The 56,923-nt window shown below is 71.2% G+C and carries 55 protein-coding genes (2 of these 55 cut by a window edge); 31 read left to right on the top strand and 24 right to left on the bottom strand.

Annotated elements, in window-relative coordinates; genetic code table 11:
- The 8 genes from EDF63_RS00810 to EDF63_RS00780 all read left to right on the top strand — a co-directional run.
- Positions 1–578: the 3' end of a glycosyltransferase family 4 protein gene (locus tag EDF63_RS00810; RefSeq protein ID WP_123310344.1), read on the top strand. The gene continues 613 nt to the left of window position 1, outside the view; 578 of the gene's 1,191 nt are visible here — the last part of the coding sequence; the start codon falls outside the window, past its left edge; the stop codon is at positions 576–578.
- Complete coding sequence (locus tag EDF63_RS18515; RefSeq protein WP_185021227.1) at positions 524–1,621, top strand: hypothetical protein; 1,098 nt, start codon at positions 524–526, stop codon at positions 1,619–1,621. Before EDF63_RS00810 ends, EDF63_RS18515 begins: the two co-directional genes overlap by 55 nt.
- Entirely contained in the window at positions 1,618–2,502 is an 885-nt protein-coding gene (locus tag EDF63_RS00805; protein ID WP_185021226.1) for a glycosyltransferase, read from the top strand. Before EDF63_RS18515 ends, EDF63_RS00805 begins: the two co-directional genes overlap by 4 nt.
- A 54-nt stretch (positions 2,503–2,556) precedes the next feature.
- On the top strand, positions 2,557–4,353 hold the full coding sequence (locus EDF63_RS00800) for a DUF4012 domain-containing protein (RefSeq protein ID WP_185021225.1): 1,797 nt from the start codon (positions 2,557–2,559) through the stop codon (positions 4,351–4,353).
- A 106-nt stretch (positions 4,354–4,459) separates the two neighbouring features.
- A complete protein-coding gene (locus tag EDF63_RS00795; protein WP_123310338.1) occupies positions 4,460–5,020 on the top strand; it encodes a sortase in 561 nt (186 codons plus the stop codon).
- Between the two features lie 421 nt (positions 5,021–5,441).
- On the top strand, positions 5,442–5,771 hold the full coding sequence (locus EDF63_RS00790; protein ID WP_123310335.1) for a hypothetical protein: 330 nt from the start codon (positions 5,442–5,444) through the stop codon (positions 5,769–5,771).
- A 105-nt stretch (positions 5,772–5,876) separates the two neighbouring features.
- A complete protein-coding gene (locus EDF63_RS00785) occupies positions 5,877–6,206 on the top strand; it encodes a hypothetical protein (protein ID WP_123310333.1) in 330 nt (109 codons plus the stop codon).
- 270 nt (positions 6,207–6,476) lie between these two features.
- The gene (locus EDF63_RS00780; protein WP_185021224.1) at positions 6,477–12,005 is read left to right on the top strand and encodes an Ig-like domain-containing protein; all 5,529 of its coding nucleotides are present in this window, start codon (positions 6,477–6,479) and stop codon (positions 12,003–12,005) included.
- Positions 12,006–12,119: 114 nt separating this feature from the next.
- Here the strand turns inward: EDF63_RS00780 and EDF63_RS00775 are convergent, their stop codons facing one another.
- Together EDF63_RS00775 and EDF63_RS00770 are read right to left on the bottom strand one after the other, a co-directional pair.
- Positions 12,120–12,860, bottom strand: a complete 741-nt coding sequence (locus tag EDF63_RS00775; protein WP_123310330.1) for an SOS response-associated peptidase — start codon at positions 12,858–12,860, stop codon at positions 12,120–12,122.
- A gap of 166 nt (positions 12,861–13,026) precedes the next feature.
- Positions 13,027–13,713, bottom strand: coding sequence for a hypothetical protein (locus tag EDF63_RS00770; RefSeq protein WP_123310328.1), 687 nt, complete (start codon positions 13,711–13,713; stop codon positions 13,027–13,029).
- A 235-nt stretch (positions 13,714–13,948) separates the two neighbouring features.
- Here EDF63_RS00770 and EDF63_RS00765 point away from each other — a divergent pair, with 235 nt between their 5' ends.
- The 3 genes from EDF63_RS00765 to EDF63_RS00755 are packed head-to-tail and all read left to right on the top strand — an operon-like array spanning position 13,949 to position 15,758.
- Positions 13,949–14,374 carry an organic hydroperoxide resistance protein gene (locus EDF63_RS00765; protein WP_123310325.1) on the top strand — a complete coding sequence of 142 codons (426 nt, stop codon included), beginning with the start codon at positions 13,949–13,951 and terminating at the stop codon, positions 14,372–14,374.
- Positions 14,375–14,383: 9 nt separating this feature from the next.
- Complete coding sequence (locus EDF63_RS00760) at positions 14,384–14,770, top strand: YchJ family protein (protein WP_123310323.1); 387 nt, start codon at positions 14,384–14,386, stop codon at positions 14,768–14,770.
- 34 nt (positions 14,771–14,804) lie between these two features.
- Entirely contained in the window at positions 14,805–15,758 is a 954-nt protein-coding gene (locus tag EDF63_RS00755; RefSeq protein ID WP_123310321.1) for an SDR family NAD(P)-dependent oxidoreductase, read from the top strand.
- A 14-nt stretch (positions 15,759–15,772) separates the two neighbouring features.
- On the opposite strand, the gene EDF63_RS00750 is transcribed toward EDF63_RS00755, so the two are convergent.
- A complete protein-coding gene (locus tag EDF63_RS00750; RefSeq protein WP_123312144.1) occupies positions 15,773–16,639 on the bottom strand; it encodes a shikimate dehydrogenase in 867 nt (288 codons plus the stop codon).
- A gap of 58 nt (positions 16,640–16,697) precedes the next feature.
- Between EDF63_RS00750 and EDF63_RS00745 the strand changes: the two genes are divergently transcribed.
- The gene (locus EDF63_RS00745; protein WP_123310319.1) at positions 16,698–17,702 is read left to right on the top strand and encodes an iron-siderophore ABC transporter substrate-binding protein; all 1,005 of its coding nucleotides are present in this window, start codon (positions 16,698–16,700) and stop codon (positions 17,700–17,702) included.
- Between the two features lie 109 nt (positions 17,703–17,811).
- On the opposite strand, the gene EDF63_RS00740 is transcribed toward EDF63_RS00745, so the two are convergent.
- Positions 17,812–18,216 carry a DUF1304 domain-containing protein gene (locus EDF63_RS00740; RefSeq protein ID WP_123310317.1) on the bottom strand — a complete coding sequence of 135 codons (405 nt, stop codon included), beginning with the start codon at positions 18,214–18,216 and terminating at the stop codon, positions 17,812–17,814.
- A 60-nt stretch (positions 18,217–18,276) separates the two neighbouring features.
- Between EDF63_RS00740 and EDF63_RS00735 the strand changes: the two genes are divergently transcribed.
- Positions 18,277–18,600, top strand: a complete 324-nt coding sequence (locus EDF63_RS00735; protein ID WP_111085595.1) for a chorismate mutase — start codon at positions 18,277–18,279, stop codon at positions 18,598–18,600.
- Positions 18,597–19,694 carry a beta-propeller fold lactonase family protein gene (locus tag EDF63_RS00730; protein WP_123310315.1) on the top strand — a complete coding sequence of 366 codons (1,098 nt, stop codon included), beginning with the start codon at positions 18,597–18,599 and terminating at the stop codon, positions 19,692–19,694. The genes EDF63_RS00735 and EDF63_RS00730 overlap by 4 nt, the downstream gene beginning before the upstream one ends.
- Before the next feature lie 98 nt (positions 19,695–19,792).
- Here the strand turns inward: EDF63_RS00730 and EDF63_RS00725 are convergent, their stop codons facing one another.
- From EDF63_RS00725 to purS, 4 genes are read right to left on the bottom strand one after another with little or no spacing between them, the layout of a single operon-like run.
- On the bottom strand, positions 19,793–20,713 hold the full coding sequence (locus EDF63_RS00725; RefSeq protein ID WP_185021223.1) for a 2-hydroxyacid dehydrogenase: 921 nt from the start codon (positions 20,711–20,713) through the stop codon (positions 19,793–19,795).
- Between the two features lie 16 nt (positions 20,714–20,729).
- Positions 20,730–23,111: a phosphoribosylformylglycinamidine synthase subunit PurL gene (gene purL / locus EDF63_RS00720; protein WP_258373281.1), complete on the bottom strand. Its 2,382-nt coding sequence runs from the start codon at positions 23,109–23,111 to the stop codon at positions 20,730–20,732.
- A gap of 35 nt (positions 23,112–23,146) precedes the next feature.
- Entirely contained in the window at positions 23,147–23,842 is a 696-nt protein-coding gene (purQ, locus tag EDF63_RS00715) for a phosphoribosylformylglycinamidine synthase subunit PurQ (RefSeq protein ID WP_111085606.1), read from the bottom strand.
- A 5-nt stretch (positions 23,843–23,847) separates the two neighbouring features.
- On the bottom strand, positions 23,848–24,099 hold the full coding sequence (gene purS / locus EDF63_RS00710) for a phosphoribosylformylglycinamidine synthase subunit PurS (RefSeq protein WP_017886272.1): 252 nt from the start codon (positions 24,097–24,099) through the stop codon (positions 23,848–23,850).
- A 189-nt stretch (positions 24,100–24,288) separates the two neighbouring features.
- On the opposite strand from purS, the gene EDF63_RS00705 reads away from it, so the two are divergent.
- Both EDF63_RS00705 and EDF63_RS00700 read left to right on the top strand, forming a co-directional pair.
- Positions 24,289–24,903: a PadR family transcriptional regulator gene (locus EDF63_RS00705; protein ID WP_123310311.1), complete on the top strand. Its 615-nt coding sequence runs from the start codon at positions 24,289–24,291 to the stop codon at positions 24,901–24,903.
- Positions 24,900–26,549 carry a DHA2 family efflux MFS transporter permease subunit gene (locus EDF63_RS00700; protein ID WP_123310309.1) on the top strand — a complete coding sequence of 550 codons (1,650 nt, stop codon included), beginning with the start codon at positions 24,900–24,902 and terminating at the stop codon, positions 26,547–26,549. Before EDF63_RS00705 ends, EDF63_RS00700 begins: the two co-directional genes overlap by 4 nt.
- Before the next feature lie 240 nt (positions 26,550–26,789).
- Here EDF63_RS00700 and EDF63_RS00695 read toward each other — a convergent pair whose 3' ends face one another.
- Both EDF63_RS00695 and EDF63_RS00690 read right to left on the bottom strand, forming a co-directional pair.
- The gene (locus EDF63_RS00695) at positions 26,790–27,608 is read right to left on the bottom strand and encodes a cytochrome c oxidase assembly protein (protein WP_123310307.1); all 819 of its coding nucleotides are present in this window, start codon (positions 27,606–27,608) and stop codon (positions 26,790–26,792) included.
- Between the two features lie 148 nt (positions 27,609–27,756).
- A complete protein-coding gene (locus EDF63_RS00690) occupies positions 27,757–29,070 on the bottom strand; it encodes an acyltransferase (RefSeq protein WP_123310305.1) in 1,314 nt (437 codons plus the stop codon).
- A 169-nt stretch (positions 29,071–29,239) separates the two neighbouring features.
- On the opposite strand from EDF63_RS00690, the gene EDF63_RS00685 reads away from it, so the two are divergent.
- On the top strand, positions 29,240–29,728 hold the full coding sequence (locus EDF63_RS00685) for a Fur family transcriptional regulator (RefSeq protein WP_260232908.1): 489 nt from the start codon (positions 29,240–29,242) through the stop codon (positions 29,726–29,728).
- 50 nt (positions 29,729–29,778) lie between these two features.
- Complete coding sequence (locus EDF63_RS00680; RefSeq protein WP_123310303.1) at positions 29,779–31,305, top strand: catalase; 1,527 nt, start codon at positions 29,779–29,781, stop codon at positions 31,303–31,305.
- 77 nt (positions 31,306–31,382) lie between these two features.
- Here the strand turns inward: EDF63_RS00680 and EDF63_RS00675 are convergent, their stop codons facing one another.
- A complete protein-coding gene (locus EDF63_RS00675) occupies positions 31,383–31,949 on the bottom strand; it encodes a GNAT family N-acetyltransferase (protein WP_165901467.1) in 567 nt (188 codons plus the stop codon).
- A gap of 197 nt (positions 31,950–32,146) precedes the next feature.
- Here EDF63_RS00675 and EDF63_RS00670 point away from each other — a divergent pair, with 197 nt between their 5' ends.
- Positions 32,147–33,031 (top strand): VOC family protein, encoded by an 885-nt coding sequence (locus EDF63_RS00670; protein WP_123310299.1) that lies wholly within the window; start codon positions 32,147–32,149, stop codon positions 33,029–33,031.
- 102 nt (positions 33,032–33,133) lie between these two features.
- Here EDF63_RS00670 and EDF63_RS00665 read toward each other — a convergent pair whose 3' ends face one another.
- Positions 33,134–33,919, bottom strand: coding sequence for an SDR family oxidoreductase (locus EDF63_RS00665; protein ID WP_123310297.1), 786 nt, complete (start codon positions 33,917–33,919; stop codon positions 33,134–33,136).
- A 127-nt stretch (positions 33,920–34,046) separates the two neighbouring features.
- On the opposite strand from EDF63_RS00665, the gene EDF63_RS00660 reads away from it, so the two are divergent.
- Genes EDF63_RS00660 through EDF63_RS00645 form a run of 4 tightly spaced genes read left to right on the top strand, consistent with a single transcriptional unit; the run spans position 34,047 to position 36,974 of the window.
- Positions 34,047–34,607, top strand: coding sequence for a hypothetical protein (locus EDF63_RS00660; RefSeq protein WP_123310295.1), 561 nt, complete (start codon positions 34,047–34,049; stop codon positions 34,605–34,607).
- Entirely contained in the window at positions 34,604–35,221 is a 618-nt protein-coding gene (gene lepB, locus EDF63_RS00655) for a signal peptidase I (RefSeq protein ID WP_260232906.1), read from the top strand. The genes EDF63_RS00660 and lepB overlap by 4 nt, the downstream gene beginning before the upstream one ends.
- 20 nt (positions 35,222–35,241) lie before the next feature.
- The gene (locus tag EDF63_RS00650; RefSeq protein WP_123310293.1) at positions 35,242–36,048 is read left to right on the top strand and encodes a helix-turn-helix transcriptional regulator; all 807 of its coding nucleotides are present in this window, start codon (positions 35,242–35,244) and stop codon (positions 36,046–36,048) included.
- Between the two features lie 47 nt (positions 36,049–36,095).
- On the top strand, positions 36,096–36,974 hold the full coding sequence (locus tag EDF63_RS00645; protein WP_185021222.1) for a helix-turn-helix domain-containing protein: 879 nt from the start codon (positions 36,096–36,098) through the stop codon (positions 36,972–36,974).
- Here EDF63_RS00645 and EDF63_RS00640 read toward each other — a convergent pair.
- Positions 36,964–37,488, bottom strand: a complete 525-nt coding sequence (locus tag EDF63_RS00640) for a hypothetical protein (RefSeq protein WP_123310289.1) — start codon at positions 37,486–37,488, stop codon at positions 36,964–36,966. The two genes, EDF63_RS00645 and EDF63_RS00640, sit on opposite strands and share 11 nt — an antisense overlap.
- Before the next feature lie 249 nt (positions 37,489–37,737).
- On the opposite strand from EDF63_RS00640, the gene EDF63_RS00635 reads away from it, so the two are divergent.
- Entirely contained in the window at positions 37,738–38,457 is a 720-nt protein-coding gene (locus EDF63_RS00635) for an alpha/beta fold hydrolase (protein WP_123310287.1), read from the top strand.
- 121 nt (positions 38,458–38,578) lie between these two features.
- Positions 38,579–40,198, top strand: coding sequence for an MFS transporter (locus EDF63_RS00630; protein WP_185021221.1), 1,620 nt, complete (start codon positions 38,579–38,581; stop codon positions 40,196–40,198).
- On the opposite strand, the gene EDF63_RS00625 is transcribed toward EDF63_RS00630, so the two are convergent.
- On the bottom strand, positions 40,173–40,493 hold the full coding sequence (locus EDF63_RS00625) for a hypothetical protein (protein WP_123310283.1): 321 nt from the start codon (positions 40,491–40,493) through the stop codon (positions 40,173–40,175). The genes EDF63_RS00630 and EDF63_RS00625 overlap by 26 nt on opposite strands.
- Before the next feature lie 143 nt (positions 40,494–40,636).
- On the opposite strand from EDF63_RS00625, the gene EDF63_RS00620 reads away from it, so the two are divergent.
- Entirely contained in the window at positions 40,637–41,842 is a 1,206-nt protein-coding gene (locus EDF63_RS00620) for a PP2C family protein-serine/threonine phosphatase (RefSeq protein ID WP_123310281.1), read from the top strand.
- Between the two features lie 65 nt (positions 41,843–41,907).
- On the opposite strand, the gene EDF63_RS00615 is transcribed toward EDF63_RS00620, so the two are convergent.
- Both EDF63_RS00615 and purD read right to left on the bottom strand, forming a co-directional pair.
- A complete protein-coding gene (locus EDF63_RS00615) occupies positions 41,908–42,777 on the bottom strand; it encodes a phosphoribosylaminoimidazolesuccinocarboxamide synthase (RefSeq protein ID WP_123310279.1) in 870 nt (289 codons plus the stop codon).
- The gene (purD, locus tag EDF63_RS00610; protein WP_123310277.1) at positions 42,774–44,042 is read right to left on the bottom strand and encodes a phosphoribosylamine--glycine ligase; all 1,269 of its coding nucleotides are present in this window, start codon (positions 44,040–44,042) and stop codon (positions 42,774–42,776) included. Before purD ends, EDF63_RS00615 begins: the two co-directional genes overlap by 4 nt.
- A 57-nt stretch (positions 44,043–44,099) precedes the next feature.
- On the opposite strand from purD, the gene EDF63_RS00605 reads away from it, so the two are divergent.
- Entirely contained in the window at positions 44,100–44,462 is a 363-nt protein-coding gene (locus tag EDF63_RS00605) for a sterol carrier family protein (RefSeq protein ID WP_123312142.1), read from the top strand.
- A 222-nt stretch (positions 44,463–44,684) separates the two neighbouring features.
- Here the strand turns inward: EDF63_RS00605 and EDF63_RS00600 are convergent, their stop codons facing one another.
- Positions 44,685–47,270: a LuxR C-terminal-related transcriptional regulator gene (locus tag EDF63_RS00600; protein WP_148061678.1), complete on the bottom strand. Its 2,586-nt coding sequence runs from the start codon at positions 47,268–47,270 to the stop codon at positions 44,685–44,687.
- A 108-nt stretch (positions 47,271–47,378) separates the two neighbouring features.
- Here EDF63_RS00600 and EDF63_RS00595 point away from each other — a divergent pair, with 108 nt between their 5' ends.
- Positions 47,379–47,774 (top strand): hypothetical protein, encoded by a 396-nt coding sequence (locus EDF63_RS00595; RefSeq protein ID WP_123310273.1) that lies wholly within the window; start codon positions 47,379–47,381, stop codon positions 47,772–47,774.
- 83 nt (positions 47,775–47,857) lie between these two features.
- Here EDF63_RS00595 and purF read toward each other — a convergent pair whose 3' ends face one another.
- On the bottom strand, positions 47,858–49,315 hold the full coding sequence (gene purF, locus EDF63_RS00590; RefSeq protein WP_123310271.1) for an amidophosphoribosyltransferase: 1,458 nt from the start codon (positions 49,313–49,315) through the stop codon (positions 47,858–47,860).
- Between the two features lie 73 nt (positions 49,316–49,388).
- On the opposite strand from purF, the gene purM reads away from it, so the two are divergent.
- Positions 49,389–50,486: a phosphoribosylformylglycinamidine cyclo-ligase gene (purM, locus tag EDF63_RS00585; RefSeq protein WP_123310268.1), complete on the top strand. Its 1,098-nt coding sequence runs from the start codon at positions 49,389–49,391 to the stop codon at positions 50,484–50,486.
- 169 nt (positions 50,487–50,655) lie between these two features.
- On the opposite strand, the gene EDF63_RS00580 is transcribed toward purM, so the two are convergent.
- Positions 50,656–50,874: a DUF3073 domain-containing protein gene (locus EDF63_RS00580; protein WP_123310266.1), complete on the bottom strand. Its 219-nt coding sequence runs from the start codon at positions 50,872–50,874 to the stop codon at positions 50,656–50,658.
- Between the two features lie 158 nt (positions 50,875–51,032).
- On the opposite strand from EDF63_RS00580, the gene EDF63_RS00575 reads away from it, so the two are divergent.
- Entirely contained in the window at positions 51,033–52,160 is a 1,128-nt protein-coding gene (locus tag EDF63_RS00575; RefSeq protein WP_123310264.1) for an NAD(P)-binding domain-containing protein, read from the top strand.
- 154 nt (positions 52,161–52,314) lie between these two features.
- Here the strand turns inward: EDF63_RS00575 and EDF63_RS00570 are convergent, their stop codons facing one another.
- The 4 genes from EDF63_RS00570 to EDF63_RS00555 all read right to left on the bottom strand — a co-directional run bounded on the left by EDF63_RS00570 (position 52,315) and on the right by EDF63_RS00555 (position 56,168).
- The gene (locus EDF63_RS00570; RefSeq protein WP_123310262.1) at positions 52,315–52,755 is read right to left on the bottom strand and encodes a DoxX family protein; all 441 of its coding nucleotides are present in this window, start codon (positions 52,753–52,755) and stop codon (positions 52,315–52,317) included.
- A 109-nt stretch (positions 52,756–52,864) separates the two neighbouring features.
- Positions 52,865–53,110 (bottom strand): DUF3072 domain-containing protein, encoded by a 246-nt coding sequence (locus tag EDF63_RS00565; RefSeq protein WP_123310260.1) that lies wholly within the window; start codon positions 53,108–53,110, stop codon positions 52,865–52,867.
- A gap of 53 nt (positions 53,111–53,163) precedes the next feature.
- Positions 53,164–53,919: a hypothetical protein gene (locus tag EDF63_RS00560; RefSeq protein ID WP_123310258.1), complete on the bottom strand. Its 756-nt coding sequence runs from the start codon at positions 53,917–53,919 to the stop codon at positions 53,164–53,166.
- An 11-nt stretch (positions 53,920–53,930) separates the two neighbouring features.
- Positions 53,931–56,168, bottom strand: a complete 2,238-nt coding sequence (locus EDF63_RS00555; RefSeq protein ID WP_123310256.1) for an APC family permease — start codon at positions 56,166–56,168, stop codon at positions 53,931–53,933.
- 130 nt (positions 56,169–56,298) lie between these two features.
- Here EDF63_RS00555 and EDF63_RS00550 point away from each other — a divergent pair, with 130 nt between their 5' ends.
- Positions 56,299–56,718: a MerR family transcriptional regulator gene (locus tag EDF63_RS00550; protein ID WP_123310254.1), complete on the top strand. Its 420-nt coding sequence runs from the start codon at positions 56,299–56,301 to the stop codon at positions 56,716–56,718.
- Between the two features lie 128 nt (positions 56,719–56,846).
- Here the strand turns inward: EDF63_RS00550 and EDF63_RS00545 are convergent, their stop codons facing one another.
- A protein-coding gene (locus tag EDF63_RS00545) for a PadR family transcriptional regulator (protein ID WP_123310252.1) crosses the window boundary here: on the bottom strand, positions 56,847–56,923 show its end. 505 nt of this gene lie beyond the right edge of the window; only the last 77 of its 582 coding nucleotides appear in the window; its start codon lies beyond the right edge, outside the window — the gene reads right to left on this strand; it ends in the stop codon at positions 56,847–56,849.

The following is a 56,923-nucleotide window of genomic DNA, read 5'->3' as shown; positions in this document are numbered from 1 at the left end:
CCCGCAGCGAACTGGGTCTCCCTGCGGTGGAGACCGTCTGCATCGTCCCTCGTCGCTGGGCCCCGAGCAAGGGTGTGGTCTTTGCGGCCGAGGCGATCACGCTGCCTGAGTGGCCTGCCGAGGTCGCCTTGGTGTTCGTGGGAGCTGGTGAATCGGACTTCCCCGAGTACGCGCAGGAAGTTCGCGGACTCCTGGCGCATGCACGGGGCATGGTCGTGGTGGTCGATTCAGTCGATGCCACGGGCATGGCGAGCTATCTCCGCGCATCGGACGTGTGCGTCATCCCGTCGCTCCTGGAAGCGACCAGCCTCTCTGCGCTGGAGGCGATGGCGAGCGGGCTCCCGCTTGTCGCATCCGACGTCGGCGGGCTCCCCGAACTCGTCAACGACCGCACCGGTTTGCTCGTCCCGCCGCGTTCGCCGCTCGAACTGGCCAAGGCAGTCTCACAGCTCGCGGCGCTCCCCGCCGAAGCTCGGCTCACCATGGCCGCCGAGGCGCGACGTTTCGTTGAACAGTCGTACGCGTGGTCGAACATCGCGGTCCGTATCAGCGAGATGTACGACGAGGCAGCATCATGAGGATCGCCTATCTGTCACACGTGAGCAGCCGGTGGATCAAGCAGCGCCCGCACTTCCTCAGTGAAGCGCTCGGCCGCATCGAGGGCGTTGACATCGCCTTCTTCGACTCCCTGTTCGTCAAGCGCGGTCGGTTGGTCAAGGACCAGCGGCTCGCCGTTCCGGTGCGGCACCTACCCCTCGTCCCGCAACGTCTCCGCGATCGACTCAAGGCCGCAGACGTCGTACTGAGCACGGTGTCCGCTCTCTTGCTCCTCGTTCTCTGGCGGCCGGACATCGTCATCGTCACCCATGCGAGACACCAGCGCCTCGTCCACGTGCTCCGAGCCGCGCGAGTGCGGATCGTCTACGACTGCATGGACCTCAACCGTGAGTTCTCAGATGCGACCCAGGCGGACGTCGACGCCGAGTCCCGACTGAGAGCGGCGGCGGCGGTCGTGTGGTGCTCGAGTACAGCGATCGCAGAAGACGTCCGTTCGACGCATCCGAGGACCAAGACCCAGGTCGTGAGGAACGCACTCGATCGAGCAAGCGCCGAGTCCGTGTTCGTTGCCCCCGGTGCAGTCGAGGTTGGTACGGTGCGGTACATCGGCACAGTCTCGGAGTGGTTCCGTTTCGAGGACGTCCTCGCCTTGCTCGACGCGGACCCGGATGTCCGCGTGGAACTCGTGGGTCCGACCGACGTGCGGATCCCGAACCACCCGCGTCTGATCGCGATCGGTCCGAAGCCGCACGCCGAGGTCTTGTCGCTCATGGCGACGAGTGACGTCCTGGTGATGCCGTTCGAGATCACGCCACTCGTCCTCGGCGTTGACCCCGTCAAGGTCTACGAGTACGTCGTCTCGGGTCGCCCAGTCGTGTGCTCCGACTATCCGGAGCTCGCGCACTTCGGCTCGGACATCTCTCGAGTATCCGGAACGGAGTCCTTCGTCAGTGCGGTCCTGGCGGGTGTGGGTGCTCCACGTCGCACTCAGGCAGACGTCCGGTCCTTCGTGGACCAGAACAACTGGGACACCCGAGCCCGGTCGGCCACGGGGGCGTTGTGAGCGCGGTCGCCGTCGTCATCGTCTCGTACCGGTCAGAAGTCGCCGCCGTGGCAGCGGCGCGTTCGGTGGCATTCGAGCCAGACGTCGTGAGCGTCACGATCGTCGACAACTCGGCGAGCGAGCGGCGACATGAGGAGTTCATCCTCGACGACCTCAGTGATCGCGTGGTGGTCGTCAGGCCTGATCAGAACCTCGGGTACGCCGGAGGCAACAACCTCGGGCTCCGTGCGGCCATGACCTCGGGACACGAGTTCGTGCTGGTGCTGAACCCCGACGTCGATCTGCCGACGGGCACGGTCCGCGCTCTGGTCGAGGAGTTGGCGAACTCGGAGGCGCACGTCGTGTCACCCGCGCTCGCCGAAGCGCCGAACGGTCGGGAGACAGTGCTGCGTCGTCCGGGCTTCGACCTCTTGCTCGGTCGCGGGGTGCTCGAAGCGCCTTTCGGGCGACGATTCACCCCGACATTCTTCGGCGCAGCGTTCCTCGCGAGGTCTCGAAGCTTCGAGCAGTTCGGTCTCCTCGACGAGCAGCTGTTCTTGTACTGCGAAGAGATCGAGTTCGTTGAGCGACTCACCAGGCAGGGGGAACGCGAGGTGTTCCTGGTGGCGGAGGACATGGTCGTTCGCCACGGGAGGGGCGGCACGGTCTCCCCGGGCGGCTACGACACGGGCGCTCGGTCGACGATCGCCTACGAAGAGGCTTCGCGTTCGGTGGTCGTCTTCGGGAAGACGTACCATCCGTTCCGGCTCTGGGTGTGGGTGTTCGCGCGGCTCGCGATGGCGGCTGGACTGATCATCCGGAACCCTCGGGCAGCTCGAGCGGTCCTTCGTGGGGTCACTCGGGGGCTCGTCAGCCGTTCGGTCAGACCGGACCGCCCGTGAGGCTGTGCGGACGATCTCGCGAGTTCGACGTGCTGGCTTCCTAAGATGAGCACCATGTCTGACGCGCCGACCTCACGACGCGCGCAACGTCGCTGGGTCCTGTGGGGCGTCCTCTTCATCGTCCTGCTCGTGATCGCCGCGGTCGCCTGGGTGACGATCCGCGGAGCGCTGGCGAAGCAGGACCTCGAGTCGTCCGTCGCGCACGTCGAGACCTTGCGGTCGCAGTTGGCGAAGGGCAACACGGCAGCGGCGCAGCGAACGGCGGCGAAGCTCGAGGCGAGTGCCGCCGATGCTCGGGCGAAGACGAGCGACCCGGTGTGGGCCGCCTTCGAGCACACGCCGTTCATCGGCGGCAACCTGCGCGCCGTGCGCCAGGTGTCGGCGATCGTCGACGACGTGGCGACCGACGCCGTTCGTCCGGTCGCCGGGGTCCTCGGCGACGTGGACGTCGATGCGTTCAAGCCGGACGGCGGCAAGATCGACCTGCAGCCCCTGGTGGCGGCGCAGCCGGCGGTCGCGAAGGCGACCACCGCGCTCGGCAAGGCGACCCGCGCGGCCGACCGGATCGACACCGGTGACACCGTGTCGGCCGTGACGGACGCCGTGAACCAGCTCCGGGCCTCCTTGGCGTCTGCGTCGAAGCAGGCGGCCGTCGCGGACAAGGTGGTGCAGCTGGCGCCGGCGATGCTCGGCGACGGTGGTGCGAAGCAGTACCTGGTGCTCTTCCAGAACAACGCGGAGCTGCGTGCCGGCGGCGGAATCCCCGGCGCTGTGGCGCTGTTGGACGTCGAGGACGGCGCGATCTCGCTCGGGCAGCAGGCATCGACGTCGGACTTCCCCCAGGCAGACGACCCGGTGCTGCCGCTGACCACGGACACGCAGGGCCTGTACGGCTCGATCACGGGGGAGTTCATCCAGGACGTCACGCTGACGCCCCGGTTCGACACCTCGGCGAAGCTCGCGCGCGAGATGTGGAAGCGGCAGTTCGGGGAGCGGGTCGACGGCGTGCTGTCGATCGACCCGGTGACGCTCGGCTACATCCTGAAGGCGACCGGCCCGGTCGACCTGCCGACGGGGGATCGGCTGACGTCGGACAACGCGGTGCAGTTGCTGCTCAGTGATGCGTACGCGAAGTACCCGGACCCGGTGGTGCAGGACCTGTTCTTCGCGTCGGCAGCCAGCGCGGTGTTCACGAAGGTGTCCGAGGGCGGCTTCGACCCGAAGGAGTTCATCGCGGCGCTGACGACGGGCGTCGACGAGGGGCGGGTCAAGCTCTGGAGCGCCGACAAGGGCGAGCAGGCGGAGCTCACCGGGACGGCTATCGCTGGGGGTCTGCCGTCGAGCGACTCGAGCTCGCAGCAGTTCGGCGTCTACCTGAACGACGCCACCGGCGCGAAGATGGACTACTACCTCGAGAAGACCGTCTCGGTCGGCAGTGAAGTGTGCCGCAAGGACGGTCGGCCGACGTGGACGGTCGAGGTCACGCTGAAGAGCACCGCCCCCGCGGACGCGGCGACGAGTCTGCCGGAGTACGTCACCGGAGCCGGAGCGTTCGGCGTCCCGTCTGGCGTAGTCCGGACAAACGTCGCCGTCTACGCCCCCTCTTCAGGGGTGTACGTCACGTCCACTCAGGATGGCAAGACCGCGTCTCCGCAGACGGCGATGGACGGCGACCATCCCGTCGCGCAGTTCGAGACCACCCTCTCACCAGGGAAAAGCACGACGATCCGCGTCCAGTACCTCGGTGCCGCCGACCAGGGCCGCACGCCGGTGGACGCGGTGTCGACCCCCGGAGTTCACCAGTCGGTTACACAACCCCTGGTCACCAGCTGTGAATCCCCGGTAGATTGAGCCCACTTCGCAATCGCGCCTGCACGTCCGGGGGGCTGATCGCACTTTCATCCGCCGGAGACATCAGGGTCCACGTGCGGAGCCATCGGGTCTAGGGGACACATCCATGAAGAAGATCATCGCTGCGGTCGTCCTGGCCGCTGCTGCGTTCGTTGCCGTTCCGTCCGCTGCAAACGCCGCCGGCTACGTGCCCGCGTCGAACGTCAGCGTCTCGGGTCCGGCTGTCGCCGGTGGCACCGCGACCGTCGGCTTCGCCGCCGGTTCGTTCGTCGCCAACGAGACGGTCTCCGTCTCCGTGACCGGTGCAGGCGCCGTCACGCTGGGCGCGCTGCCCATCACCACCGTCTCGAAGACCTACACGGCCTCGTCGACCGGTGCCGCTGCGGTCTCCGTCACGCTGCCGCAGGGCGCATCGGGCACCTACTCGCTCACCGCGACCGGCGCCACCTCGGGCAACGTGGCCACCTCGGCCCTGTCCGTTGTCCCGGCTGACGGCACCGCCGTCGTCCCGGCCGCTGCTGCCGGCACCAACGGCAACGGCGAGCTCGCCTTCACCGGTTCCACGATCTCGATGCTCGCGATCTGGATCGCCGGCGGCGCCGTCGTCCTCGGTGGCGGCCTGCTGCTGGTCCGCACCTCGGTCCGTCGTCAGCGCGAGACCGTCTGAGTCTCCCCGCACTGCACGAAGCCCCTCGGAGCATCCGCTCCGAGGGGCTTCGTCGTGTCCGGCAGACCGGAGCGGCCGGTGGACGAGAGCCATCTCGCGACCCGGCGGCTGCGCCCGGTGGCCGGGGCGCGCCCTGGATCGCGGGGACTGTCAGAGGTCACCCGACCGACGGGAGCGAGCCGCGCCTCCCGTCCGGCTCGACAGCCATCCGTACCCCGTGAGCCGCCGATCCGGAAAACGAGTACCCCGATCACTGGCGTGTACCCCGGAAAGACGTCACACCACCCCGGAAATCCGGGGGACCTCGATCAAGCGCATTGACGGAACCCGTGAATCGACGGGCCTCGCTGGCGGTTCGGGCCGTGGTTCTCGTAGCGTTCTGGTGTCAGCAGATGTACCCCGGATCGTGAAGGAGAGCGACATGACCACCATCGTCAACAACCAGACGCAGGCCGAGGTCACCCTCGACACCGACACGGTCGACACCATCGCGATCCTCGAAGCCGCCGCAGCGACGTCGACCCGTCCGACCCGCGCCAAGGTCACCTGGGTGCAGGAAGACCAGGGCGAGTGGATCGCCGGCTACGGCGGGTACTTCGGCGGCAGCGTCGACAAGCGCGACGGCCGGTTCGTCGCCTCGGACACCTTTGGCCTCGTCGTCGGTGAGTTCGCCACGCTCGAAGAAGCGCAGACCAAGCTCGAGGACCAGCTCCACGTGATGCTCCCGTCGGTCATCCGACCGGTCGAGTAGGCGCCACCGCACCGCCGGCGCCGTCGGCGCCCGCACCACCCCGCACCATCGGCGTCCGCGACGCCCGCAGCACCAGTACGCAGCACAGCCCGAAGGAGCACGACCATGAGCATGACCACCGATCACCCCCAGCAGGCCGAAGTGACGCTGGACACCCGGACGATCGAGGTCATCGCCGAGATCGAGGCGCAGGTCGTTGCCGACACGGCGCCCGAGCGCGTCCGCATCAGCTGGGCACAGCCCGACACCGGCCTCTGGGTCGCCAACTACGGCGGCTACTACGGCGGCACCGTCGACCGCCAGGGCACGCACTTCTTCGTCGCCGACACGTTCGGCGAGTACGTGGGGGACTTCCGGTCCCTCGACGAGGCGAAGACGCGTCTCGCCGAGCGGCTGCACGTGCTGCTGCCGGACGTGATCCGGCAGGCTGTCTGACGCGCTGAGCCCCGCGAACCCCGAAACCCCACCGGATCCGGTGGGGTTTTCGTGTGCCCCGAGCGGGTGACGCGGGACTGAGGGGCGGCTACCCCCACAACGAGTGGTCCCCCCTATTGGGGACCCGTCCCGTCCCCATTTCGGTATCGAGACCTGCCAGTATCGACCCGGCGCCACCGACCGTTCTCCCTGAACCGACGGCCGTGGATCAGGCGCCCGCATCGTCTCGACCCGAAAGTGATCATGCTGCCTGCTTCCCAGGGCACCGCTGTGCCTCGACGCCGTCTCGGCGTCCGAACCGTCGCCATGTTCGGCGCCGCGCTGCTCGTCGGCGCCGGTCTCTCGACGACCACGGCGGTCGTCGCCGCTGAGCCCGCCTCGGCCGTCACCGCGATCTCGAACGGTGCACTGGTGTGCGACCAGAACACGCTCTACGCCATCGACGGCACGGGCAAGGTCGTCGCGGTGGACATCACCACGGGCGACTCCAAGGGCACGACCGCCGACGTCACGAACCTCGGTACCGGCGCGAACAACGGGCTCGGTATCTCGCGTGAGGGCCTGTCGATGTTCGCCGCGTCGAACAACGTCAGCGCCACGCTCCGGCAGTACGACCCGAAGACCAACGTCGCGTCGGATCCGATCGCCACGGACAAGACACGGACCGTGATCCGCGGTGCGGTCAACCCGAAGAACGGCATCTACTACTACGGCGACAACACCGGCTGGCTCGGCGCCTACGACCCGGCGACCAAGACGTACCTCGGCCAGGTCGGGCAGATCAACGGCCTGAAGTCCGGCAACGGTGACTTCGCGTTCAGCTCGCGAGGCCTGTTCTTCGTCGTGGCGGCCGACACGGTCTACCGCGTCAACACCGACGAGGTCCCGAGCACCTCGGGCAGTACGGTCATGACCACGTCCGCGATCGCGACCCTGCCGGCGGGCACCAGCAGCCCGGGCATCGCGTTCTCGTCCGACGGCTACCTGTACGTCTCGAACACCGTGACCGCGAACAGCGTCTCCACGACCACGATCTACCAGCTCGACCCCACCTCGGGTGCGCAGGTCCGCAGCTTCCCGATCGTCGGCAACTACGCCGCCAGCGACCTGGCCAGCTGCAACTACGCCGACACCGTCACCGGTGAGGCGAGCGTCGACAAGCGCTGGAACGCCGGCGACCAGTTCGGTCTCGCCATCACTGGCGGCGGCATCGACCCCACGAAGCCCGGCACTTCGGCGACGACGACCGGCAAGGACACCGGCACCCAGTCGCAGCGCGCCGGCGCCGTCCTGAGCACGCCGAACAAGGACTACACGGTCACGCAGACCGCCTCGGGCACCACCGATCTGGCGAACTACAGCACGTCGTGGGTGGCACGGAACCAGACGACCGGCGCGCTGGTCGCCGACGGCAACGGGAACACCGGCACCTTCACGTTCCCCGCCGCCACGACCGCCGACGGCACCGACGTCATGGTCACCTTCACCAACACGCTCAAGGCCGTCCACGTCACCACGACCTCGGACACCGGCAACACGCCGAACGGCACGAAGCTCACGGTGCCCGCGAAGGGCGTCCTGGCGAACGACAGCGGCACCGGCCTGTCCGTCGTGTCGAACACCACGCCCGCTCACGGCACGGCGACGGTGAACCCCGACGGCTCGTACACGTACACCCCGGCCGACGGCTTCTCCGGCACGGACACCTTCCAGTACACGGCGAAGGACTCCTCCGGCCAGACGTCGACCAGCACGGTGACGATCACCGTCGCCCCGGCGGGTACCGACGACTCGTTCAGCGTGCACGCCGGGCAGACCGCCACCGCGGACGCGAAGACGGGTCTGCTCGCGAACGACCACGGCACCGGCCTGACGGTCACGGGCAACACGAAGCCCGCCCACGGTGACCTGACGGTCGAGCAGGACGGCTCGTACACGTACACCCCGACCGCCGGTTACTCCGGCCCGGACTCCTTCACCTACACGGCGAAGGACGGTGACGGCGCGACGATCACCGGCACGGTCACCATCACGGTGCTGCCGACGGCGGTCGCCGACACCGTCACCGCGACGGCGGGCTCGCCGACCAAGGGAAGCGGAAGCGGAAGCGGCACCGGCACCGGCACCCCCGGCACCGGCACCCCCGGCACCGCCCCCGGCCTGCTCGCCAACGACCTCGGCTCGGACCTGACCGTGACGGGCAGCACCAAGCCCGCCCACGGTGACGTCGTCGTCGCGAAGGACGGCGGCTACACGTACACCCCGACCGCCGGCTACTCCGGCCCCGACTCGTTCACGTACACCGTCACCGACGGCAACGGGGGGACCGACACCGTCACCGTGACCGTGCAGGTCGCCCCGCTCGCGAAGGACGACACCGTCCGCGTCGCCGCCGGCACCACGTACACCGCCGGCACCCGCGCCACCGGCGTCCTCGGCAACGACCTCGGCACCGGCCTGACCGTCGCGTCGAACACGAAGCCCGCCCACGGCGAGCTCACCCTCGACACGGCGACCGGGGCCATCACCTACACGCCGGCCGACGGCTTCTCGGGCACGGACTCGTTCCGGTACACGGCGACGGACACCGCCGGTGCGCCGACGACCGCCACGGTGACGATCACGGTCAACCCGACGATCGCGAACGACGCCACGACGACCGACGCCGGCACCCCGGTGAACGTCGACGTGCAGCACAACGACCGCGGCTCGGACCTGGTCACCACGATCGTCACCGGTCCGGCGAACGGCACCGCCGTGGTGGCCGAGGACGGCACCGTCGACTACACGCCGACCGCTGGCTTCTCGGGCACCGACTCGTTCACCTACACGGTGACCGACGGCGCGGAGGTCACCACCGACCCCGCGACGGTCACCGTCACGGTCAAGCCGGTCGCGAACGGCGACACCGTGTCGACGAAGTCCGGCGAGGCGATGACCATCGCACCCGCGACGCTGACGAAGAACGACGCGGGCACCGGCCTGACCGTCACCGACGCGGCCGCCGTGCCGGACGCCGACGGCACCACGCACGGCGACGTCACGATCGACCCGACCACGGGCACGATCACGTACACGCCGAAGCCGGGGTTCTCCGGCACCGACACCGTCACGTACACGGTGCGGGACGGTTCCGGCCAGACCACGACCGGCACGATCACGGTGGTCGTCGGCCCGAAGGCGGCCGCCGACACCGCGACCGCCACGGCCGGCTCGACCCTGACCGTGGGCGGGGACGGGGACGACCGCGCGGGCGTGCTCGCCAACGACGCGGGCACGAAGCTCACCGCCACGGTCGACGAGGAGCCGACGAACGGTGACCTCGAGCTGGCGGCGGACGGGTCGTACACGTACACCCCGAAGGACGGCTTCTCGGGCACGGACACCTTCACGTACACGGCGAAGGACCCCTCCGGCGGGACGACCACGGGCGTCGTGACCATCACGGTCACGCCCGGCACCGAACCCGACGAGATCACGGTCAAGGCAGGCGGCAGCACGACGGTCACCTCGGCCGACCTGACCGGCAACGACCACGGCACCGGGCTGTCCGTGCTCGACATCCCCGTCGACGCGAGCGGCGAGCACGGCACCGCGATCCGGAACGACGACGGCACCGTCACGTACACGCCGAAGCCGGGCTTCTCGGGCACCGACGAGTTCACGTACACGGTCACCGACCGCAACGGCCTCACGAACACCGGCACGGTCTCCGTCAGCGTCACCCCCGTCACGGCGGGCGGCTCGACCACGGCCGACGCCGACGGCACGACCACGGTCCCGGCCGACAAGGGCGTGCTCGACGGCGCGACCGGCACCGACCTGCAGGTCACCGACAACACCAAGCCGTCGCACGGTGACGTCGTCGTCGACAAGGACGGCGGCTACACCTACACGCCCAAGCCCGGGTACTCCGGTCCGGACTCGTTCGACTACACCGTCACCGACGGCGCCGGGGGCACCACCACGGGCACCGTGACGATCGTCGTCGCCCCGAAGGCCGTCGCCGACACCGCGACCACCACCGCCTCGACCCCGGTCGACGTCGTGGTCACGGGCAACGACTCCGGCACGAAGCTCGCCGTCACCGCGGTGACCGAGCCCGGGCACGGCGCCGCGGCGATCACCGGGACCGGCACCGTCACCTACACGCCGACCGACGGCTTCTCCGGCACGGACACCTTCACCTACACGGTGACCGACCCGACCGGCGGCACCGCGAAGGCGACCGTCACCGTGACGGTCACACCCGTCGCGGTCGCAGACGCCCTGCACACCACCGCCGGCAGGGCACTGCCGATCACCGGGACCACCCTGACGGGCAACGACCACGGCACCACGCTCACGGTCACCGGCCACGGTCCCGCCGCGCACGGCGCCGTGACCGAGGGCACCGAGCCCGGATCGCTCGTCTACACGCCGAAGAAGGGCTTCTCCGGCACGGACACCTTCACCTACACCGTCACCGACGGCTCCGGTCAGACCACGACGGCGTCCGTGACGGTCCTCGTCGGCATCGCCGCCGTCGACCAGTGGCACACCATGCCGACCAACCAGGTGATGCGCGCGTCCACCGCCAACGGCGTCCTCGTCGGTGACTCCGGTTCCGGCCTGTGGGCATCGATGGAGACGAAGCCGCAGCACGGGCGACTCGCGCTGGCGAAGAACGGGTCGTACGTCTACACGCCGCCGGCGGACTGGTCCGGCCGTGACTGGTTCACCTACGCGGCGAACGACGCCGAGGGACACACCGCCCTCGCGCTCGTCGTCATCGACGTCACCCCGACGGCAGCGGACGACAAGGCCGCCACGAAGGCGGGCAAGCCGGTCACCGTCACGGGCCCCGGCGTGCTCGGCAACGACCACGGCACCGACCTGACGGTCGTGACCTCCGGCACGGCGAAGCACGGCACGGTCTCGATCGCCGCGGACGGCACGTTCGTCTACACCCCGGCGAAGGGCTTCTCCGGCACCGACACCGTGACCTACCGGGCGCAGGACGCCTCCGGCCAGCGGGTCGACGCCACCGTCACCGTCACCGTCGGCATCGACGCGACGAAGGACGCCGGTCACACCATCGCCGGCACCCCGGTCACGCGTGACGCCGCCCACGGTCTGCTCGCGAACGACCAGGGCACCGGCCTCACCGCCGCCCTGGACCGGAAGCCGGCCCACGGCACGGTGACGGTCCAGCGCACCGGTGCGTACGTGTACACCCCGGCCGACGGCTTCACCGGCACGGACACCTTCACCTACACGGTGACGGACGCCTCGGGGCAGACCACCACCGCCACCGCGACGATGACGGTCGTCGCCGCCGCGGTCGCGACGGACGACTCCGCCACCGGGATCGTCGGTCACGAGGTCACGATCGACCCGCTCGACAACGACTCCGGCACCGGCGGCGCCGCCTTCGAGACGGCGACGCTGCACCTGATCGACCCGAAGACGGGCAAGCCCGTCGACACGGTGGTCGTCGACGGCGAGGGCACCTGGACCGTCGGTCACGGACAGGTCGTCTTCACCCCGGCAGCGGGTCACACCGGCACCCTGTTCGTCGGCTACACCGTCACCGACACCGAGGGCCAGACCGTCACGGCGACCATCACGGTCACCTACCCGACGGGCGTCGCCGCCGCGGTCCACGTCGCGGAGCTCGCGTTCACCGGCACCACCGGCCTGGTCGGCCTGGGCCTCGGGGCGCTCGCCCTGATCCTGGCGGGTGTCCTGCTCTCGATGCGTCGGCGCACCGCCGACGAAGCAGCGACGCCGGGCATCCGACGCAGCGCGCGTCCGTAACACCGGGATCGACCGGGAGGCCCGGATCACGTCAGCCGACAGGCGCACGTGATCCGGGCCTCCCGTCTTCATGCCCCGGTCGCGTGCGCGCCCGGCCGCGCGTCGACCCGCCGCCTACGCCACGGGTTCGATGAGCTGCGGACCGTCGTTCTTCACGCTGTTCACGGTGCGCGCGACCTCGTACTGTTCCAGGCCTGCCGCGACCGCCAGCGACTCGTGGTCGAGGAGCGCCAGCAGGTCGTCGGTACCGAGCCCGCCGGCATCGCCGCGCAGCCAGTCGTCGTAGCCGTCGGGCGTCAGGAACGCCGGCATGCGGTCGTGCACCTCGCCCGGGGCCACGTGGGCGTCCCGCGTGATGATCGCCAGCGACAACCGCCACTTGTCCGGGTCGTCCTCGGGCTTCGTCGGGTCGGGCCAGGCGCTCACGATCCCGGCCATCGCCAGGGCACCGCCGGGTTCGTGGACGAAGTGCGGTTCCTTGCCGTCCTCGCGCACGACCCACTCGTAGTAGCCCTGCGCGGGCACGATGCACCGGTTCGTCGCGAACGCCCGCTTGAACATGCCGCTCGTCGCGACCGTCTCGATGCGGGCGTTAATCGGCTTCGGGCGCTGCTTCTGGAAGTCCTTCGCCCAGCTCGGCACGAAGCCCCAGCTGATCTGCGGCAGCTCCCGTTCGCCGTGCCGCTGGCGGACGGCGTACACGGGGTCGGTCGGGGCCACGTTCCAGCTCGGAGCGAGGCCGGTGTGCACCTCGCCGGTGTCCTCGTCGACGTGCTCGGTCCGGGCGGCGAGCTCGCCCATGAGCTCGGGCAACAGATCAGCCGTGGTGTCGGAGACGACGAACCTTCCACACATGCGCCCAGTGTGCCCGTCGCCGCCGACAGTCGCGCGGGCGGTGCTGTTCCCGTACCCCGTATCCCCGCTTCGTGAGCAGAAACGGTCGGGTCCCGTCACGCCACCCGACCATTTCTGCTCACGAAGTCGGGCCGACGGGGCGCCGCTGCGGCGCGGCGGTCACGGCTCAGTCGCCCGGCAGCGAGAGCTTGCTGCCCTTCGGTGTGCCGGGCCGGCCGCGAGCGGGCGGAGTCGGCGGGACGGGCGGGAGCGCCTCGGCCTCGACGCGGAGCTGCTCCTGACGGCCGAGGGTGCGGATGCCCCCGATGGCGGTGACGGCACCGCTCGCCGGGATGAGGATCCAGACCGCGGAGAGACCGACGATGTCGTCGTTCGTCGAGATCGTGAAGACGTTGAGCAGCACGGTCGCGAGGAACGCGAGCGCCCACCCTCCCAACAACAGGTACCCGCGGAACGCCGCCCGGACCAGCAGGTCTCGAGTCTCGGGCATCCTGTCCAGGACGGCGTCACGGTGCTTCGGGTCGAGCGCGGGAGGGTTGCGGCGGTAGTAGCGGGCGATGGCCTCTTGGGTGCGCCAGCCGATGCCCGGGATCGGCGGGACGTTCCAACCCTTCGGTCCGATCGGTACGAAGCACGCGCCGATGAGTCCGATGCCGGAGGCGAACAGCACTGCCACCACGATCGCAGCGGCGACGGGGACGGAGCCGTCGTCGAAGATCAGTCCGAGAATGACGAGTCCCGCCAGTGCGACGACGGCCACGATCCCGCCGACGAGCACGATGCGACGGCGGCGCTGCACGCTGACGAGAGCGGGCAGCCGCTCCCGGTACACCTGCCACCCGATCCCGAACACGTGTCATGTCTACCCGCGCGCGACGCGGAGTGGCTCGGCCGGTCGGTACTTCGTGAGCAGAAATGGTCGAGTGCGCCCGCGCGACCCGACCATTTCTGCTCACGAAGTGCGCCGTAGCACCCTCCGCGCCTCCCGCCGCGGACACGCCCGGCGGCACCGGCGTGCGCCGACGCCCGGTCCCGGTACCCCGGGCACGTGCAGCGATCGTCCAGGTGAGCGCGATGACCTCGGCTCCATGAGTCTCGACATCGTCTACACCGCAGCCGCCCACGCCACCGGAGGCGGCCGCGACGGGCACGTCCGCAGTGAGGACGACCGGCTCGACCTGGACACCCGCCCGCCCAAGGAGATGGGTGGCAGCGGCGAGGGCACCAACCCCGAGCAGCTGTTCGCCGCCGGGTACGCCGCGTGCTTCCTCGGCGCCCTGCACGCTGCGGGCAAGGAGCTCGACCTCGACACCACCGGTGCCGAGGTCTCCGCCGAGGTCGGCATCGGCGGCACCGGCAACGGCGCCTTCGGCCTGGCGGTCGAACTCGACGTCTACGCCCCGGCCGCCCCGCAGGAGCAGCGCCAGCGCCTGGCCGAGCGTGCGCACGAGATCTGCCCGTACTCGAACGCCACCCGCGGCAACATCACCGTCACGCTGTCGATCGTCGACTAGCGTTCCGGCGTGGTCACCGACGAGACGCGCTGCCCCTGCCTGAGCGGCAACCCCTACGGCGAGTGCTGCGGCCCCCTGCACGGCGGCGCGGCCGCGCCGACCGCGGAGCGCCTCATGCGCTCCCGCTTCAGCGCGTTCGCACTGGGCCTGCCCGAGTACCTGCTGCTCACCTGGCACCCGCGCACCCGACCGGCGGGTCTCGAGTTGGACCCGTCCCAGCGCTGGACCCGGTTGGACGTCCTGACGACGACCTCGGGAGGCCCGTTCGACTCCCGGGGCACGGTCGCGTTCCGCGCGTGGTGGCGTTCCGACGACGAGCGCGGCACGCTCGAGGAGACGAGCGAGTTCGTCCGCGAGCAGGGACGATGGTTCTACGTGGACGGGGTCGTCGCCTGACGGCTCCGCACCGCGCCAGCTGACAGGAGTCGACATGCCCGAACGCGACCTCACCCGCTTCGGTGACCGGACCACGGCTGCCGAGGTCGTCGACGGCCTCGACCTGACCGGACGCACAGCGATCGTCACCGGCGGCGCGTCCGGCATCGGTGTGGAGACCGCTCGAGCACTCGCCGGAGCCGGGGCCCGCGTGACGCTCGCCGTGCGGGATGTCGACGCCGGCCGACGGGTCGCGGACGACATCGCTCGGACGACGGGGGCGGAAGCACCGGCCGTCGTCGAACTGCACCTGGACCGCCCGGCTTCCGTCGAGGCCTTCACCGCAGCGTGGTCGGGGCCGCTCGACGTGCTCGTCGCCAACGCGGGCATCATGGACGCGCCCGAGTCGTACACGCCCGCCGGGTGGGAGTCGCAGTTCGCGACGAACCACCTCGGGCACTTCGCCCTCGCGCTCGGGCTGCACGACGCACTGGCCGCCTCGGGTTCGGCACGGATCGTCTCGGTGTCGTCGAGCGGACACGGCGGTTCGCCGGTCGTGTTCGACGACCTGTTCTTCCGCCGACGTCGCTACGAGCCCGGGCTCGCGTACGGGCAGTCGAAGACCGCCAACGTGCTGTTCGCCGTCGCTGCCGGCCGACGGTGGGCCGCCGACGGCATCACCGCGAACGCCCTGATGCCCGGCGGGATCTGGACCGGGCTGCAGAAGCACTGGGACCCGGAGGTCCTGGCCGCCACGAAGATCGCCGCGGCCGACGCGGTGAAGTCCCCGGAGCAGGGAGCCGCGACCTCGGTCCTGCTCGCCACCGCACCGGAGCTCGAGGGCATCACGGGGCGCTACTTCGAGGACTGCCACGAAGCAGCGGTGGTGGAGCGGATCGAGGACGGCCTGCACGGCGTGCTGCCCTGGGCGCTCGACCCGGACCAGGCCGACCGGCTGTGGGACGTGTCGGTCGCCCTGCTCGACGCCGAGGCGCGGTCCCGCGGCTGACCGCGGGGCGTCGGCTAGCTGCTGATGACGGCGGGCAGGCCGACGGCGGTGCGCATCGCACGGCGAACGGCGGCCTCGTCGGGGAGGAGTTCGTCCTCGTCACCGGTCAGGAAGAAACGGATCTGCCCGATGGCCTGCTCGGTGAGCATGTCGAGGCCGTTCAGCACCCGGCCGCCGGCATCGGCCCAGCGCGACGCGGCGGCGGTCGGCCACGGCTCGTAGGCGACGTCGAACAGCACGGCGTCCGACCCCGACGGCACCAGCTCGAGCGGGTCGGCCGCGCCGCCGGGCAGCGTCGACAGGACGAACCCGTGGCGGGTGCCGGGCAGGTCGGTGAGCGGCAGGACCTCGAGCGAGACGCCGAGCCGCACGGCCAGCTCCACGAGCGCGCCGCCCTTCGCGGTGTCGCGCAGGAACACCCGCACGAGCGACGCCCCGAGCCGCACCGCCGCCGTGAGGGCGCTCGCCGCGGTCGCCCCGCCACCGAGGATCGTCGCCTCGCCGGGCAGGTGTCCGAGGGCCTCGACCGGGCGGACGAGTCCCTGGACGTCGGTGTTGGCGCCCGCGCGGACGACGGCGGACCCCTCGCGTCGGAACGCGACCGTGTTCGCGACCCCGAGCTCGTCGACGAGCGGGGTCGTGCGGTCCAGGAGCGGCAGCACCTCGCGCTTGAGCGGCATGGTGAGACTCAGCCCGCGCCACTCGGGACCCAGCCCCGCGACGAACGCGTCGAGCCCGCCGGACGCGACCTCGTGCCTCCCGTACGACCACCCCAGCCCGAGTGCGGCGTAGGCCGCTTCGTGGAGCGTGGGGGAGAGCGAATGCGCGATGGGGGAGCCGAGCACCGCGAGGCGCGTGCGGTCTGGATCTGGGACGGCCACGGTCACCCAGCCTATCCAGCTGATTTCCTGTACGCCCCGTTAGGTTAGGCTACCCTTCGTGATCCGCTCATCCCTTCGTCTCCGACGTGTCCTCGCCGCTGCGGGTGCCGTCGTCGCAGCCTCCCTCGTCCTCGCCGGCTGTGCCTCTGGCTCCGGTTCGTCCGAGTCGTCCTCGGCGTCGTCGTCCGACGGTGCCTTCCCGGTGTCCATCACCACGGCACTCGGCACCACGACGATCGACTCGCAGCCCAAGCGCGTCGTCGCACTCGGTTGGGGCGACGCCGAGACGGCCCTCGAACTCGGCGTGCAGCCGGTCGGTGCGAGCGACTGGCTCGCCTTCGGTGGCGACGGCGTCGGCCCGTGGCTCAAGGACGCCTACACGAAGTCGCCGAAGATCATCCAGACGCTCGAGCCCAGCTACGAGGACATCCTCAAGCTGAACCCGGACCTGATCCTCGACGTGAAGTCGTCGGGCGACAAGGACCGCTACGACAAGCTGTCCGCGATCGCGCCGACCGTCGCGATCCCGAAGGGCGGCGAGAACTACCTCGCCTCGACCGAGCAGCAGACCACGATGATCGCGAAGGCGCTCGGCAAGGAGTCCGAGGGCAAGAAGCTGCTCTCCGACCTCGACGACGCCTACGCCGCGGCCCGCAAGGCCCACCCGGACTTCGAGGGCAAGTCCGCCGTCGTCGGCGCGTACAGCTCCGAGGGCTTCGGCGCGTACGCCTCCACCGACAGCCGCTCGTCGTTCATGAAGAACCTCGGGTTCACGATCCCGTCGGCCATCGACAAGGAGGCCGGCAAGGCGTTCTCCGTCACGCTGTCCGACGAGAACCTCGACCTGCTCGACGCCGACCTGACCCTGGTGCTGCCGATCTACGTCGACGCGTCGAAGGCCGAGTCGGACCCGCTGTTCCAGAAGGTGCCGTCGGTCGAGGCCGGCCACTACATCGTGTTCGACGACAAGGACGTGTCGTCGGCGTTCTCGATGGGCACGACCGCTGCGATCGAGTGGGCGCTCGACAAGCTGCCCGCGCAGTTCGAGGACAAGCTCGGCTGACCTGGACTGACCTGTTCTCCACCGCGAAAGCGACAGGGTGCCGCCGATGTTCGGCGGCACCCTGTCGCTTTCGCGGGGTGTTCGGGGCTGACGGTGTAGTCGGAACGACTCAGACCGGGAAGCTCGAGCCGAGCAGCGCGAACAGCAGGGCGATCAGGGGGAGTGTGCCCTGCTTGAACGCCGAGTTGAGGTACTTGCGGCCGGAGCCGACCAGGATCACCGCGGCGCCGAGCATGCTCGCGGTCGAGAACACCACGAGGGTCCAGCCGGTCACGGTGTTGCCCGCGAGCACCAGCACGACACCGAGGATCGCCCCGATCGCCAGGAACAGGTTGTAGAACCCCTGGTTGAACGCGAGGGAGCGGGTCGCGTCGGCCTCGGTCTCGGACGCGATGCCGAACACCTTGCGGGCGCGTGGACTCGTCCAGATGATGGATTCGAGGAACCAGATGTACACGTGGACGAGGCCAGCGAGGACCGCACACACGCCCGAGATCACGAGCAAGACCGACATGTGCTCATTCTCGCAGGCGTCGGCAGGGTTCGGCTGCGCGTCCGCCAGTAGGCTCGGGGCATGAGCGACGACGTCACCCCGCCCGAGCCCGAAGCGACGGCCGTCGCCGAACTCCGGAGCATCCGGCAGAGCATCGACAACATCGACGCCGCCGTCATCCACATGCTCGCCGAGCGCTTCAAGTACACGCAGCGGGTGGGGCACCTGAAGGCCGAATCGGGCATGCCCGCCGCGGACCCGGACCGCGAACAGGTCCAGGTCGCACGGCTCCGGAGCCTCGCCGCCGAGGCGCACCTCGACCCCGCCTTCGCCGAGAAGTTCCTCAACTTCATCGTCGCCGAGGTCATCCACCACCACGAGCGCATCGCCGGACGCGACGAATGAGCGTCGACCTGCCGACCCTGCTCGTCGGTTCCTACACGGCCACCGGTGGCGGGAACGCGACCGGTGTCTCCCTGGTCGACGGCGGCGCTGCCCGCGCGGGCGCTCGTACCGTCGCGGTGCTCGACGACCCCTCGTTCCTCGCCGTTTCGGGCGACCGTGTCTACGCCGTGTCCGAGACGAACGAGGGCGGCGTCTCCGCCTTCCGGCTGCAGAACGGCGCGCTCGAACACCTGTGGGACGCCTCCGCCGGCGGTGACGCCCCGTGCCACGTGCGGGTCGACCCGTCCGGGGCGCTCGTCGTCACCAACTACGTCTCCGGCACGGTGACCGCCATCTCGCTCGCGGCGGCCGAGTCGTTCTCCGCCTCGGTGCTCGCGAGCGACGGCGTCGTCCTGCCCGCCGACGGCGTGCACGGACGGACCGACCGGCTCGCCGTCCCCGCCTCCGCGATCGCGGTCGCGACGCTCCCCGCCGGCACCGGCCCGGTGCAGGACCGGCAGGACGCGCCGCACGCCCACCAGTCCGTGGCGACGCCGGACGGCACCGTGCTCGTCGCGGACCTCGGCGGCGACGCGCTGCACGAGTTCCGCGTGACCGTGTCGGCCGACGGCGTCCCCACGATCGAGCCGTTGCGCGTGCACCACGTGGCGGCCGGTGTCGGTCCGCGGCACCTGGCCTGGTACGCAGGCGACCTGTTCGTCGCCGGTGAGCTCGACGGCGCGGTCCACCGACTCCGCCGCGACGAGTCCGGATCGCTCGTCACGATCGCCTCGACCCCGACGTTCGAGGGAGCGGTGGGGGAGTCGCTCCTCAGCCACATCGAGGTCGACGACGCCGGACTCGTGACCGTCGCCGTCCGTGGCCGCGACCGGATCGTGGTGCTCGACGCCGCCGACGGTGGGCTCGCGCTCATCGGGTCCGCGTCGTGCGGCGGCGCCTGGCCACGGCACTTCGCCCGGGTGCCCGGGTACGTGCTCGTCGCGAACGAACGGTCGGACGCCATCGCTGTGCTGCCGGTCGGTACGGACGGCGTGCCGGGCGAGGCCGTCGAGCAGATCGCCGTCGGCACCCCGGCCTGCATCGTCACGCTCTGAGCGCCCGAGCGCCCGAGCGCCTGAGCGCCTGAGCGCCTGACGGCTGCGTGCGGTTGCCTGCCCGACGCCGCTTCGGCGCCGGTTCGGCGCGGGCGGGTCTAGCGCTCGATCAGGTTCTCGAACGGGCGACCGTCGGCCAGCGCGGCGACCTGTCGGCGCATCAGCTCGATCGACCGCGGGACGCTCAGGTCGGTGTTGCCCCCGACGTGCGGCGTCAGCACCGTGTTCGGGGTCGTCCACAGCGGGTGGCCGTCCGTGAGGGGCTCCGGGTCGGTGACGTCGAGTGCCGCGAACAGCCGCTCGGACTGCAGCTCCGCCACGAGTGCATCGGTGTCGACGACCTTGCCGCGGGCGACGTTCACCACCAGGGCGCCGTCGGGGAGGGCAGCCAGGAGCTCGGCGTCGACCAGCCGTTCGGTCTCGTCCGTCAGCGGCGCGATGAGCACCAGGACATCCGTCGTCGGCGCCAGTTCCAGCAGCTCGCCGAACGCGTGCACGTGGCGGCCGTCCTGCTCGCGAGCGGTGCGCGCCACCACCGTCACCTCGGTGCGGAACGCCTCGAAGCGGGTGGCGATCGCGGAGCCGATCGCGCCGTACCCGACGACCGTGACCCGGCGGTCGGCCAGCGAGCGGGTCTCCCGAGCGTCCCAGACGCCGTTCGCGCGGTCGGCCTGGAACGCCGAGATCTCCCGCAGCGAGGTCAGCGCCAACCCGACGGCGAGCTCGGCGGTCTCGTCGTCGTGGATGCCCCGACCGTTCGCCAGCTGGGCGTGACCGGGCACGTGCGGCACCGCGTGCTCGTAGCCGGCGCTCGGGAGCTGCAGGAGCTCGAGCGCCGGCAGGTCGTGCACGAACTGCCAGCGGTGCCGTCCACCGAAGTAGAACGGCAGGAACGTGATGGCGACGTCGTCCGGGCGACCGTACGGCGCCTCGACGTCCCACACGTCCAGCTCGATGCCGTCCGGCACGGGGCCGAACCGGTCGACGAGTTCCGCGAAGGGCAGGGTGACGATGGGCACGCGGTGTCCGCCGGGCCTAGGAGTCCGTGCGCGGCGAGAAGGCACCGTCGGAATCGAGCGGCCCGCGGCCGACGTACCCCTCGGTGACGTCCTCGACGATCACGTCGCCGAAGCGGGCCGGCAGCGTCGCGTTGTGCGTGCCGCGGAGCTCGTCCAGCGTCGCCGTGAACGCACCCTGGACCTCGAGCGCGTTCGACGTGGCGTCGGTCACGCCGATGCGCAGGACCGGGAAGCCCCGGCCGTCGCACAGGCCCTGGAAGCGGACGTCGTCCTCGCGCCGGACGGTCACGATGACGCGACCGGTCGACTCGGAGAACAGCGCGGTCGCCGTGTCGACGCCGTCGCGCGACTCGAGCTCGTCGAGCACCACGCGGGCGCCGAGACCGAAGCGGAGCACCGACTCGGCGAGCGACTGGCCGAGGCCACCGTCCGCCAGGTCGTGCGCGCTCGTCAGTAGCTGCTCGCCGCTCGCCGCGAAGAGCAGCTCGGCGAGCTCCTTCTCGCGCCCGAGGTCCACCGCCGGCGGGCGACCGCCGAGGTGTCCGTGCACCGTGCCGGCCCAGGCCGACCCGTCGAGCTCGAGGCTCGTCGTGCCGAGCAGGTAGATGTTGTGGCCGTCGTCCTGCCAACCCGACGGGACGCGCTTGGCGACGTCGTCGATGACACCGAGCACACCGACGACCGGGGTCGGGTGGATCGGGGTGGTGCCGGTCTGGTTGTAGAACGACACGTTGCCGCCGGTGACCGGGATGCCGAGCTCCATGCAGCCGTCGGCCAGGCCCTCGACCGCCTCGGAGAACTGCCACATGACCTCGGGGTTCTCGGGGGAGCCGAAGTTCAGGCAGTCGGTGACCGCGGCGGGGACGGCACCGGTGACGGCGACGTTCCGGTACGCCTCGGCCAGGGCCAGGCGCGCACCCTGCTTCGGGTCGAGCTGGCAGTAGCGGCCGTTGGCGTCGGTCGCGATCGCGACACCGAGCCCGGTCTCCTCGTCGACGCGGATCATGCCGCCGTCGTCGGGGAAGGAGAGCGCGGTGTTGCCGAGCACGTAGGTGTCGTACTGGTTCGTGACCCAGTTCTTCGACGACAGGTTCGGCGAACCGAGCAGGCTGAGGAACTGCGCCTTGAGCGCGGGGCCGTCGGCCGGCCGGTCGAGCGAGGCAGCGGTGTCGGCCTGCAGCGCGTCGATCCAGGTCGGGTAGGCGACCGGGCGGTCGTAGACCGGGCCGTCGACGGCGACGGTGCGCGGGTCGACGTTCACGATCTCCTGGCCCTGCCAGTCGATGACGAGACGGCCGGTGCCGGTGACCTCGCCCAGGACGCTGGTCTCGACCTCCCACTTGCCGACGACGCTCAGGAACTCGTCGAGCTTGTCGGGGCGGACGACCGCCATCATGCGCTCCTGGCTCTCCGACATCAGGATCTCTTCGGCCGTGAGCGTGGGGTCGCGCAGCAGGACGTCGTCGAGCGAGATGTGCATGCCGCCGTCGCCGTTGCTCGCGAGCTCGGACGTGGCGCAGGAGATGCCCGCGGCGCCGAGGTCCTGGATGCCCTCGACCAGTTCCTTCTGGAACAGCTCGAGGCAGCACTCGATCAGGACCTTCTCGGCGAAGGGGTCACCGACCTGGACGGCGGGACGCTTGGTCGGGCCGCCCTCGGTGAAGGTGTCGGACGCCAGGATCGATGCGCCGCCGATGCCGTCGCCACCGGTGCGGGCACCGAACAGCACGACCTTGTTGCCGGCGCCGGACGCGTTCGCCAGGTGCAGGTCCTCGTGCCGCAGGACACCGACCGCCAGGGCGTTGACCAGCGGGTTGCCCTGGTACACCGGGTCGAAGTACGTCTCGCCGCCGATGTTCGGCAGGCCGAGGCAGTTGCCGTAGAACGAGATGCCGCCGACGACGCCGTGCACGACGCGTGCGGTGTCCTCGTGGTCGATCGCGCCGAAGCGGAGCTGGTCCATGACGGCGACCGGGCGTGCGCCCATCGAGATGATGTCGCGGACGATGCCGCCGACACCGGTCGCGGCGCCCTGGTACGGCTCGACGTAGGACGGGTGGTTGTGCGACTCGACCTTGAAGGTCACCGCCCAGCCGTTCCCGACGTCGACGACACCGGCGTTCTCGCCCATGCCGACCATCAGGTTCTTCGTCATCTCCGGCGTGACCTTCTTGCCGAACTGACGGAGGTAGTTCTTCGAGGACTTGTAGGAGCAGTGCTCGGACCACATGACGGAGTACATCGCCAGCTCGCCCGAGGTGGGGCGGCGGCCGAGGATCTCCTTGATGCGGGCGTACTCGTCCGGCTTCAGGCCGAGCGCGTCGTACGGCTGGTCCTTGTCGGGAGTCGCCGCGGCATCCTGCACGGTGTCGGGCTTCGGGCGCACGTAAGTCGTCACGGTGTTGTCGTTCCCTGTCACTGGAGTCGCGGTCGTCACTTGACGAGCGTCGACTCGATCACGGAGGTGAAGAAGGTGAGGCCGTCCGTGCCGGAGGCCATGGCAGCGGCGGTGTCCGGGCCGAAGCCGGGCTCGGTCGCGTGCTCGGGGTGCGGCATCAGGCCCACGACGTTGCCGCGCTCGTTCGAGACGCCGGCGATGTCGTCGATCGACCCGTTGGGGTTCACGCCCACGTAGCGGAAGACGACCTGGCCGTTGTCCTCGATGCGCTTGATCTCGTCGGCGTCGGCGACGAACCGGCCGTCGGCGTTCTTGAGCGGGATCGTGATCTCCTGCTGCGCGGTGAACCCCGAGGTCCAGGCCGTCGAGGTGGTCTCGACGCGGAGCTTCTGGTCGCGGCGGATGAACTGCTGGTGCGCGTTGCGGGTGTGGGCCCCGGGGACCAGACGGGCCTCGGCCAGCATCTGGAAGCCGTTGCAGATGCCGAGCACGGGCATGCCCTTGCCAGCGGCGTCGATGACCTCGGCCATGATCGGCGCCTTCGCGGCGATCGCACCGGCGCGCAGGTAGTCGCCGTACGAGAACCCGCCGGGCAGCACGATCGCGTCGACGCCCTGCAGATCGTGGTCGCCGTGCCAGAGCGCGACGGGGTCGGCGCCGGCGAGACGGACCGCGCGCTGGGCGTCGCGGTCGTCGAGCGAGCCGGGGAAGGTGATGACGCCGATGCGCATCCGGGTCACTGGCCTTCGACGGTCACGGAGACGACGTCCTCGATGACCGCGTTCGAGAAGACGTCGGCGGCGATGTCGCGGACCTCGGCCAGCTTGGCGTCGTCGACGGGGCCGTCGACGGTCACCTCGAAACGCTTGCCGATGCGGACGTTGGTCAGGTCGGCCTTGCCCAGGCGTGCGAGGGCGTTGCCCACCGCCTTGCCCTGGGGGTCGAGGATCTCAGCCTTGGGCATGACCTCGACGACGATCGTTGGCACGTGTTCTCTCCAGCACTTCAGGGGTGGGGGGACGCGACCAGTCTACGGGGCGCGCGCGACACGCCGGGACGGATCCGGGCCTCCTGTGGAGGGCGGGCTGTGCGTTTGCTCACGTGTGTTCCCCTCCGTATATTCGAAGTCGAATAGTCCAGTCCGAAGACGGCCGCATCGATCAGCCAGGAGGCACGGATGGCGTCGCTCACACCGCTCGCGTTCGCCGCGCTCGACCTGCTGAACGAGGCGCCGATGCACCCGTACGAGATGTTCCAGACGATGCTCCACCGGCAGGAGGAGCGGAACGTCAAGGTCCGCCCGGGCACCTTGTACCACCAGGTCGGCCGCCTCGCCGAACTCGGGTTCGCCCAGGTCGTGGGCACCGACCGCGACGGTAACCGCCCGGAGCGCACCACCTACACGATCACCGACGCCGGCCGCGCAGCGCTCGCCGACGGCCTCCGCCGCATGGTGGCCGAGCCCGCCGACGAGTACCCGGAGTTCCACCTGGCGCTCTCCGTCCTCGAAAACCTGCCGCAGGCCGAGGCGGTCGATGCCGTCCGGGCACGGATCGTCGCGCTCGAACGGGAGCGCGACGACTACGACGAGGCGCTCCAGCGCGTGCACGCCAAGCAGCTCACCGAGCGCTACTGGCTCGACGTGTCGTACGTCCGTGCGATGCTCGCCGCGCAGATCGAGTGGCTCAGCACCACCGTCGACCGCATCGCCAGCGGCGACCTCCCCTGGGACGGCCCGGCCGTCCCCGCAGACACTGACTTCCCCACGAACAGCAAGGACACCACTCGATGACCACCGTCACGCCTCCGCGGACGACCGAGAAGAAGCCGTGGCCCGCCCTCTGGGCGCTCGTCGTCGGCTTCTTCATGATCCTCGTCGACTCGACCATCGTGTCGGTCGCCACCCCCACCATCGCCCAGAAGCTCGACGCGGACATCAACGCCGTGATCTGGGTGACGAGCGCGTACCTGCTCGCCTACGCCGTGCCGCTGCTCATCACGGGCCGGCTCGGTGACCGCTTCGGCCCGAAGGTCATGTACCAGATCGGCCTCGTGGTCTTCACGCTCGCCAGCCTGTGGTGCGGCCTGGCCGGCTCGATCGAGGTGCTCATCGTCGCCCGCGTCGTGCAGGGCCTCGGCGCCGCGATGATGAGCCCGCAGACGATGTCCGTCATCACGCGCATCTTCCCGCCGCAGAAGCGCGGCGCGGCGATGGGTCTCTGGGGCGCCGTCGCCGGTGTCGCCTCGCTCGTCGGCCCGATCGTCGGCGGCCTGCTCGTCGACGGCTTCGGGTGGGAGTGGATCTTCTTCGTGAACGTCCCCGTGGGTGTCGTCGCGTTCGTCCTGGCGCAGCGCTTCGTACCGTCGTTCGACCGCCACGGCCACCGCTTCGACTACCTCGGGATCTTCCTGTCCGCGGTCGGTCTGTTCCTGCTCGTGTTCGGCATCCAAGAGGGCGAGACCTACGACTGGGGCGCCATCGCCGGCCCGATCTCGGTGTGGGGCCTGATCATCGCCGGCCTGGTCGTCCTCGCCGGGTTCGTGGTCTGGCAGGGCACCCAGAAGGGCGAGCCGCTGCTGCCCCTCGGCCTGTTCAAGGAACGCAACTTCACGCTCGCCAACGTCGCCATCACGGCCGTCGGTGTCGCGATCGCCTCGTTCGCCCTGCCGATCATGCTCTGGGCGCAGGACGTCCTGCGCTTCTCGCCGACCCAGGCTGCGCTGCTCCTCGTGCCGCAGGCCGTGCTGTCCGCCGGCCTCGCCCCGCTCGTCGGCAAGAACCTCAACCGCTGGAACCCGCGCTGGGTCGCCGCGTTCGGCCTCGCCTGCTTCTCGGCCGGGCTGTTCTGGTTCGGCGCCCTGCTGTCGTCGAGCGCCGACTGGGGATGGGTGCTCCTGCCGAGCGCGCTCCTCGGCATCGCGAACGCCTGCATGTGGGGCCCGCTGTCCGTCTCGGCGACCCGCAACCTGCCGCCGAAGCTGGCCGGTGCCGGCTCGGGCGTCTACAACACCACGCGGCAGATCGGTGCGGTCCTCGGGTCGGCCGGCATCGCCGCGCTGATGGAGGCCCGGATCACCGCGAACTTCCCGTCCTCGACCGGCGGGGTGTCCGCGGGCGGAGCCGAGCAGCAGGTCGGCGCGCTGCCGGGTGCACTGCTCGAGCCGTTCTCGCGGGCCATGGGCGAGTCGCTGTTCCTGCCGGCGATCGTGCTCATCGCGGCGATCGTGGCGGCGCTGTTCCTGGCGAAGCCGAAGCAGACCGTCGCCTGGCAGCAGACCGGTGGCGTGACCACTCAGCCGGGCGCCGAGGGCACTGCCCCGACCGAGGGTGACGCGAAGCCGACCGCGCACGGCGCGCACGCTGCGGCCGCTGCTCCGGCGACGCCCGAGGCCGAGCTCGCGGGCATCGACCACCACGGCAAGCACGCCGACGCCTGACCCGCGCCGACCACACGGGCCCCGGGCTGCTCACACGAGCGGCCCGGGGCTCGCGTGCGTCCGGGGTCGCGGCGTGGTCGTTGCGGCCGCGGGGTTGCGACACCGTCGATGTCGTACGACAACGGTCTCGTCGCTGCCCCGCGTCGGCAACGGTTGCGGCCGCGGGGTTGCGACACCGTCGATGTCGTACGACGTCGACGATGTCGTTCCGGGTCAGCGCCGCCGCCGCCCGCCCCGCGCTCACCCGCGGCGCCGCAGGTGCGCCCGCGTCAGCTCGTCGATCTGCTCGTCGGTCAGGGCGTCGACGGCGTGGGCCTCGCGGCGGTCGGTCCGCTGCCACCGGATGAACAGCGAGATGAGCACGGGGATGTCCGCCACCTCGGCGATGAACCACAGCAGGTCGCCCGCCAGGTGCTGATCGCGCAGCGGGGACGGGAACCACGGCTGCCCGACCGCCTGCACCACCGAGCCGTCGAGCACGTGGTTCGTGATCCGCAGCACGATGCCCGGCACCGCGTCGATCATCAGCTCGACGAACGCGAGCAGGAACTCCGCGGTGACGAACGTCGACGACCGCAGCACCCCGGGCTCGGACAGCGGGGCGAGCAGTCCGAAGCCGAGCGCCGGCACCGTCACCGTGATGACAACGGCCCAGACGGACGATTCCCGCAGCGTCGCCGCGAACGGTGTCAGCAACAGGCCGAACAGGACGAGGGCGACCAGCGGCGCGACGATCGCGTTGCCGAGCAGGCGCACTGGACGCGACCGCATGGCGGCGTCGGCGGCGTGCGCGAGGTGATCCGGGCCTCCTGTCCGGAGCAACGACACGGGCGCACCGAGCGCGGCGAAGGTGGGGACCGCGAAGAAGAGCAGGGCGGACCGCAGGACGAACGCCCACCGCAGCTGCTGGTCGTACACGCCGACGATGCCGAACTGCAGGATGCCGAACAACGCCAGCGCCGCGACGAAGGCGAGGGTGCGCCACCAGGGCCAGCGTGCGCCGCGACGTGCGGCGCCGACCACCCACCAGCCGTAGGCGACCGCGGCGACGACGATCATCACCGCTGACAGGGGGTCGAACCGCCAGGTGCTCCAGAACTCGGGTGTCGACGGCGTCGGGTGCCTCCTGCGGATCGGCCTCGTGCCATCCTCTGCCCGGCGTGTGTGCCGGCGCAGACCCGAGCGGCCCCGATCGGTGAGAACCGGTTCAGATCCGGGTGACGCCCCTGGCCGGCGTGGTCCGCGAGAGCAACCACACCCCGATCGGAACGGCCACGGCGCCGACGACCGCGACCCCGAACGACAGGTGCAGCTGCATCACGAGGAACGCCGGACCGATCGTGCAGACCGCCGCGACGGCGACGACGGGCCACGACGGACGGTCGGCCGAGGGCAGCAGGCGGGGGAGCGGGCGGTCGAACCAGCGCAGCGCCCGAGCGACCCCGAGCGCGACGGCGAGCACCACGACCAGTGCGACGACACGGGACGCCCACCACGGACCGGGGCCCGGCGTCGGGAACGGCACCCCCATCAGCAGGGCGACCCCGTTCAACGCGATGAAGAGCGGCAGGTGCCACAGGTAGATGGTCATGCCGTCCCGACCGAGCACGAACACGGCGCCGAGCGCGGCCCTGGTGCGCATCAGGCGGGTGAGCGGGGCGTGCACGAGCTGGACCAGGCAGGCCTGTGCGATCGCGAGGAACGCCAGCGGGAGCATCGGCGGGTTGAGGTCCTGCAGCATGTCCGGTGCCCACAGCCCGATCGAGGTCATCGGGACGAGCAGGGCGTAGGCGACGACCGCCACCGCGAGCAGGAGCGCCTTCGACCGCCGCGCGAACCAGCCGTCGGCCCAGAGGAACCCGAGCTGCTGGGCGAAGAGCCACACCGGTCCGAGGTTGAGCAGTCCGACCTCGGCGACCCCGGTGGCCAGGCGGACCGCGTCGACCGCTCCGGCGAGCAGCAGCAGGACGCCGAGGGTGGCCCACGGTGCCCGCTCGTGCAGGCGCATCATCAGTGGCACGCAGCTCTGCGTGATGCCGTACGCGGCGAGGAACCAGAGTGGCGAACCGATGCCGAACGCGACCTCGGCGAGGAGGTCCGGCGGGGTGCCGGCAGCGGTCGCCACCCCGAGCCCGAGTGCGAGGAACACGAAGAGCGGGACCGCCGGCCGGAACAGGCGCACCAGCCGGGTGGCCAGGTAGTCGCGCGCGGGGCTCGGTGCACCGCGGGCGACGGTGCTGCGCCAGCCGGTCGCGCTCGCGAAGCCGCCGACCACGAAGAAGAGGGGCATCACCTGCCCGACCCAGGTGACGGCGACGTACCACGGGAGCTCCTGCAGGGGGCTCGTCACCCGCACCCCCTGGTCGTCGGCGGCGACGCCGACCATCGTGACGTGCACAACGACGACGAGGACGACGCAGGCCGTCCGGATGAGGTCGACGACCAGGTCCCGCTTCGCGATGATCCCCCGGACGTCCGGTGCGCTGTTCGCCTGTTCAGGCAGACCTTGGCTCGTGGACATGTCCGGACGCTAGCGTGCGGAACGGTCGGTCCAGGGTCGTCCCAGCTGATCGCGACCGGATCGTGACACTTCGTATTCCGGTAGCGGCATGCGTCATCGCGCTGACCGTCGGCAGAAGCTCGTGTACAGTGGCCACATTGTCTTGATTCCTGCAAAAGAAAGGCTCAGCATGGACGCCGACGCCGATCTGCTCCGCACCTCGGGCCTCCGGGTGACGACGCCGCGACTCGCGGTACTGCGCGCGACCGAGTCGATGCCGCACGCCACCGCCGACGACATCGTCACGGCACTCACCGCCGAACTCCCGACGACCAGCCACCAGGCCGTCTACGGGGTCCTCGCCGCACTCACCGGCGTCGGGCTCGTCCGACGCATCGAGCCGGCAGGCAGCCCCGCGCGCTACGAGCGACGGACCGGGGACAACCACCACCACATCGTCTGCACGCTGTGCGGCGCGATCGAGGACGTCGACTGCGCTGTCGGACACTCGCCCTGCCTGACCCCGTCGGACGCGCACGGCTTCGCCGTCACCACCGCCGAGGTCACCTACTGGGGCATCTGCGAGCGCTGCGCCGCGGCCGAGCGCGACGACGCGGGCGCAGACGCCCCAGACGCAGGCGCAAGCGCAGACGCCCCCGACGCCCCGCGCGTCCCCTGAACCACCCGAGCACCCCTGACCGAACCAACCGTTCCACCCAAGGAGGAACCGTGTCCGACCAGAACACGACCGGCACCCCGTCCGGCACCCCCACCACCACGACCAACTCCGGCGCTCCCGTCTCGAGCGACGAGCACTCGATGGGCGTCGGGGCCGACGGCCCCCTCGCGCTGCACGACCACTACCTGGTCGAGAAGCTCGCCCAGTTCAACCGCGAGCGCGTGCCGGAGCGCGTCGTCCACGCGAAGGGCGGCGGAGCGTTCGGTACCTTCACCGTCACGCAGGACATCAGCAAGTACACCCGCGCCGCGTTCCTGCAGCCGGGCCAGCAGACCGAGATGCTCACGCGCTTCTCGTCCGTCGCCGGCGAGCAGGGTTCGCCCGACACGTGGCGCGACCCCCGTGGCTTCGCGCTGAAGTTCTACACGTCCGAGGGCAACTACGACCTCGTCGGCAACAACACTCCGGTCTTCTTCATCCGCGACGGCATCAAGTTCCCCGACTTCATCCGCTCGCAGAAGCGTCTGCCCGGATCGCACCTGCGCGACCACGACATGCAGTGGGACTTCTGGACCCTGTCGCCGGAGTCGGCGCACCAGGTCACCTGGCTCATGGGCGACCGTGGCCTGCCGGCGAGCTGGCGCGAGATGGACGGCTTCGGGTCGCACACGTACCAGTGGATCAACGCCGAGGGCGAGCGCTTCTGGGTGAAGTACCACTTCCTGACCGAGCAGGGCCACAAGACCCTGACGCAGGAGGACGCCGACCGCATCGCCGGTGAGGACGCGGACTTCCACATCCGTGACCTGCACGCCGCGATCGAGCGTGGCGACTTCCCGCGCTGGACGCTCAAGGTGCAGATCATGCCCTACGCGGACGCCGAGTCGTACCGGTTCAACCCGTTCGACCTGACGAAGGTGTGGCCGCACGCCGACTACCCGCTCATCGAGGTCGGCACGATGGAGCTCAACCGCAACCCGGAGAACTACTTCGCGCAGATCGAGCAGGCGACGTTCGCGCCGTCGAACTTCGTGCCCGGCATCGCGGCGAGCCCCGACAAGATGCTCCTGGCGCGCATCTTCAGCTACGCGGACGCCCACCGCTACCGCGTCGGTACCAACCACGCGCAGCTGCCGGTGAACGCCCCGAAGAACGAGGTGCACTCGTACTCGAAGGACGGCGCCATGCGCTTCGACTTCCAGAAGTCCGAGGTGCCGGTGTACGCCCCGAACTCGCTCGGTGGCGCGCACGCCGACCCGACCGCGACCGACGACGTGCCCGGTTGGGAGTCGGACGGCGCGCTGCAGCGCTCCGCGGCGACCCTGCACCCGGAGGACGACGACTTCGGCCAGGCCGGCACGATGGTCCGCGAGGTCCTCGACGACGCCGCCCGTGAGCGCCTGGTCGGCAACATCGCCGGTCACGTCTCGAAGGTGACACGTGACGACCTGCGCGAGCGTGTCTTCGCGTACTGGACGAACGTCGACGCCGACCTCGGTGCGCGCGTGCGCGCCGCGGTCGTGCCGAGCGCGCCGGGTTCGAACGAGGACCCGGAGACGGTTGCGGTCGAGGCGTAAGCCCCGCTCCACCACCTGACGGACGGGAGGCACGGTGCCAGCTGGCACCGTGCCTCCCGTCCGTTCGTGGTCTGGCCCTAGACCTCCTGGCCGTTCAGCCAGATAGCGCCTGCCGGCCAGTCCTCGAGCGCTGCGGCCACCGGCCGCACCATCCAGCCGCCCTGTTCCGTGTTCGTGATGCCGGCGCCCTCGGCGGTGAACGCCGAGAAGGTGCCGACGACCTCCGGGAACTCGTGCCAGCCGAGCTTCGCGTAGAAGGGGATGCGGTTCTCGCCTGCGCCGAGGAAGCCGTACGGCACCGCGAGCCCGTCGAGCACGGCGTGGGTGCGCTCCATGAGCTCCCGGCCCTTGCCCGATCCCTGCAGCCGGGGCGACACGGCGACGAGACCGGTGTCGCCGACGAGCACGTCGCGCCCGCCGACCGTGATGAACATGCGGCGGATCCCGACGTGCGCCAGGACGACGCCGTCCTGGTCGCGGGCGAGGACCCGGCGCTCGGGCTGCATGCCGGACCAGCTGCGGCCGCCCACGTACCAGTGGGACCAGTCCGGGAACGCCTGCGCCAGCAGTGCTGCGATCGCTTCGTGGTCGGGGAGCGAGAGGGAGCTCTCCTCGACCACCTCCCACCGGATGTCATCAGTCACGCGTCCATCCTGCACGGATGTGGTGGAGGTCGTTGCGTTCGCTTGGTCCGCCAAAGCGACAGATTGCCGCGAACCGTTCGCAGCGATCTGTCGCTTTGGCGGGTGCCTCGCGCCGGGGTTGCGTGGATCTGTCGCTCTGGTGCACCCGATGAACCCATTTGGTTGACGCGTCAACCAAATGGGCGCACACTGGTGCCATGCACACGCAGGACCTCCTCGCCGCCGACACCGGGATGGGTGCCGTCACCCTCCGCGTCGCGAACCTCGACCGGATGATCGGCTACTACCGCGACGGCGTCCAGCTCGCGCTGCTCTCGAACGAGGGCGGCGTCGCCGTGCTGGGGCGACCGGGCGCCGGTGGTCTGGCGATCCCGATCGTGATCCTCGAGCACGCGCCGTCGATGCAGCACGCGTCCCCCCACGACGCCGGCCTGTTCCACACCGCGATCCTGTTCGACACCCGGGCAGACCTGGCCGCGGCGCTGTACTCGGTCGCGACGAAGTTCCCGCAGACCTTCACCGGCAGCGCCGACCACCTGGTGAGCAACGCGTTCTACTTCACCGATCCCGAGGGCAACGGCGTCGAGCTGTACTGGGACCGCGACCGCACCGAGTGGTCGTGGACGCACGGCATGGTCGACATGGACACGAAGTACGTCGACCCGAACGCGTTCCTGCAGGAGCACCTGACGCAGGACGCCCTGGACACCGCCGCGGCACGCCCGGGCAAGGTCGGCCACGTGCACCTGTCGGTCGGCGACGTGGCCAGCGCGAAGGCGTTCTACGTCGACAAGCTCGGCTTCGCGACGACGGCCGGGTGGGGTGAGGCCCTGTTCGTCAGCGCCGGCGGGTACCACCACCACATGGCGATGAACACCTGGAACTCCCGCGGGGCCGGGCGCCGCCAGCTCGCCCTCGGGCTCGGACTCGTGCGGATCGAAGTGCCGGGGGCCGACGACCTCGGCGCCCTCGTGTCACGCATGCACGACACCGGGGTGCAGACCGCCGACGACGGCCGGACGGTCGCGTTCGAGGACCCGTGGGCGAACCGCATCGAGGTGACCGCGCCCGGTCGCGGCTGACGAGCGGGTCGCGAGGGGCCGAGTCTCGGGCTGAGCGACACTCCTCGCGCCCGAAGCCCCGAGAAGTGTCGCTGACCCCGAGTCTCGGCGCCGGCTGACCGGTCACGCGCGGTTCGAGATCCCGCCGTCCGACGTCAGCAGCTGCCCGTTCACCCAGGCGCCCTGCTCCGAGCAGAGGAACCCGACGAGCGCCGCGGTGTCCGACGGGCGTCCGAGCCGGCCGAGCGGCGTCCCCTCGACCGCCCAGCGCTTGACGTCGTCGGACATCCACCCGGTGTCGTTCGGGCCCGGGTTCACGACGTTCGCGCTGACGCCCAGGCTGCCGAGCTCCTTCGCGGCGCCGAACACGATGCGGTCGAGCGCACCCTTCGAGGCCCCGTACGGCAGGTTGTACGCGATGTGGTCGCTCGTCAGTGCGACGATCCGCCGACGGTCGCGTGGTGCGGCATCGCCGGCGCGCTCGAGTGCGGCCGCGTACGCCTGCACGAGCAGGAACGGCGCGCGGGCGTTGACGGCGAAGTGCCGGTCCCACGACTCGACCGTCGTGGTCCGGAAGTCCGAGTCCACCGATTCGCAGTGCGACATCACCAGCGCGGTGACGGGCGCGCCCGCCTCCGTCTCGGCACGGCCGACCAGCGCGGAAGCCTGTTCCGGGTCCTCCAAGTCGACCGGGAGGCGCGTCACGCGTGCACCCACCGACTCGCACTCCTGCACGACGGACTCGACCCCGTCGGGATCCGCCCCACCGCTCACGCGGTCGTCGTACGGGCCCCACCACGAGATGGCCAGGTCCCAGCCGTCGGTCGCCAGCCGGGTGGCGAGCGCCGCGCCGATACCGGCTCTGCGGCCCACGCCGGTCACCAGGGCGAGTGGTCGTGCGGACGTCATACGGGCCTCCTCTTCGGTGCTCCGTCGCACCGATCGCCACCCAGTCTGCCGGAACCGGGCACGCTCGTGGCCATCGCACTCGGCGTCCTGTCGGCGAGGACCGGCGCGCGAGGGCCAAGATGGACGGATGCCACGCACACGACCACCGCTCGGACGCGGACCCCGCGGCGGTCGTCCGGACCCGCGCGACCTGCCGATCGAGCACGTGCGCGACCGGATGTCGTCCTACATCTACGGCAACATCACGGTGCTCGCCGCCGCGATCGCCGTCGACCCCGCCGCGATCCACCACGGCTCGGCGATCTGGGCCGTCCTGGCGACCGCGGTGCTGACCTACCTGGCGCACGTCCTCGCGCACCTGGTGGCGCACGGGCTCGGCGGCGACGAGTCCGAGACCGACGACGCCCGGCGCGAATCAGTCGCGACCATCATGCGGAACGCCAACCCGATCGCGACGTCCGGGCTCATCCCCGCGGTGCTGTACGCGGTGGCGTGGGCCGGATTGATCCCGGCGGGGTGGGCGCAGACGGCGGCCCTGGTCATCCTGGTGGTGCGCATCGGGATGGTCGGTGTCTTCGTGCAGCGGTTCAGCGGCAGGCGCCCCACGTTCCTCGGGCTCTGGGGCGGCATCGTGCTGGCCGCCGTGGCGTTCGTGATCGGTCTCGTGAAGGTGGTGTTGACGCATTGAGCGCCACCGAGTCCGAACCGAAGCCGAAGCGGGCCGGCTGGAAGTTCCTCCGCGACCTGGTGGTCATCGTCGTCGTGGCGCTGCTGGCGTCGTTCCTGGTGAAGACCTACCTGGTCCGGTCCTTCTACATCCCGTCCGCGTCGATGCAGAACACGCTGCTGGTCGGCGACCGCGTCCTCGTCAACGAACTCGTCCCCGGCGCCGTCCCGCTGCAGCGCGGTGACGTCGTCGTGTTCCAGGACCCGGGCGGCTGGCTCGGTACCGGGCAGGGCGACGACCTGATCAAGCGCGTCATCGGCCTGCCGGGCGACACCGTGTCGTGCTGCGGCACCGGTGGTCACCTGTCGGTGAACGGGCACCCGGTCGACGAACCGTACGTGGTGCCCGAGATCGGGTCGGACCGGGTCTCCGGCACCGACTTCGACATCACCGTGCCGGAGGGGCGCATCTGGGTGATGGGCGACAACCGGTACAACTCGGCGGACTCCCGTGTTCACGGCACGGTGCCGGTCGACGACGTGGTCGGTCGTGCGTTCATCACCACGTGGCCGGTGTCGCGGTGGACGGTGCTCTCGCGGTACGCCGACGAGTGGGACCAGGTGCCGGACCCGTGACGACTCCCGACGCTGTGCCGATGGACGCTGTGCCGATGGACTACGTGACCGGGGGTGACGCGGACCTGTCGATCCGGCGCATCGGGACGCACGGACACCGGTCCGGCACGATCGGGCCCCGTCCGGACCACGTGGTCTTCTGGCTCGCCGACGGCCGTGCCCGCCTGACCGCGGACGACGGCTCGAGCTGGGACGTCGGCGCCGAACGCCCGATGATGCTCTCCGCGTCCGTGGCGTACAGCTTCGACACCGACGCGACGGCGATGACCCTGCTGCACCTGGCGCCGGCCCTGCTCGGCGACCGCGACGGCGTGGCCGAGTTCCGCCAGCCGGACGCCGCCGACCCCCGGACCGAGCCGCTCCGGGCGCTGCTCCGCGACGTCACCGGTCGGGTCCTCGACCCGACGCTGCGGGCCGACGAGCGGGCCGCGGTGAACCGGCGCATCGCCACCGTCGTGCTGTCCACGTTCGCGCCGTCGCGGTCGGACGTCGAGCACCGGATGCGCCGCGCGATCCGCTTCGTGCACGACGAGGCCGGCCGGCCGCTCTCGGTGGCCGACATCGCGGCCTCGTGCGGCCTGACCGAGCGCGGCGTGCAGGCCCTCTTCCGCCGGCGTCTCGCGGTGACGCCGATGCAGTACCTGCGCGAGGTCCGACTCGACCGGGTCCACCTCGAGCTCGGACGTTCGCGCTCCGGAGCGCTGCTGGTGAGCGACGTCGCCCGACGGTGGCAGTTCACGCACCTCGGACGCTTCGCCGCGCACTACCGCGCGCGCTTCGGCGAGCAGCCGCACGAGACCATCGCACGAGGACCCGGCGCCGTCTGAGAACCGCGGTTCTCGCGTACATTGCGGGTTCCGGCTATCCTGCATCCGTGGATGCGCGACGGTCCGGTCTGGGTCAGTACCTCCGCGCTCGTCGGGCACTCGTCCAGCCCGAGGACGTCGGACTCGCCCGCGAGCCCGGACGCCGCGTCGAGGGGCTGCGGCGCGAAGAGGTCGCCCGGCTCGCCGGCATCAGCGCCGAGTACTACCTGCGGCTCGAGCGCGGCCGTGACCACCAGCCGTCCGACCAGGTCCTGGTGGCCCTGGCCCGGGCTCTGCGGCTCGACGGTGAGGCGCTCGACTACGTGCGACGGATCGCCCACGCCGAGCGCCGACGGCCCCTCGGCATCGATCCGCCGGGCATCGACGACTCGGTCCGTGCGCTGCTGGCGCAGTGGGCGCACACCCCGGCGTTCGTGATGGACCGGAACCAGGACATCATCCTGTCCAACGCGCTGGCGAGCGCACTCGGACCCGGGTACATGGAGCCGGGCGCCAACCTCGTCCTGCAGATCTTCACCGAGGCCTCGCGGCAGCACGCCGTGGACTGGGAACCGACCGCGCACCGCGTCGTCGCCGCCCTGCGCCTGCACGCCGAACCCGAGGACCCCCGCCTGCAGGAGATCGTCGGGACGCTCACCCTGCAGGACCCGGACTTCGCCCGCATCTGGGCACGGCACGACGTCGCCGTCCAGCGCACGGGGACCTCACGGCACTGGATCGACCCGATCGGGTGGATCGAGTTCCGCTGGCAGAACTTCGCGATCCCCGGCAGCTCGCACGTGCTCGTCACCTTCTGGGCCGACCCGGGCACCCCGGCAGCGGCGGCCGTCGCCTACCTCGCGGCGCAACTCCGACCCGACGCGCGGCGGACGGGTGCCGCCGCACTGCGCACGGCACCGGTCGACGGCGAACCGATCAGCGGCTGAGCACCGCGCGCAGGGCGTCGAGGTGCGCGGCAGCGTCGTCGTCCGCAGCGGTCCAGACCACCAGCACGTGCTCGGGGTCCTCCTGCCGCCGGAACTGCTCCCACCGCAGCAGGACCCGTCCGACGAGCGGGTTGTCGAACGTCGTCACGCCACGGTGCGCAGGTCGGTCGGCGCCGGCCGCCCACTCGCTCGCGAAGGCCGGGCTCCTGGCCATCAACTCACCGAGGAGCTGGCGGAACCGCGTGTCCGCCTCGTGCTGCTCGAGCGAGTCCCGGAAGGTCGCCGCGGTGCGGTGGGCCTCGGCCTCCCACCCGGCGACCGAGTCCTCGACGTGCGGGTTCAGGAACGTGAACCGCGCCAGGTTCGTGCCGACCGTCAACGACGCCGAGACCGCCCCGGCGAGCCGGTTCGCCGCCACGACGTCGAGGTAGCGGTCGAAGACGACGGCCGGCTCGGCGAGTGCGTCCACGAAGTCCTGGGCCGACGTCGTCGTCGTGCCGTCCCCGTTGTCCATCTTGCTCACGCTAGACGTTCCCCTCGGGGCGAAAGGGGTCCCGCGAGGACCCGGCTCGGCCGACGGCGTGCCCGCCCGCACGGACCACGCGGCGTTTCCGACGGTGCCGGGGCCGCCGCCCGGGTGCGGCGGGGCCGATCGCTGCGCTGCCTGGGCACGGCAGGGACAGGACGGCCGGGTCCGGACGGCCCTAGCGTGACGACGCCGGCACCCCCGCCCGGCACCGCGCCAGCCCGCAGGAGGCCGCCCATGACCGCACCGACCATCGTCCTCGTCCACGGCGCCTTCGCGGACGCCGCCAGCTGGGCCCCCGTCACCCGGGAGCTCCTCGACCGCGGCCACACCGTGCTCGTGCCGCCCGTGCACAACCGCAGCCTCGCCGAGGACGCCGCCTCGATCCGGGCCGTGGCCGAGCACGTCGACGGCCCCGTCGTCCTCGCCGGGCACTCCTACGGCGGCGCCGTGATCACCGTCGCGGGCGAGGCCGCGAACGTCGTCGGGCTCGTCTACGTCGCCGGGTACGTCCTGGACGTCGGCGAGAGCCTCGGCCAGCTGCAGGGCGGGTTCGCGGACTCCGACCTCGCCGCCAACCTCGTGTACACCCCGTACCCGGTCGCCGGAGCCGAGGACGGCACCGACGTCTCGGTCGCGATCGACGCGTTCCCGGCCGTCTTCGCCGGTGGCCTCGACCCGCGGATCGCCGAGGTCCTCGCCGTGTCGCAGCGCCCGTTGTCCGGCGCCGCGTTCGGCGAGCCCGCCTCGGCCGCCGCCTGGAAGACGACCCCGGCGTGGGCCATCGTGTCGTCCGAGGACCACACCATCAACCCCGACGTCGAGCGTTTCGGGTACACCCGCGCCGGCATCACCGACGTGACGGAGCTCCCCGCACCGCACCTCGTCATGCAGACCCACCCGCGGGACGTCGCCGACGTCATCGAGCGCGCGGCCACGGCCACCGCCACGTCCTGACGCGGCCCACCGCCGACGACGCGACCAGCGATCTGCAGGCGACCAGGCCGGGAGGCACGGCGCGCGTCGGACGCGCACCGTGCCTCCCGGACGGTCCCCGGCCCCACCCCGAGGAGGCGACGTGACCGCCGAACCCACCACGACGACGCGTGGCGGTGCGCTCGCGCCGCTCGCGATCCCGGTCTTCCGCGCCCTGTGGATCGCGGTGCTCGTCAGCAACGTCGGCAGCTGGATGCAGACGGTCGGCGCGCAGTGGCTGCTCGTCGACGAGCACGCGGCGCCCGTCGTCGTCGCCCTCGTGCAGACCGCGTCGAGCCTGCCGGTCCTGCTCATCGGGATCCCGGCGGGCGTGATCGGCGAGTTCGTCGACCGTCGAAAGCTCCTCATCGGGGTGCAGGCGTTCCAGGTGGTCGTCGGGGTCGCGATGACCGTGCTCACCGCGACGGGACAGATGACGCCGGCGCTCCTGCTCACCGTCACGTTCCTGCTCGGCACCGCGTCGGCCCTGCAGCTGCCCGCGTACCAGGCCCTCGTGCCCGAGATCGTGCCGCGCGCGATGATCACCGACGCGGCGGCGCTCAGCTCGGTCGGCGTCAACGTGGCCCGGTCGATCGGTCCGGCGCTCGCCGGGGTGGTGATCGCGCAGCTCGGGGTGCCGTTCGTGTTCGCGGCGAACGCGCTGTCGTTCGCACTGTTCCTCGTGGTCCTCGTCACGTGGCGCGGGTACCGACGGCCGGAGACCCGGGCGGAACCGTTCATCGACGCCACCCGGGCCGGACTCCGGTACGTCCTGCACGCCGGGGTCGTCCGCCGGCTCCTCCTGCAGCTGGCGGCGTTCATGGTGCCGGCGAACGCCCTGTGGGCGCTCCTGCCGCTGGTCGCGGACGGGCCGCTCGGACTCACCTCCGGCGGCTACGGGCTGCTGCTGGCCGCGGTCGGCATCGGCTCGGTCGGTGGCGCGTTCGCGATGCCGGCGATCCGCGCGCGGATCGGCACCGGCGGCACGGTCGGGGTCGCCTCGGTGGTGTTCGGCGCGACGATGGTCGTCGTCGCGCTTGTCCCGGTGCTGTCCGTGGTCCTCGTCGCGCTGGTCGTCGGCGGCGTCGCGTGGATCGGGGTCGTCACCACCCTGAACGGCACGGTGCAAGCGTTCCTGCCCGCCTGGGTCCGAGCGCGGGGACTGGCCGCCTACCAGCTCGTCCTGTTCGGCAGCACCGCGGTCGGCGCGGCGCTCGCCGGGGTCGTGGCCACGCCGTTCGGCGTCGTCGGGGTGCTCGCGGGGGCCGGGGTGGTCACCGCCCTGAGCGCCGTGCTGATCGTCGTGTCGGGGTTCCCGGCGCTCACCGACCGGCAGCGCGCCGTCGCACCGATGCCGTTCGGCGACGTCACGATCGTGCCGGACGACCACGCCGACGCCACGGGCGAGACCCTGGTGCTCGTGCACTGGACCGTGCCGGACGGCGTCGTCGACACCTTCCGCGCCGCCGCCGCGCTCCTCGGGCACAGTCGGCGGCGGACGGGCGCCCGCGACTGGAACCTGTACCGGGACACCGCGGCCGGGCCCGACGCGTGGGTCGAGGCGTTCCGGGTCGGGTCCTGGCAGGAGCACGTCGACCAGCACGAGGTCCGGCAGACCGGCGACGACGCACGGACCCTCGAGGCCGTCCGCCAGGTCGCGGGGGAGCCCCGCGTCGAGCACCTGGTGGCGCCGGGGGTCAGCAGCCCGTCGTCGTCAGCGTGACCGTCGCGACGGCGTCGTTCGTCACCGTCGTCGTCTGGGGGCAGAGCTCGCCAGCACGCACCGTGACCGTGCCGAGCGGGACGCCCGCGAAGTCCGCGGTGCCGCCGGGGAACACCCGCTGGTGCTCCGACAGCTTGCCCGTCGACGCGAAGACCTTCACCTCGTACGGGTGGTCGGCGGCGTTGTCCGACACCGTGACCGAGACCTGGCCGGTGGAGTCGTGGGCGCCGCACCCCGCGAGCGTCAGCAGGGCCGCCGCAGCGAGGGCGACGGTGGGCAGGACGCGGCGGGACACGCGTCCAGGGTAGTCCGGCGCCGGATCGGTCCGGACCGGGGACGACCGTCGCGTCCGCTCGGCGTGCCTGCCCCGTGGACTGGGGTGGTGCGTCCTCCGTAGTGGGGACAGGCCCTGTCCGGTTGGCGCGTTAGCGTGGGTGCATGCACCCGGAGACCGCGACGACCGTCCCAGTCACCAGCGCGCCCGACGCCGTGCGCCGAGCAGCACTGCTCGCCGCGCTCGACGTGGTCGAGGGCGGTGCCGAGGAACGGTTCGACCGGATCACCCGCATCGCGCGTGAGGCCCTCGGCGTGTCCGGCTCGTTCCTGAACCTGGCGGGCGACACCTCGCTGACGATCAAGTCCCAGCAGAGCGACGCCCACTTCGGACCGGTCATCCCGCTGCAGGACACCTTCTGCGGGCGCACGATGGGGGAACGCGGCCCCGTGCTGGTGCCCGACGCGCGCATCGACGCCCGCTACTCCGACATGCCGATGGTCGTCGGCGACCCGAACGTCCGCTTCTACGCCGGCGTGCCACTGCGGCTCGGCGACGACGACGTCAAGGTCGGCACCCTCTGCCTCATCGATCCCGAACCGCGGACCCTCGACGCCGACGAGCTCGCCCTGCTCCAGGAGCTCGGCGTCTGGGCCGAGCGGGAACTGGCCGCCGGTGCCGACGAGGACCGCCTGCGCTCGGTGCTCGCGGGGCTCGAACCCGGCACGGTCGACGTGCCCGGCTACCGCATCGCGGGCCTGTCCGTTCCGCACGGCGTCGTCTCCGGCGACTTCCACGACTGGCACCGTTCCGGTGACGACGCGGTGCACCTGACGGTGGCCGACGTCATGGGCAAGGGCATGTCGGCCGGGCTGCTCGCCGCGAACATCCGCGGCGCCCTGCTCGCCCGCGGCGACGTGGCACCCGACGTCGCCGTCGCCGAGCTCGAGGCGCAGGTCGCACCCGACCTCAGCCGCGCCGAGTCCTTCGCGACGCTGTTCCACGGCCGACTGACCCCCTCGACCGGTCGGATCGACTTCACCGACGCCGGACACGGGCTCGTCCTGCAGCTCCGCGACGACGGCGCCGAGCGGATCCTGCGGTCGTCGGACCTGCCGATCGGGCTGCACCCGGCGGGCATCGAACGTGCCTCGGGATCACTCGTCATGCGGCCGGGTGACGTGGTCATCGTGGTCAGCGACGGCGCGCTCGAGCTGTGGGACTCCACGCTCGCGTCGCTGTCGCAGCTCGGGGCGCTCTACCGCGAGTCGCCGGACGTCGCGACGTTCCTGCAGCGGGTGCGTTCGCGTGCGGTCGACCACGACCCGGGCGACGACCTGACCGTCGTCGTGGTCGCGCGCGACCTCTGACGACGGGTCGTCGGCGGTCGCCGGCGGTTGTCCGGCTCGCTCGGCGCCGGCGGTCGCCCGGCTCGCTAGGCGCCGAGGCGCTCGATGAGCTCGGCGTAGCGCGCGGCGGTGCGGGACACGATCGCCTCGGGCAGCACCGGCGGCGTGCCCTGGCGGTCCCAGTTGGCGCTGAGCCAGTCGCGCACGATCTGCTTGTCGAAGGAGTCCGTGCGACCGTCGGCGCGGGCGTCCCAGTACCGGCTCGAGTCGCTCGTCAGGACCTCGTCCGCGATCCGGATCCGGCCGTCGGCGTCCTGGCCGAACTCGAACTTGGTGTCCGCGATCACGACGTCGCGCTCGAGGGCGATCGCCGCCGCCTCGGTGTACACGTGCAGCGACAGGTCACGCAGCGTCGCCGCGACGTCCGCACCGACCAGGTCGACGGTCTGCTCGTACGAGATGTTCTCGTCGTGCTCACCCTGCGGTGCCTTGTAGGCGGGCGTGTAGATCGGCTCGGGCAGCCGGTCGCCGTTCGACAGCCCCTGGGGCAGGGCCACGCCGCAGACGCTGCCGGTCTGCTGGTACTCGGCCCAGCCGCTGCCGACCAGGTACCCGCGCACGACGCACTCGACGGGGAACATCTCGAGCGGCATGACGTGCATCGACCGCGACTCGACCTCGGCCGGCACGGGGGTGCCGCCGGACGACGGGCCGATGATGTGGTTCGGCACGTCGCTCAGCTGCGTGAACCAGAACCGCGACAGGCGGGTGAGCAGCTCGCCCTTGCCCGGGATCGGCGGCTCGAGCGCGAAGTCGTACGCGCTGACCCGGTCGGACGCCACGAGCAGCAGCTCGGACGCGCTCCGGATGTCGGGGGTGCCGGTCGGCACGTACAGCTCGCGGACCTTGCCCGACGAGACGTGGTCCCAGCCGGCGATCACGGGCGCGCCGCTCATCGGGTGACCTTCGCGGCGATGTCGGTGCGGTACTGCGCGCCCTGCAGGGTGATGTCGCCGAGTCCCGCGTAGGCGCGCTCCCGCGCCTGCGCGAAGTCGGAGCCGACCGCGACGACGCTGAGCACGCGGCCGCCGGTGGCGACGAGGGTGTCGTCGAGCACTCCGGTGGCGGCGTGGGCGACGGAGACGCCGTCGCGGGCGTTCGCGGCGTCGATGCCGGTGATGGGCCGGCCGGTCTGCGGGTTCTCCGGGTAGCCCTCGCTCGCCAGCACGACGGTCACGGCGGCTTCGTCGCGGAACTCCGGCGCCGGGGTGCTCCCGAGTCGACCGGTCGCGGCGGCGAGCAGCAGTCCGCTGAGCGGCGTCGCCAGGCGGGGGAGGACCACCTGGGTCTCCGGGTCGCCGAAGCGTGCGTTGAACTCGATGACCCGGACGCCCTGCTCCGTGACGATGAGGCCGCAGTAGAGCAGGCCGACGAACGGCGTGCCCTCGTGCTCGAGGCGACGGACGGTGGGCAGCGCGACCAGCTCGGTGACCTCGTCGACGAAGGCCTGCTCGGACGCCCAACGATCGGCCAGCCACGGCAGCGGCGAGTACGCGCCCATGCCGCCGGTGTTCGGCCCGAGGTCGCCGTCAGCCAGGCGCTTGTAGTCCTGCGCGGGGCTGAGCGGCCGGACGTCGTGCCCGTCGCTCAGGAAGAACAGCGAGACCTCTTCGCCGTCGAGGAACTCCTCGACCACGACGTGCCCGTGCTGCAGCCAGTAGGTGGCGTGGTCGATGGCGGCCTGACGGTCCTCGGTCACGAGGACGCCCTTGCCGGCGGCGAGGCCGTCGGCCTTCACGACGTACGGTGCGCCGAGCTCGTCGATCGCCGCGACGGCTTCCGCTGCCGTGCCGGCGTACACCGGGCGACCGGTCGGCACGTTCGCCTCGGACATGATCCGCTTGGCGAAGGCCTTCGAGCCCTCGAGCTGCGCGGCGGCCTTGCCGGGCCCGAAGACCGGGATGCCCCGGGTGCGGACCGGGTCGGCCACGCCGGCGATGAGCGGTGCCTCGGGCCCGACGACGACCAGTTCGACGCCGTTCTCGATCGCGTACTCGGCGACGAGAGCACCGTTCGTGGGGTCGAGGGAGACGGTCTCGACGTCGGCGGCGATGCCGGCGTTGCCGGGAGCGGCCGTGATGACGTGGCCCGCCCGCTCAGCGAGGAGGGCCGTGATGATCGCGTGCTCGCGGGCACCGGAACCGAGGACGAGGATTCGCACCCGATCACCCTACCGATGAGGACTCGCCCGCCGCGAGGCGACGGCTAGCCTGTGGAGATGCCACCCAGGAGGATCGAGGACGCCGTCGGCCGCGCCGCACTGACCGCGGTGCAGCAGGGCGACACGGCGAGGGCGACCGTCGCGACGGCCGTCCGGTGGACCCTGCAGCGTCTCGCCGACGACGTGCCCGGCAACAGCGTCGAGGTCCGGGTGCCGCCGTTCGCCGCGGTCCAGGCCGTCCCCGGCCCCCGACACACCCGTGGCACGCCGCCGAACGTGGTGGAGACGGACGCCACGACGTGGCTCGCGCTCGCCACCGCGGAGCTGACCTGGGACGAGGCGGTCGCGCAGTCGCGCGTCAGCGCGTCCGGATCGCGTGCGGACCTGACGGCGTTCCTGCCGGTGCGGGTCGCGCTCTAGTCGCGTCGAGCACTCCCTAGGCGGACGAACCGAATTAGGTAGTCCCTACCGATGCGGGCGCATGCACTGCGAACCTACGCTTGAAGTCGCCGGGATTCGGACCCGACCCGAACGGGTCCGAACCCGGCGACAGGGACCAAGGTACGCGAAGTTCCACACAACGTGTCAACCGGAGCGGCGCGTCGTGCTGCAATGCGCAACGTTCTTGCGTGACAGGGTGGCTCAGAAGAGGCCGGCGAGCTCCGACCGCGCGTGCAGGTCCCACTTGGCGAACACCCGTGACAGGTGTGCGTCGATCGTCCTGGTGGAGAGTCCGAGCGCCTCGCCGATGAGGCGGTTGCTCATCCCCTGCGCCGCGAGCTCGGCGACCTGGTACTCGCGGTTCGTGAGCGGTGGCTTCGGCCGACCGGCCGTGACCGCCATGCCGTGCGACGCGAGCACCCCCTGCGCCGCGATCACCCGCGTGCGGTCGTGGGCGGTCAGGGCGTCGGCGTACTCGACGATCGCCGCGGCGAGCGGTCCGTCGACCCGGGCTGCCGCCTCGCGCATCCGACCGAGCGAGGCGCCGGTCTCGCGTCCGTGCAGCATGTCCATCGCGTAGTGCAGCGTCTGCGCGTACATGACGTGCGTCCACGCGCCGCTCGCGGTGGCGCGGTCGATGATGTCGTCGGCATGGCGGAGTCCCGCGGGGTTGCCGAGCACCGCCTCGGTCCAGGCGATCGTCACCGCGACCTGCTCCCCGGTGATCCGCATCGCCCGCTGCGGGGTGGCCCGCGCACGGTCGAGGGCACGCGTCGCGTCCTCGGTGCGGCCGGCGTAGGCGTACGCCATCGCGAGCCGTGCCCACGGGTAGGCCGCGAAGCCGCCGTGGTCCGCGACGTCGTAGCGCTCGCAGGCCGCCGAGAACGCCGCGATCGCGTCGTCCCAGCGCCGCTGCCCGATGGCGAGGTTGCCGTCGCCGATGAGCTCGAGGGTGAAGTCGTACTTCAGGTACGGGTTGGAACGTCGGACCGGCACCTCGGTGAGCAGGTCGGCGAGGTCGCCCCGCCAGACCTGCACCTGGTGCAGCACCGACACGATCTCGCCGACGCTCCAGGGGGCGTCCTCGAGGTGTTCGACCGCGGTGGCCAGGGCGCGGCGGCCGAGGGCCGAGGCGTCGTCGAGCCGGCCGGCCGTGGCGAGCGCCATGATCGCGCAGGGGGCGACGCTGAGGAAGGCGAACGGGATGGTCGGAGCGTGCACGATGCCGCTGCGCTCGAGCTCGACCCGGACCTCGTCGAAGCGCCCGCCCCAGCCGAGGTGCGCGAGCCGCAGCAGCCGGAGCCGTTCGACCGCTTCGCCGGACACCAGGCGGCTGGCGACGTCGGTGAGCGCCACCGCGGCCAGCACGTCGTCGTCGTGGAACTGCCGGATGTTGGCGAGGATCTCGCAGGCCTCGACCACGAACGCGTCGTCCACCGAGGCGCGGTCCGTTCGGACGACCGCCCAGGCCGCCTCGGCGTCGGCACGACCGGCCTCGCGCCCGGTGCTGTACGAGTACGCCAGTGACCGCAGGCAGCGCGCGGCGACCTGCTCGTTCGGGTGCAGGGTCCGTCGGAGTGCGGCGGAGGTCAGGGCGATCGCGCTCTCGTGCTCCTGCAGCCGCACCGCGACCTGCGCCGCGTCGAGCAGCTGCTCGACCGGGGGCACCACACCGCAGTCGAGGGCCCAGAGCGCCGACCGCAACCGTGCGGCGGGCGGAGCGCCCTCGGGACTGTCGGCGCGGAAGGCGTTCGCGCGGGCGAACAGCGCCGTGCGCCGTGCCACCGGGACCAGGGCGCGGATGACCTCGCCGACGAGCGGGTGCTGCGGACGGGCCACCGCGGCGCCGTCGTCGAGCGAGTCGATCCGGACCAGACCGAGCGCGACCACGCGGTCGACGTCGCCACCGCTGACCAGACCGAGCAGCCGCGCGAGCGGGATCGGGTCGGCGAGTGCCACGATGTCGACGACGTCGCGCAGGTCCTCCGGCAGTGCGCCGAGCTCGGTCCGGTACATGTCTGCGAGGCTGTTCGACGCGGTCACCCGCCCCCGCCAGTACCACCCGGACGCCGTGTGCTCGAGGGCGCCGGAGGTACGGGCGGCCCGGACCACCTCGCGCAGGTAGAGCGGGTTGCCGGCGGTCGCGCGGTGCACCCGCTCGGCCGACGCGTTCTCGAGCTGCGAGCCGAGCGCCTCGGCCACCAGGGCCGACGTCTCGCGCAGGCTGAGCGGTTCGAGGTCGATGCGCTCGAGCAGGTCGTCCTGCCACAGGGCGCGGAGCGGTTCCGACAGCGCGGTGAAGTCGCGGCAGGTCAGGACGAGCCGAACGCCCTGGTGTCGGACGAGCCACGCCACGTACCGGGCGGAGATCGCGTCGAGGTGGTCGGCGTCGTCGACGCGCAGCAGGACGTCACGGTCCGCGAGGTCGGCGATCGCCCGGAGACGCTGCTCGGCCCCGGAGTCGTCGGACAGCTCGGACAGGGTCGCCGGCAGCTCGCCGAAGCGGTCCGAGATCGCCCCGAAGGGCATCGACCGCCCGGTGGCGACGGCGGTGATGGGCACCACGACCGTGCGGCCGGAGCCGTCCCGTCCGGCGACGCGGTCGGTGACGCGGGCCGCGACGGTGCTCTTGCCGAGACCGGGAGCGCCGACGAGCGCGACGCTCCACCGGTGCTCCGCGACGACGGACACGGCACGGTCCTCCTCGCGACGCTGCATCACGGGCCAGGTCACGCGCGCCGGGATGCCGGGGGTGCGGCCTCGCCCCCGTACGGTCCGTTCTCGCATCCGTGTCACCTCCTGCCCATGGGATACCAAGCGGTACGGATCATCCTCTCCCGGATCGGAGTGCGCGCACAGGCCGGGGGACGTCCCACAGTGGGGGACAATGGGTGGGTGAGCAACACCGATCGACCCGACGACCAGCCGGTCCCGGCCCCCGCGCCGAACGCCGTCTCCACCTCCGACGAGGTCACGATCCGTCGTGCGCCGAAGTTCGGGGTGTTCATCGTCGGCGGCGCGGTGCTCGGGTTCATCGCGACCCTGGTCGTCGTCTCGCTCACCATGAACCTCGGTGGCCAGCAGGAAGAGTCGAGCTTCGGCAGCCTGGTGGGCTACTTCAGCCTGTGGGGCGTCACGATCGGCGCCTTCGTCGGCGCGGTCGTCGCCGTCGTGTTCGACCGGGTCTTCGCCCGGCGCGCGGCCCGCCTGACGGCGGAGCGCGTCGAGGTCGAGCTGCCGCCCGAGACGGTCGAGGGCGAGATCGACGAGCACGGCGACCAGCGGCCGTAGCCGCCACCGTCTCCGGACGGGAGGCCCGGTGCCAGCTGGCACCGGGCCTCCCGTCCGTCAGGTGGGTGCGTCTCGGACGCGACCTAGCTGAGCTGGTTCGCCTCGACCCAGGACAGGTACTCCGGGCTCACGGTGCCCGTGACGTACTCGCCCGTGAAGCAGCTCATCTCGAGGTCGGTCACGTCCGAGCCCTCGATGATGGCGTCCCGCATGTCGCCGATCTCCTGGTAGATCAGGTGGTCGCTGCCGAGCACCTTGTTGATCTCCGGGATCTTCCGGTCGTGCGCGATGAGCTCGTCGCGCGTCGGCATGTTGATGCCGTAGACGTGCGGGAACCGGACCGGGGGAGCGGCGCTCGTGAAGGTGACTTCGTTCGCACCCGCGGCGCGGGCCATCTCCACGATCTCCTTGCTCGTCGTGCCGCGCACGATCGAGTCGTCGACGATCAGGATGTTCTTGCCCTTGAACTCCGACGACATCGCGTTGAGCTTCTGCCGGACGGACCGCTTGCGTTCCGCCTGGCCCGGCATGATGAACGTCCGGCCGACGTAGCGGTTCTTGTAGAACCCCTCGCGGTACTCGATGCCGAGCTTCCGCGCGACCTGCATGGCCGCGGGGCGCGACGAGTCCGGGATCGGCATCACGACGTCGATGTCACCGGTGGGTGCGTACTGCTCGATGGTGTCCGCCAGCCGGTTGCCGAGGCGCAGGCGGGCGTCGTACACCGAGATGCCGTTCATGACGGAGTCAGGACGCGCCAGGTACACGTACTCGAACGAGCACGGCACGAGCCGCGGGTTCTTCGCGCACTGCCGGGCGTGCATCTGCCCGTTCATCTCGATGAAGATCGCCTCACCCGGGGCGACGTCGCGGACGATCTCGTAGCCGCCGGACTCGAGCACCAGCGACTCGCTCGCGACGACCCACTCGGGCTGGCCGGCCTCGTCGAACTTGTGCCCGAGGATGAGCGGCCGGATGCCGAACGGGTCGCGGAAGGCCAGGAGCCCGTGGCCGGCGATCGTCGCGATCGTGGCGTACGAGCCCTCGACGCGCTCGTGCACGCGCTCGACGGCGTCGAAGACCTGCCCGGCGTCGAGGTCCGTGCCACGGACCTGCCCCTGCAGCTCGTGCGCCAGCACGTTCACCAGGAGCTCGGTGTCGCTCGTCGTGTTCAGGTGCCGACGGTCGATGTCGAACAGCTCGCGCGTGAGTTCTCGCGTGTTGGTGAGGTTGCCGTTGTGCACGAGGACGATGCCGTACGGCGCGTTCACGTAGAACGGCTGCGCTTCTTCCTCGTTGCTCGCCGCGCCCTTGGTGGCGTAGCGCACGTGGCCGAGGCCCATGGTGCCGAGGAGCGCGCGCATGTCACGGGTGCGGAACGCTTCCCGCACGTGGCCGCGGGTCTTGTGCATGTGGTGCACGTGACCCTCGACCGTGGCGATGCCCGTCGAGTCCTGCCCGCGGTGCTGCAGGAGGAGCAGTGCGTCGTAGATGGATTGGTTGGCGGGGCCCTGTGCAACGAGGCCGACGATGCCGCACATTCGCGGGTGTGCTCCAGACCGTAGAATCGGGGGGTACCGAACAAGTCTGCCATGTCACCGCGAAGGACTCCGCATGCCCAACCCGTACGCCGAAGCCGGAGTGGACACCGCCGCCGGTGACCTCGCCGTCGAACTCATGAAGTCCGCCGTCGCGGCGACCCACAACAGTCACGTGCTGGGCGGCGTCGGCGGCTTCGCCGGACTCTACGACGTGTCCTTCCTGAAGGACTTCGCACACCCGTTGCTCGCGACCTCGACCGACGGCGTCGGCACCAAGGTCGCCATCGCGCAGGCGATCGACAAGCACGACACCATCGGGCAGGACCTGGTCGGCATGGTCGTCGACGACATCGTCGTGGTCGGCGCGAAGCCGCTGTTCATGACCGACTACATCGCCTGCGGGCGTGTCGTCCCGAACCGCATCGCGGACATCGTCGCCGGCATCGCCCGCGGCTGCTCGGCGACGGGCACCGCACTTGTCGGTGGCGAGACCGCCGAGCACCCGGGGCTGCTCGGTCCGGACGACTACGACGTGGCCGGCGCCGCGACGGGTGTCGTCGAGGCCGGTTCGCAGCTCGGCGCCCACCTGGTGCAGGACGGCGACGTCGTGCTCGCGATCGAGTCGTCAGGGCTGCACTCGAACGGGTACTCGCTCGTCCGGCACATCCTCGCGTCGCGCGGGGTCGGGTACGCGGACCAGCTGCCCGAGTTCGGCGGCGTGTCCGTCGGCGAAGCCCTGCTCGAGCCCACCCGCCTGTACACGACGCCGCTGCTGGAGCTGCTCGAGCAGCACCCGGGCGCCGTGCACTCCCTGTCGCACGTGACCGGTGGTGGCATCGCCGCGAACCTGGCGCGCGTCCTGCCCGTCGGCTCCTGGATCGAGGTCGACCGCTCGACCTGGCAGCCGCTCCCCGTCTTCCGGGTGCTCGCCGACATGGCAGGGACGCCGATCGAGGACACCGAGGGCACCTGGAACCTGGGCATCGGCATGTTCGCCGTGGTGTCCGCCAGCGCCGCGGTGGACGTCATCGAGTCGCTCGGCGTGGCAGGGATGCCCGCCTGGCCCGTCGGCACGATCGCCACGTCGGCCCGCGACCTGTCCGGCTTCGAGCAGGGCGCCAAGGGTGTCGACGGTGGCGCGGTGCGGCTCGTCGGGAGCTACGCCGCCTGACCCGGGCTGGTCGCGGTCGCACGGACTGCCGCTCGGACGTGGTCCGGGCGGCAGTCCATGCGCCCGCGAGGTCCGGCTGGCGGCACGTCGGGCGACCTCGGCAGCCGGCTGCCAGGGCACGCAGAAACGCCGCGCTGCCCGAGGGCGCGCGGCGTGACGGCGATGCAGGTCAGGCGGACTTGTTCTGGTCCGCTTCGGTCTCGAACTCGTCCGCGTCGTCTGCCGCCTCGGGACCGTACTGGTCCGCCCAGCGGTCGACGAGATCGTCATCGGAGTGTTGTCCGGCGGAGAGCTCCTGCTCGAGTGCACCGTAGTTCGTCTGCGGGCTGAAGTACTTCAGCTCGCGGGCAACCTTGGTGTGCTTCGCCTTTTGACGGCCGCGCCCCATGCGTGACCCCCTCGTTCGGCTCTGGTCCGGTCCTGGCGAATGACGGAAGATCACTCGGGGAACCAGACGGTTCGTGGTTTGAAATCTGCCGATCACTCTACCATGTACCTCGATCTGGACGTCGCCGCGACGGCTCCGCGCACAGGAGAATCGAAGTGATGACCGAACCCCTCGAGAACCCAGTCGACCAGCACGCCCGTGTGGTCGTGATCGGTGCGGGGCAGGCCGGACTGTCCGTGGGATACCACCTGCGCCGCCTGGGGCTCGTGCCGGGCAGCGACCTGGTGCTGCTCGACCGCGCCCCGAGCACGGGTGGTGCCTGGCAGTTCCGGTGGGAGGCCCTGCGGCTCGGCGCGGCGCACCGCGTGCACGACCTGCCCGGGATGCGGGCCATGGGTCTGCAGTTCGACGACGCCGATCGGTCGCGACCCGCCCGGGACGTCGTGGGGGAGTACTACCGGCGGTTCGAGCAGCACTACGACCTGCGGGTCCGACGTCCGGTCTCGGTCTCGTCGGTCTCCCGGCTCGACGACGACACGGCAGCTGGCGCACTCTGCGTCACGACGCGCTCCGCCGACGGCACGGAGACCCGGATCCGCGCCGACGTCGTGGTGAACGCGTCGGGGACCTGGGGCACGCCGTTCGTGCCGTGGTACCCGGGCCGCGGTGTGTTCCGCGGACGACAACTCGACACCACCGACTACCGGAGCGCCGCGGAGTTCGCGCGGCAGGACGTCGTCGTGGTCGGCGGCGGGACGAGCGCCATCGGCTTCCTGCTCGAGCTCGACGGTGTCGCCCGGTCCACCCACTGGTTCACGCGGCGGCCGATGGTGTGGGCGGACACCGCGTCGCTCGACCTCGAGTCCGCGGTCGCGGCCGTCGACGAGCAGGACCGGGCCGCCCGTGCCGGCGAGGTGCTGCCGAGCATCGTCAGCGGCACCGGCGTCCCGGTCTCGCGGCGGATCCGGGCGGGCATCGACCGGGGGATCCTGCGCGACCAGCCGATGTTCACCCGGATGGACGAGACCGGCGTGGTCACGGCCGACGGCGCGCACGTGCACGCCGACGCCGTGCTCTGGGCGACCGGGTTCCGAGCCGACCTGCGGCACCTCGCGCCGTTGCACCTGCGGACCGCGGCCGGCGGGGTCGTCGTGGCGGACGGGCGCTCGGTCGACGAGCCGCGGCTGTTCCTGGCGGGCTACGGGCCGCAGGCGTCGACGATCGGTGCGAACCGGGCCGGACGGTTCATCGCCCGCCAGGTGATGGACGTGCTCGCCGGCTCGTGAGCCCGCGGGACCCCGCACCGTGCGAGGTCCCGCGCGAACGGTGCGAGGTTCCGGACACCGTGCGAGCCACGCGGGCACGCACCGAGTACGGAAGCTCGCACGGTGCGAGCCGCCGCGGTACGGGCGGCCGCAGGCAGCGCCGCCGCGACGCGGGTCAGGCGGGCAGCGGCTCCTGCACGCCACGACGCCGGCGGGACGCGAGCAGGAACACGGCGTCGAGCGAGAACCGCCCGGGTCCGGTCAGCGCCACGACGAGCGACCCGACCGCCAGGACGAGCACGTACTCGAAGCCGCCGTCCTGCGAGTAGAAGCCGGACGACGCGTGCGCGAGCAACCCCGCGACGACCATGTCGACGGCGAGCAGGACACCCACGACGCGGGTCGCGACGCCGAGCACGAGCAGCACGCCGCCGACGAGTTCGAGACCGGCCACCAGGGGCGCGGCGACGTCGGCGAGCGGGACGCCCATGCCGGAGAAGCCCTGAGCGACGTTCGGGATGCCCTGGGCGAACTTCTGCGCGCCGTGGGCGATGAACACCACCCCGAGGACGATGCGGAGCGCGGTCAGGCCGATGGAGGTCGATGTCGTTCGCATGGCCACGAAGGTATCCGGTGACACGTCATCGAAGCCCCTCGTCCGGGGGTCTGCCCGGATATGACCAGAACATGCCCAGGCTGGGGTCCGCCGAAGGGCGGACCCCCACTCAGGAACCCGACGAGTCCGTGCCGCGTCCGGTCTGCTGCTGCAGGCGGTCGATGTGCTCCGAGGCCTCGGCCTTCGTGAGGTCGGCGGAGAGCTCCTCGCCGGCTTCGCGGGCCAGGGTGTCGAGGTAGCTGCGCTGCGGTCCGGTCATCGGCTCGTCACCGGTGACCCACTGCTCGGGGTCCTTGCTCGCGTCGGTCGACGGGTCCGGACGGGCGCCGCCGAGGGTCTCTTCTGCATCACTCATGCCGGGGACGCTACGCCGCACCCCCGACGCGCCGCGCAGCCGCCTGTCCCCCGTCAGGCCGGGGTGGCCGTGTAGCGCACCAGGTCCGGGCCGACCGCACTCGTGGCGATCGGCACCGCGCGCCCGTCGCGCCGGACCCAGATCGTCGCGGCCTGCTCGTCGATCCGCTCGACCTCGTGCAGCGAGCCGTCGAGCAGCACCGTCGCGGACACCACGACCCGGCCGCTGGACGGCCGCGGGGGCAGCCCGGGGACGTCGTCGTCGTACGCCACGTACTCGCCGGGCTGCAGGAACGGGGACACCGGAGCGGTCACGACCTCGAAGCCCTCGTCGACCTCGGAGACCGCCACGAGCCGCACCGCCTGGTCCGTCGGCAGCGGGACGTCGACGACCCAGGGCGCGTCGGAACCGGCCAGTGCGCGGAAGGCGGGCCGACCGTCGGGGGCGAGCCGTGCCTCCAGGCCGTCGATCCGGACCCGTCCGCGACCGCGCGAATCGGCGTACAGGCCGGGCTCGATGCCGGACTGCCGCGCCTCGAGGCGCGTGATGACAACGCGGTCCGGGCGGTACCAGTCGCGCAGCGTCGACGGGTCCACCCAGCCGACGCTGGGGACGCCGCGCGCCAGCGCTGCCGACTCGTCGGCAGCGCGCTCGTCGAGCGCACCCAGGGGGTGTTCGCCGCGCACCGCGACGAGTCCTTCGTGGGGGCTGCCCGCGGCGGGCTCGTGGTCCAGCACCTCGACGCGCTTCGACACCTTGCCGCCGTGGCCGTCGAACGTGGCGAACGTCCGCAGGTCCGTGATCGTCATGACGTCAGATGCTACGACTCGTCGCCCCGGCGCGGCGAGGTCGGCACGAGCGCGTGCAGCTCACCCGTGCAGAGCGCGGGGTCGACGCCCTCGGCGGGACCCGCCGGACGAGTGGCCCGACGCGGCTGCGGACCGTTCCGCGGCTGCAGGCTGTTCCGCTGCGCCGACCGGGCCAGGCGGTCGTCGGTCGAGCCGTCGACCGGTGCCGCGGCCGAGCCCGCTCCGGACCGGCGGAGCGGTGGGCGCACCGGTTCGCCACGACGCTCCTGGCCGGGCAGCGGACGCGACCGACGGCCGTAGAGCAGTTCCGACGAGTCGAGCAGCCACGGCACGAGCGCGACGGTGACCCCGTGCACGAGCAGGAGTTTCTTGCGGATGCGACGGCCGCGGTGGTTGTGGAGCAGGCCCTCCCACCAGTGGCCGACGATGAAGATCGGCGTGTAGACCGTCACGACCTCGGAGCCGTGCTCGAGCCGGTGCGCCTTGATGTACTTGATGAGCGGCATCGAGATGTCGCGGTACGGACTCGGCACGATGGTCAGCGGCATCCGGATGCCGTACTCGGCCCACTGGTCGCGCAGGTGCTGGGCGTCGGCGTCGTCGATCGCGACGTGGACCGCCTCGCAGCTGGCGTGCTCGGCAGCGATCGCGTAGTCGATGGCCTTCAGCACGGGCTTCTGCAGCTTGTTCACCAGCACGACCGCGTGGTCGCCGGTCGCGCCGAACTCGGTCTCGACGTCGGCCTCGATCTCGTGCGAGACGTCGCGGTAGTACCGGTTCACCCCGAGCATGAGCACGTACAGGATCGGCATGATCAGGAAGACGAGCCAGGCACCGTGCGTGAACTTGGTGATCGTGACGATGACCAGGACGACCAGCGTGAAGGTGGCGCCGATCGCGTTGATGGTGCGTGAGCGCAGCACCTGCGCGCGGTTGACGGACGGGTCCCCGGTGCCGGTCCGGTCTGCCCGCAGCAGGCGCGTCCAGTGCACGACCATGCCCGTCTGACCGAGCGTGAACGACACGAAGACGCCGATGATGTACAGCTGGATGAGGCTCGTGACGTTCGCCCGGTAGACCACGAGCAGCGCTGCAGCGACGAGCGCCAGCACGATGACGCCGTTCGAGTAGATGAGCCGGTCGCCGCGGGTGGACAGGGCCTTCGGGGCGTACGAGTCGCGGGCCAGGATCGAGCCGAGCAGCGGGAAGCCGTTGAAGGCCGTGTTCGCGGCGAGGAGCAGGACCGCGGCCGTCGTCGCCTGGATGACGAAGAACAGCACCGAGTTGTCGCCGAACGTCGCCGCCGCGATCTGGGCGATGAGGGACCGCTGCGGCGTGGAGGCGCAGTCGGCGAACCCCTGCAGGTCGCAGGCGCGTTCGGCGTAGTGCACGCGGGACACGAGCGCGAGGGTGATGAGCCCGATGAACAGGACGATCGCGATGCCGCCCATCGCCACCAGGGTCGCCTGCGCGTTCTTGATCTTCGGGCGCCGGAAGGCCTGCACGCCGTTCGCGATGGCCTCGACGCCCGTGAGCGCCGAGCAGCCGGACGCGAACGCGCGCAGGAGCAGCAGGATGAACGCCGCCTGGGTGGTGTGCTCCACGTTGTCGACGGTGTAGCCGGCGGACTCGGCGACGGGGGCGTGCCCGGTGGCGACCCGGACCAGGCCGGTGACGACCATCACGAAGACGGACGCCACGAACAGGTAGGTGGGGACGGCGAAGGCCTTGCTCGACTCCCGCACGCCGCGCAGGTTCGTGGCGGCGAGGAGCACGACGAACACGAGCGCGAGTTCGACGCGGACGTCGTTCAGCATCGGCAGCGCCGAGATGATGTTGTCCACGCCGGACGCCACCGACACCGCGACCGTCATCACGTAGTCGACGAGCAGCGCACTCGCGACGACCAGGCCGGCCTTCTCGCCGAGGTTCCGGTGCGCCACCTCGTAGTCGCCACCACCCGACGGGTACGCCTTGATGAGCTGCCGGTACGAGGCGACGACCACGACGAGCAGCAGCACGACGAGCGCGGCCACCCACGGTGCGAACGTCAGGAACGACATGCCGCCGAGCAGCAGGATCATCAGGAGTTCCTGCGGTGCGTACGCGACGGAGGACAGCGGGTCACTCGCGAAGATCGGCAGCGCCAGGTGCTTCGGGAGGAGCTGTCCTTCGAGCTTCTCGGAGGGGAGGGGATCCCCGATCAGTCGCGCTTTCAGCGACCGGACCTCGTTCGTCACGAGCGGCAAACCTACTCAGTTCCGGGCGGGAGTCAACACGGGTGCCCGGGCGGTCATTCCCGGTCGGGCGCACGTCGCCCGCTCCGACTCCGGGCGGCCCCTTGCGGTTGACGCCGCGTCAACCTCTACGGTGAGGTGCATGAGGGATCCGTCAGACAACGCCGCCGCAGCTGCGAAAGCGCCCCACGGCATCGCCGACGTTGCGCGATCCGCCGGGGTGTCGAGTCGCACGCTCCGCCACTACGACGCCATCGGACTGCTGCCGGCCACCGCCGTCGGCGACGGCGGACTCCGCCGCTACGACGACCGGGCACTCGTCCGGCTGCAGCGCATCCTGCTGCTGCGCGGCACGGGCCTCGGTCTGTCCGAGATCGGCCGGCGGCTCGACACCGAGCCGGACGACGCGTCGGCGCTCGCCGCGCACGTCGTCGGCCTCGAGCGCGAGCGGGACCGGCTCGCCCGGCAGCTGGCAGCCGTCCGCACCACCATCGCCCGCATCGAGCACGGTGAGCGTCTGGCGGTGGTGGACGTGTTGGACGGGTTCGCCCCCGTGCCGTGACGGAACCAGGTTCCGGTCACGACACCACGGATCGGCGTGGTGCTGTGTCCGGAACCTGGTTCCGAGGGCGGGTGGTGCGGAGGGCGGCCGGGAGGCGCGGGGCGCGACCGCCTGGCGGGCTCGGGTCGTCAGAGCGACTTGCGCAGGGCTTCCAGGCCGTCCCGCAGACGCGTCACGGTGTCCGCGCGGAGCGTGCCGCGGGTCG

The organism is Curtobacterium sp. JUb34, assembly GCF_003755065.1.
Classification (GTDB): Bacteria; Actinomycetota; Actinomycetes; order Actinomycetales; family Microbacteriaceae; genus Curtobacterium.
The sequence above is the reverse complement of the archived record's forward strand: the minus strand, read 5'-3'. Positions and strand labels throughout refer to the sequence as shown.

Coding starts and splice junctions, on each gene's coding strand:
- EDF63_RS00695 (WP_123310307.1), bottom strand. CDS start 27,608: ATGATCGTCGTCGCCGCGGTCGCCTACGGCTGGTGGGTGGTCGGCGCC.
- EDF63_RS00785 (WP_123310333.1), top strand. CDS start 5,877: ATGAGCATGACCACCGATCACCCCCAGCAGGCCGAAGTGACGCTGGAC.
- EDF63_RS00580 (WP_123310266.1), bottom strand. CDS start 50,874: ATGGGGCGCGGCCGTCAAAAGGCGAAGCACACCAAGGTTGCCCGCGAG.
- EDF63_RS00635 (WP_123310287.1), top strand. CDS start 37,738: ATGACCGCACCGACCATCGTCCTCGTCCACGGCGCCTTCGCGGACGCC.
- EDF63_RS00620 (WP_123310281.1), top strand. CDS start 40,637: ATGCACCCGGAGACCGCGACGACCGTCCCAGTCACCAGCGCGCCCGAC.
- EDF63_RS00615 (WP_123310279.1), bottom strand. CDS start 42,777: ATGAGCGGCGCGCCCGTGATCGCCGGCTGGGACCACGTCTCGTCGGGC.
- EDF63_RS00700 (WP_123310309.1), top strand. CDS start 24,900: ATGACCACCGTCACGCCTCCGCGGACGACCGAGAAGAAGCCGTGGCCC.
- EDF63_RS00690 (WP_123310305.1), bottom strand. CDS start 29,070: ATGTCCACGAGCCAAGGTCTGCCTGAACAGGCGAACAGCGCACCGGAC.
- EDF63_RS00650 (WP_123310293.1), top strand. CDS start 35,242: ATGGACGCTGTGCCGATGGACTACGTGACCGGGGGTGACGCGGACCTG.
- EDF63_RS00640 (WP_123310289.1), bottom strand. CDS start 37,488: ATGGACAACGGGGACGGCACGACGACGACGTCGGCCCAGGACTTCGTG.
- EDF63_RS00560 (WP_123310258.1), bottom strand. CDS start 53,919: ATGACGATCACGGACCTGCGGACGTTCGCCACGTTCGACGGCCACGGC.
- EDF63_RS00565 (WP_123310260.1), bottom strand. CDS start 53,110: ATGAGTGATGCAGAAGAGACCCTCGGCGGCGCCCGTCCGGACCCGTCG.
- EDF63_RS00735 (WP_111085595.1), top strand. CDS start 18,277: ATGAGCGACGACGTCACCCCGCCCGAGCCCGAAGCGACGGCCGTCGCC.
- EDF63_RS00575 (WP_123310264.1), top strand. CDS start 51,033: ATGACCGAACCCCTCGAGAACCCAGTCGACCAGCACGCCCGTGTGGTC.
- EDF63_RS00740 (WP_123310317.1), bottom strand. CDS start 18,216: ATGTCGGTCTTGCTCGTGATCTCGGGCGTGTGTGCGGTCCTCGCTGGC.
- EDF63_RS00775 (WP_123310330.1), bottom strand. CDS start 12,860: ATGTGTGGAAGGTTCGTCGTCTCCGACACCACGGCTGATCTGTTGCCC.
- EDF63_RS00570 (WP_123310262.1), bottom strand. CDS start 52,755: ATGCGAACGACATCGACCTCCATCGGCCTGACCGCGCTCCGCATCGTC.
- EDF63_RS00790 (WP_123310335.1), top strand. CDS start 5,442: ATGACCACCATCGTCAACAACCAGACGCAGGCCGAGGTCACCCTCGAC.
- purF (WP_123310271.1), bottom strand. CDS start 49,315: ATGTGCGGCATCGTCGGCCTCGTTGCACAGGGCCCCGCCAACCAATCC.
- EDF63_RS00605 (WP_123312142.1), top strand. CDS start 44,100: ATGCCACCCAGGAGGATCGAGGACGCCGTCGGCCGCGCCGCACTGACC.
- EDF63_RS00660 (WP_123310295.1), top strand. CDS start 34,047: ATGCCACGCACACGACCACCGCTCGGACGCGGACCCCGCGGCGGTCGT.
- EDF63_RS00600 (WP_148061678.1), bottom strand. CDS start 47,270: ATGCGAGAACGGACCGTACGGGGGCGAGGCCGCACCCCCGGCATCCCG.
- EDF63_RS00730 (WP_123310315.1), top strand. CDS start 18,597: ATGAGCGTCGACCTGCCGACCCTGCTCGTCGGTTCCTACACGGCCACC.
- EDF63_RS00685 (WP_260232908.1), top strand. CDS start 29,240: ATGGACGCCGACGCCGATCTGCTCCGCACCTCGGGCCTCCGGGTGACG.
- EDF63_RS00705 (WP_123310311.1), top strand. CDS start 24,289: ATGGCGTCGCTCACACCGCTCGCGTTCGCCGCGCTCGACCTGCTGAAC.
- EDF63_RS00795 (WP_123310338.1), top strand. CDS start 4,460: ATGAAGAAGATCATCGCTGCGGTCGTCCTGGCCGCTGCTGCGTTCGTT.
- EDF63_RS00670 (WP_123310299.1), top strand. CDS start 32,147: ATGCACACGCAGGACCTCCTCGCCGCCGACACCGGGATGGGTGCCGTC.
- EDF63_RS00665 (WP_123310297.1), bottom strand. CDS start 33,919: ATGACGTCCGCACGACCACTCGCCCTGGTGACCGGCGTGGGCCGCAGA.
- EDF63_RS00755 (WP_123310321.1), top strand. CDS start 14,805: ATGCCCGAACGCGACCTCACCCGCTTCGGTGACCGGACCACGGCTGCC.
- EDF63_RS00800 (WP_185021225.1), top strand. CDS start 2,557: ATGTCTGACGCGCCGACCTCACGACGCGCGCAACGTCGCTGGGTCCTG.
- EDF63_RS00550 (WP_123310254.1), top strand. CDS start 56,299: ATGAGGGATCCGTCAGACAACGCCGCCGCAGCTGCGAAAGCGCCCCAC.
- purQ (WP_111085606.1), bottom strand. CDS start 23,842: ATGCGCATCGGCGTCATCACCTTCCCCGGCTCGCTCGACGACCGCGAC.
- EDF63_RS00765 (WP_123310325.1), top strand. CDS start 13,949: ATGAGTCTCGACATCGTCTACACCGCAGCCGCCCACGCCACCGGAGGC.
- purM (WP_123310268.1), top strand. CDS start 49,389: ATGCCCAACCCGTACGCCGAAGCCGGAGTGGACACCGCCGCCGGTGAC.